The sequence below is a fragment of the Micromonospora andamanensis genome, from assembly GCF_016863495.1.
GTDB classification, from domain to species: Bacteria; Actinomycetota; Actinomycetes; order Mycobacteriales; family Micromonosporaceae; genus Micromonospora; species Micromonospora andamanensis.
This window is the reverse complement of record NZ_BOOZ01000016.1, coordinates 115343-169671: the sequence shown is the minus strand read 5'-3', so window position 1 is coordinate 169671 and position 54329 is coordinate 115343. Positions and strand designations below refer to the sequence as shown.

The following is a 54329-nucleotide window of genomic DNA, read 5'->3' as shown; positions in this document are numbered from 1 at the left end:
GGACAGGGCGGCAACAACTTCATGATCAACGAGGGTGTGCCGTCCGGAGGGGCGGCCCGAAGGGGGTGGGTCAGCCCATGTTGGCCAGGAAGTCGCTGTAGAAGAGGCCGAGGGCGATGGCCACGCCGATGCCGGCGATGATCCAGAAGCGGACCACGATGTTGACCTCGCTCCAGCCGGCGAGCTCGAAGTGGTGCTGGAGGGGGGACATCCGGAAGACCCGCTTGCCTGTGGTCTTGAAGGAGATGATCTGGATCACCACCGACATCGTGATGATCACGAACAGACCGCCGATGATCAGCAGAAGCAGGATGGTACGGGTCGACATGGCCATTCCGGCGATCAGGCCACCGAGACCGAGCGCTCCGGTGTCGCCCATGAAGATCCGGGCCGGCGAGGTGTTCCACCACAGGAAGCCGACGCAGGCCCCGGCCGCCGCCCCGGCGATCAGCGCGATCTCCAGCGGGTCGCGGACGGTGTAGCAGTAGTTGTCCGGATTCGCGGTGTACGCCGGGTCGGCGCACCAGTGGCGGTACTGCCAGAACGCGATGACCGCGTACGCGCCGAGCACCATCACCGAGGCGCCGGTGGCCAGCCCGTCGAGACCGTCGGTGAGGTTGACGCCGTTCGTCGCTGCCATCACCACGAAGATGAAGATGACCACCGCACCGATCTTGGTGACGTCCAGCGCCGGGATGTCCCGGATGAAGCTGAGCGTGGTGCTGCCGACCGTCTCGGTGTTCGTCACCGCGCCCGACGCGTCGGTCATGGTGGACGGGAACCAGAGCGCGACCACCCCGAACACCGCACCGACCAGGATCTGCCCGAGCAGCTTCCCGCGCGCGCTCAGGCCGCCACTGTGCCGCTTGCGCACCTTCAGGAAGTCGTCGATGAAGCCGACCGCCCCGCAGAAGACCATCAGCCCCAGCAGCACCAGCGCCGTGATTGTCGGCTCGACCTGGGCGATCTGGGCGTCCGGCAGCGTGGTCAGGGCGAGGTGACCGGCCACGTACGCGATGACTGTGGCCAGGATGAACACCACGCCGCCCATCGTCGGCGTGCCCTTCTTGCCCTGGTGCATCTGCGGACCATCGGTCCGGATCGGCTGACCCGCCTTGAGCCGGGTGAAGACCCGGATCGCGATAGGCGTGCAGAACAGCGAGACGAGGAAGGCCACGCCGATGGCCACGATTACCGCTCTCACGCGGTGCCACCTCCGGCCGACGCCGACGTACCCGTGCCGTCCCCGGCGGCCTCGACGCGCAGCGCGTCGGCCACCTCCCAGGTCCGGTACCGGGAGCCCTTCACCAGGACGACGTCGCCCGGCCGTAGCTCGCTACGCAGCACCTCGACGGCCGCCGCCTGATCGGTGAGCAGCACCGACTCTCCTCCCCAGTCACCTACCGATGTCGCCCCGTGGTGGATCGACGCCGCCGCCTCGCCGACCACGAGCAACCGGTCCACGCCCAGCTCGGCCGCGAGCCGGCCCACGTCGGCGTGTCCCTGCGCCTCGAACTCGCCCAGCTCGGCCATGTAGCCGAGCACCGCGACGGTACGCCGTCCCGCGCCGATGCCGCCCAGCGCCCGCAGCGCCACCGCCATCGACGCCGGATTGGCGTTGTACGAGTCGTCGATCACGGTCACCCCGTCGGTGCGCTCGAAGACGTCCATCCGACGGGTGGAAACCAGCCCGAGCGCGCCAAGCGCGGTGGCCAGTTCGGCCAGCGGCATCCCCAGCTCCCGGGCCACCGCGGCGGCGGCCAGGCTGTTCCAGACCTGGTGCCGGCCGGTGAGCCCGAGGCGCACCGGCGCACTGCCCTCCGGCGTCACGAGGGTGTACGCGGGCCGCCCCCGCTCGTCAAGCGTCACGTCCACGGCCCGCACGTCGGCGTGCGCCGACTCGCCGTAGCGGATCACCCGGGCCACCGTCCGGGAGGCCATCGCGTCGACGAGCGGGTCGTCGGCGTTGAGCACCGCCAGACCGTCGGCCGGCAGCGCCTCGACCAGCTCGCCCTTGGCGACGGCGATGTTCTCCTGGGAGCCGAACTCGCCGATGTGCGACACCCCGACGTTGAGCACCACGGAGATCCGCGGCGGCGCGACCTCGCAGAGGTACCGCACGTGCCCGATGCCCCGGGCGCCCTTCTCCATCACCAGGTAGCGGGTGGTCGGACCGGCCTGCAACGCCGTGTACGGGTGGCCCAGCTCGTTGTTGAACGACCCGGGCGGAGCCACCGTCTCCCCTAGCCGGGCGGTCAACTGGGCGATCAGGTCCTTGGTGGTGGTCTTGCCGGAGGAGCCGGTCAACCCGATCACGGTGAGCCCGGGCAGCCGGTCCACCACCGCACGGGCCAGCCGGCCCATCGCGGCCAACGGGTCGGCGACGACGATCATCGGCACCCCGGGCACCTCGCGGGTGCCCATGACCGCCACCGCGCCGGACGCCACCGCCGCGGCGGCGAAGTCGTGGCCGTCCACCTGCTCCCCGTCGAAGGCGACGAAGAGCCCGCCGGGAGTGACCTTGCGCGAGTCGAACTCCACGCTACCGGTGACAGGCGCGGCGGGATCGGCGGCGACCAGCCGTCCGTCGACCGCCGAGGCAACCTCGGCGAGGCTGAGCGTGATCACTGGCCCTCCAGGTCCCCGAAGCGGCCCCGCAGCGCGTCGGCGAGTTCGGTCCGGTCGTCGAACGGGTACACCTCGCCGGCGATCTCCTGGCCCCGTTCGTGCCCCTTCCCGAGCAGGGCCACCACGTCGCCCGGCGCCGCCAGCCGCACCGCCTCGTCGATCGCCGCGCGGCGGCCACCCACCTCGATGACCTGGGCCGCCGCGCCGGCCTGCTGGGCACCCGCGAGCACCTCGGCACGGATCGCCGCCGGATCCTCGGTACGGGGGTTGTCGTCGGTCACCACCACCACGTCGGCACCGGCCGCGGCGGCGGCACCCATCGCCGGTCGCTTCCCCCGGTCCCGGTCGCCACCGGCACCTATGACACAGATCAGCCGACCGGTGCTGAGTTCCCGCAGCGCGGCCAGTGCGGCCACCACCGCGTCGGTCTTGTGCGCGTAGTCGACCACTCCGCGCACCCCACCGGCCACGCCCACCGACTCCAGCCGGCCCGGTACGCCCCCACAGGCGGCCACTCCCTCGGCGGCGGTCACCGGGTCGACACCGACGGCCACCAGGCTGGCGATGGCCAGCAGGGCGTTTGACACGTTGTGCCGGCCGGGCAGCGCCACCCGGGCGGGCAGGGTCAGCCCGTCCGGACCGTGCGCGGTGAACCGCTGCGCGTACCCCTCGCCGGTCAGCTCGTCGGCCCACCAGGTGGCGGCCGGGTCCCCGGCCGCGGAGAAGCTGACAGTGCCCGGCTTGAACAACGCCTTCAGCGCGGGGTCGTCGTGGTTGAGCACCTCGACGGCACAGCGGCCGTCGAACAGACGCGCCTTGGCCGCGAAGTAGTCCTCGGCGTCGGCGTGGAAGTCCAGGTGGTCGGAACCGAAGTTGGTCCAGCCGCCGACGGCGAACCGCACCCCACCGACCCGGCCCATCGCCAGGGCGTGGCTGGACACCTCCATCACCACAGCGGTCACCCCGCGCTCCCGGGCCGCGGCCAGCATGGCGTGCAGGTCGGTCGCCTCGGGCGTGGTCCGCACGCTGTCGACCACCAGATCACCCAGCCGGGTCTCCACGGTGCCGATCAGGCCTGTGGTGTGCCCGGCGGCGCGCAGCCCCGACTCGACCAGGTACGCGGTGGAGGTCTTGCCGGCGGTGCCGGTCACCCCGATCACTGTCAGCCCGGCCGTCGGATCGCCGTAGACGGTCGAGGCGAGCGTGCCGAGCACCGCCCGCGGGTCGGCCACCACAAGCGTCGGCAACCCGCTCCCGGCGGCCCACTCGGCACCGGCCGGATCGGTAATCATCGCGACCGCACCGGCGCTCGCCGCGTCGGCCGCGAACTCCGCGCCGTGTCGTCGGGCGCCGGGCAGGGCCGCGTACAGATCACCGGGGTGGACCTCGCCGCTGGCATGGGTCACCCCGGTCACCACCGGATCGACACTTGTCGGGGACGCCACGGCGAGCCGGGCGGCCAGGTCACCGAGCCGGACCCCGGTCACGGAACGGGGACGAGGATTGCCGCGCACGGCGTCAGACCCTACCCGGTCGCTCGGTCCACGCCGCACGGCGCGCCTGAATCTCCGTCTCATGGAGTCGAACCGCAGGTAGCGGCTACGGGAAAACGGTGAACGTCGGTGCCGCCTCGGTCGACGGCGGTACCCGGAAGTGACGCAGGGTGAAGGTCATCATGTCCCGGAAGGCCGGCGCCGAGATCTGCCCCCCGCCGCCGCTCGGGCTGTGCACGAAGACCGCGATGACGTACCGGGGATTCTCCGCCGGCGCCATCCCGATGAACGAGGCGACCTCGCCGGGCTGCTTCTTGCCGTCGACGAGCCGCCAGCCGGTGCCGGTCTTGCCGGCGACCCGGTAGCCCGGGACCGCGGCGGCCAGACCCGTGGCGTCCGGCACCGTGGTGACCGCTTCCATGATCGTACGCAGCGCGGCGGCGTTGTCCGGGCTGAGCACCTGCCGGGTCTCCGGCTCCGGCGCCGGGGTCCGTTTCCCGTCCGGGGCGATCGTCTCCTTCAACAGGTGCGGTTGGACGTACACGCCGTCGTTGGCGATGGCTGCGTAGGCGGCGGCCATCTGCAACGGGGTGGCGTCCACGCTGTGCCCGATCGGCACCGACCCGTGCGACGACTCGCTCCACTCCTGCACCGGCAGCAGTCGCCCGCTCGCCTCACCGGGCATGCCGACCTCGGTCGGCTTACCCAGGCCGAACCGCCGCTGGTAGTCGAGCAGGCGTTCCGCGCCGAGCTTGTCGGCGATCTGGATGGTGCCGACGTTCGAGGAGTACGCCATCATGCCGGCGACGCTCATCCGCCGCCCGTCCGCCTGGTGGGTGTCGCGGAACCAGGTGTCGCCCTTGCGGATCGCGTTGGCGACCGGGAACGTCGTGTCGGCGGTGATCACCCCCTCCTGCAGGGCGGCGCCGAACGTGATCGGCTTGTGCACCGAGCCCGGGTCGACGATGAAGCTGGTGGCCGCGTCCTCCCGGTCGGTCGGCTCGCTGGGGAAGGGCTTCGCCGCATTGTAGGTGGGGTGGCTGGCCTGGGCCAGCACCTCACCGGTACGCGCGTCGAGCACCACTGCCGCTCCGGTGCTGCCCTGCACCTGCTGCATCCGCTCGCTGAGGATGCGCTGCACCATGTACTGCAGGTCGCGGTCGACGGTGAGCACCACCGAGCTGCCCGGCTTCGCCTTCGTGGTGCGGCTGTAGCCGCCGGGGATGGGGGCGGCCAGGTCACCGAGGCCGACCTCGAAGACCCGTTGGCCGTCCTCGCCGTGCAGCACGTCGTCGAAGCGCGCCTCCAGGCCCTCCAACCCGACCATGTCCGGGCTGGTGAAGCCGATCAGGTTGGCGGCCAGGTCGCCACCGGGCACCTCGCGTCGCTCGTCGCGGTGGGCGGCGATGCCGGGCAGCTTCAGCGCCATGATCTCCTTGGCGCGACCGATGTCCACTCCCCGGGCCAGGTACTCGAACTGCGAGTCGACGCCGTTGATCCGCTTACGGGGCTTCATCTTCTCGGCCAGTTCCGAGGCCGGGATGCCGAGCAGCGGGGAGAGCGTCCGCGCGGTCGCCGCGATGTCTTTCACCCGGGTCGGGTCGGCGTAGACGTACCGGGCCTCGACGCTGTGCGCCAGGGCGGCCTCACCGGAGCGGTCGAAGATGGCACCACGCGGCGCGGGCAACTGCACGGTTATGGTGCGGTCGGCGAGCCCGCCGTCGGCGTACGCCGGGGTGTCGACCGCCTGGAGCACGACGAGACGCACGCCGACGGCGGCGAAGAGGGCCAGGGTCAACGCGGTGCCCAGCCGCAGTCGGCGGCCGGGATCGGCCAGCCGGGGCGGGCGGGGCGGCTTGCGCGACGGCCGGCGTGGTGGTGGCCGGTCACCCCGACGCGGCTCCCGACCGGCGACCCGCCGTCGGGGCGCGGTGACCGGAGGCTCGTCGCGCGGGGTGCGATCGGTGACGGTACGGGTCACCGTGGCGCGTCCCGCGCCACCGTCCCGCCGAGCCGGACCACCGGGCCGGCCGGCGGCGCGGCCGGCGGTGCCCCGGCCACCGTCGAGGACCTGTAGCGCCGGCCGGAACGGATCCTGCGACCTGTTGCTGCGCGGGGTACGTCGCTGCTCCGCCCGCCCGGGGGTGGGCGCGCCACCCTCCCGGATGGAACGGCCTCGCGGGGTGTAGGCGCGGGCGTCGGAGATGCCGCCGATGCCCCGCTCCACGTCCCGCTCCCCCGCCGGGCGGGGCGGCACCCCCCGCTGTCCGCCGCCACGCGACGAACCGCGCCGGGAGCCTTCGGCGTCCCGGCGCGGTTCCTCCGACCTCGGTGGCACGGCCTACCCCTCCGCGCCCTGCTGGCTGGCGATGGAGAGCTGCCCGCCGGCCGGCTGCGGCACGCCTATCACCTTGCCGTCCGGCAGCCGGATGTACGCCGGCTCACCCGACTCGACGAGCCCCAGCTTGCGGGCCTGGGCGGCCAGGTTGCCCGGCGACTCGGACTCGGCGATCTGCTTCTTCAGCTGCTGCTGCTCCACGTCGAGCTTGGCCTGCTGCTGCTGCAACTCGTCGAGCCGGAAGGCGTTCTCGTTGATCTTCGTGTTGACCGCCAGGATGCCCAGCACGCCGCCGACGACAAGCACCACCACAAGCGCGGCGAACGGCGCCCGCGGCACCCGCACCGGCGGCGGCGGGGCGACCCGCAGCCGCGGCGACTCCGACCGCTCGGCGGCGACAGCGGTGCGCTCCACCGGACGCAGTGCCGCGCTGCCCTGGGTCGGAAACTCGCGCGCCCCCCGGGCGCGAGTCTCCGCCGACCGGTTCACCCGGTCCGTCCGCCGGGCACCGTCGCCCGCTCCTCGGGTCCGCTCCGCCGCGATCCGGCCCCCCGACCGCGGTGCGCGCTGCCCGGCGTCGGCGATGTCCCGACGCTTGTCTACGTTCATGTCCCCTCCCCCTCTTCGTCCGTGGTGTCCCCCGGCGCCCGCCGCGGATCCGGACCGGATTCCGTGGCCGACCCCGTCCCCGGTTGGTGCATCCCCTTGACCCGGCGGCGGTACCGTTCGCGGTCGGTACGCCCCCGTTGCCGTGCCTGCGGGTCGATCCGCTCCGCGGCCCGCAGGCGCACCGAAGCGGCCCGCGGGTTCGCGGTGACCTCCGCCTCCCCAGGCAGTTCCGCGCCCCGGCTGAGCAGCCGGAACGTCGGCTCTGACCCGGGCAGTTCGACCGGGAGGTCGATCGGGCCCGTGCTGCGGACCCGATCGGCGAGCGCCTGCTTGGTGAGCCTGTCCTCCAGCGAGTGGTAGGACAGGACCACCAGGCGACCGCCGACGGCAAGCTTGTCCAGAGCGGCCGGCAGCGCTGTCTCCAGCGCTGCCAGTTCTCTGTTTACCTCGATCCGTAAAGCCTGAAACGTTCTCTTTGCCGGGTGTCCCCCGGTTCTCCGGGCTGGTGCCGGAATCGACTCCCGGACCAGTTCGGCCAGCCGCGCCGACGAGGTGATCCGGCCGCGTTCCCGCTCCCGGATGATCGCCGAGGCGATCCGCCCGGCGAACTTCTCCTCGCCGTACACCCGCAGCACCCGGGCCAGATCCGGGTGCGGGTAGGTGTTGACCACCTCCTCGGCGGTCACCCCGCGGGTCTGGTCCATCCGCATGTCCAGCGGCGCGTCCTGCGCGTACGCGAACCCGCGGTCGGGCGCGTCGAGCTGCAACGAGCTGACGCCGAGGTCGAACAGGACGCCGTCCACGGACGGGTAGCCCAGCCGGTCGAGCACCTCGGGCAGTTCGTCGTAGACGGCGTGCTCCAGGTGGACGCGGTCGGCGAACCGGGCCAACCGGACCCTGGCGTGGGCCAGCGCCTCGGTGTCCCGGTCCAGGCCCACAAGCACCGTCTCCGGGTGAGCCTGGAGCACCGCCTCGGCGTGACCGGCGAGACCCAGCGTCGCGTCGACGTGCACGGTTCGTCCACCCCGGCCCAGCGCGGGGGCCAGCAGCTCGAGACACCGCTCGAGCAGCACCGGCACATGCGTGCCGCGTAGCTCCCCCATGTCGACCCCCTGGTTGAACCGGTTGTGTATCCGCGTCCTGTTCGTCGGACGACGCCGTGCCGTCGTACCGCCAGATCCCCATCCGCTCTCCGCCCGCCCGTCGGGCCGTGGCCCGGTGGGTCGGATCGTGCGCCTGGCACCGGGGAAGGGATGCCAGGAACTCGAAAGCGGCTGGAGATCTCGCAGTACGTCGGGCGTCGCCACGCCCTACAGACCGCCGGGCAGCACCCCTTCCTCGATGTCGGCGAAGTCGTCTTCGCTCTCGGCGAGGTAGGTCTCCCAGGCGACCTTGTCCCAGATCTCCACCCGGGTGCTCGCGCCGATGACCACCAGGTCCCGGTCGAGCCCCGCGTAGGTGCGCAGGTGTGCCGGGATGGTCACCCGACCCTGCTTGTCCGGCACCTCGTCGTGCGCGCTGGCGAAGAACACCCGGCTGTAGGCCCGGGCCGCCTTGTGCGTCATCGGCTGCGCGCGCAACTGCTCCGCGATCCGCTGGAACTCAGGCGTCGGGAAGACGTAGAGGCAGCGCTCCTGCCCTTTGGTGATCACGACACCCCCCGCCAGCTCATCCCGGAACTTCGCCGGAAGGATCAACCGGCCTTTGTCGTCCAGGCGCGGAGTGTGGGTGCCGAGAAACATCGGCCCAACCCCCTCGCCCTTTAGCGGCGTTCGCGCGCCGCTGACCCCCCGGGCCGGTGGGCCCCTCCCGGCCCCACCAATGCGCCCCACTCTACTCCACTTCCCTCCACTCGCAACCAGATTCGACCGCGTGGCGCGCCGCGTCTCACGACAAAACAGCACGTCAGCCGGGGTGGAGCGGAGTGGAGGGCCGCGCGGCGCACCGGGGCGGGTCCGCTTTCCGACATAGATCGACTCCGTCCGGCCGAGGGTCATCCGACCGGGCGCCGCCCGCGTCGAGCCGAACGGATCGCCGTCGGTGCCGATCTCGCGGGTCCGCTGGTCCGGTAACCTCGCTCGCGTGACGGACGCGAAGATGCCCCTGCGGGCGAAGGTGGCCAGCTCCGTGTCACGGACCGCCGCGGCGTTGTCCCGGGCGGCGGGCCGGGGCGACGGGTCGGTGATCGGTGGTTGGATCGGCCTGAAGATCGACCCGGAACTGCTCGCCCACCTCTCCGCCGGACGGGCCATCGCGCTGATCTCCGGCACCAACGGCAAGACCACCACCACCCGGCTCGCGGCCGCTGCCGTCGGGGTGCTCGGCCGGGTCGCCACCAACTCGTTCGGCGCCAACATGCCCACCGGGCACACCTCCGCGCTGGCCAAGGCCGGCAGCACGCCGTACGCGGTGCTGGAGGTCGACGAGCACTACCTCGCGCAGGTGATCGAGGCGACCGACCCGCACGTGGTGGCGCTGCTCAACCTCTCCCGTGACCAGCTCGACCGGGCCAAGGAGGTCGCCATGATGGCGCAGCTCTGGCGCGCCGCGCTGGCCCGTCACCCGGACATCCGCGTGGTCGCCAACGCCGACGACCCGATGGTGGTCTGGGCCGCGACTCCGCCGGCCACGCACGATCAGCGGATCACCCCGCCGCACGTCACCTGGTTCTCCGCCGGGCAACGCTGGCATGACGACTCCTGGGTCTGCCCCGAGTGCGGTTCCACCATCCAGCGCTCCGGCGAGCAGTGGTGGTGCACCGGCTGCCCGCTGCGCCGGCCGGAACCGCAGTGGACCGTGGACGACGAGGGCGTGCTGGACCCGACGGGCGCCTGGTACAAGGTCAAGCTCCAGCTCCCCGGCAAGGTCAACGTCGGCAACGCGGCCACCGCGCTCGCGGTCGCCGCCGAGTTCGGCGTCCGCCCCTTCGACGCGGTCCCCCGCCTCGGTGACGTGACCTCGGTGGCCGGGCGCTACGCCCAGGTCGTCCGGGAAGGTCGCACCGTACGGCTGCTGCTGGCCAAGAACCCGGCCAGTTGGCTTGAGGCGTTCGACATGGCGGACGAGGCGCCGACACTGCTGTCCATAAACGCCCGCGACCCCGACGGGCTGGACACCTCCTGGCTCTTCGACGTCGACTTCGCCCCGCTACGCGGACGCCTGGTGCTCATCACCGGCGACCGGGCGTACGACCTGGCTGTGCGGCTGGAGGTCAACGACGTGCCCTTCCAGTACGTACGCACCTTCGACGAGGCGGTCCGGGCGGTGCCGCCGGGCCGGCTGGAGGTCATCGCGAACTACACCGCGTTCCAGGACATCCGAGCGGAGTTGGACCGTGTCAACTGAGACCCTGCGCATCGTCTGGATCTACCCGGACCTGCTGTCGACCTACGGCGACCGGGGCAACGCCCTGATCCTGGCCCGTCGGGCCAAGCAGCGCGGATTCCCGGTCGAGGTGCTTGAGGTCCGCTCCGACCAGCGGCTGCCCACCACCGCCGACATCTACCTCATCGGCGGCGGCGAGGACGGCCCGCAGGCGCTCGGCGCGCAGCGCCTGCTCGCCGACGGCGGCCTGCACCGGGCGGTCGCCCAGGGTTCGGTGGTGTTCGGCGTCTGCGCCGGCTACCAGTTGCTGGGCACCTCGTTCTTCGCCAAGGGCACCCAGTACCAGGGCCTGGAACTGCTCGACCTCTCCTCGGACCGGGGCCCCAGCCGGGCCGTCGGCGAGTTGGCCGGTGACATCGACGCCCGCCTCGGCCTGCCGCCGCTCACCGGGTTCGAGAACCACGGCGGCCGTACCCACCTCGGCCCCGGGGTCTCCCCGTTGGCCCGGGTCACCGCCGGCGTCGGCAACGACGGTGCCACCGAGGGGGCCTGGCGGGGCAAGCTGCTCGGCACGTACTCGCACGGCCCGGCGCTGGCCCGCAATCCGGCCCTGGCCGACCTGCTGCTGCGCTGGGCGACAGGCGCGCAGCACCTTCCGCCGCTCGACGACACCTGGGCCGACCGGCTGCGGGCCGAACGCCGGACCGCGGTGGCCACCGCCCGGGCATGATCCGGGAGCTGCGGAGACGACTCCTGCGGGCGAGCCGGTCGGGCGAGCCCGCAGCCGACGTCCCGGAGCCCGACCTCACGTCGGCAAACCCCGCCCAACCCGGTGCCGAAACCGCCCGGCCCGCCGACCCGGGCGACGGCACACGGTACGGCGACCCAGCGGTCACTGCCCCAACCACAGCGCGGCGGCTCCTGCTGCTCGCCACGACACCGTCGGTGACCCGGTTCTCGCTGCTGCTGCTCCTGCTCGCCGGGTTCGCGGTGACGCTGCTGCTGGTGCCGCAGCCCGACCCGACCACACTTCCCGACCTGGCCGACCGGATGGGTCGGCTCGCTCCGGTGGCCGGTGTGCTCGGCGGAGCGCTCCTGCTTGTGGCACTGGTCCCCCGCACGTTCATCACGCTCGCCGCGGGGGCGATATTCGGGGCCCTGGAAGGTGCCGCGTACGCCCTCGGCGCCGCGCTGCTGGCGGCGCTCATCGGTTTCACAGTGGGCCGGGTGCTCGGCCGGGAGTTCGTCGCCGAACGTGTCCGAGGCCGGTTGGCCCGCCTCGACCGCTGGTTCACCCGGCAGAGCGTCCTCGGCGTGGTCACCGTACGGCTGCTGCCGATCTCCGGTTTCGGTCTGGTCAGCTACGGCTACGGCACCACCGGCGCGCGGGTGCTGCCGTTCCTCGTCGGCAGCGTGATCGCCTCCGCGCCGACCGCGTTCGGCTACGCGGCGGTCGGCGCGGCCGTGACCAGCCCCAGCGGGGTCAACTGGTTCGCCGCCGCCCCGGCCTCGCTGGGCTTCATCGCCAGTGCGGTGCTGCTCGTCCGCTGGTGGCGCACCGAACGCCGGCTCCGCCGCCCCCTCCCCTGAGCACCCCCAGCACCACCCACGCCGCCCGCACACCCCACGCCGGCCGCGCACCCCACGCCGGCCGCGCTACTTCGGGGAAAGTGCTGGGTCCGAGGCGGTCGAGGCAGCACTTTCCCCGAAGTTGCGGACGCCCGTAAGCCGGGGTGGGGTGGGGTGGCGCGGGTCAGCGGGGTGGGGTGACCAGGCCGGCCTCGTACGCGGCGATGACCAGGTGCACCCGGTCCCGGGCGCCGAGCTTGCTGAACAGCCGGGCCACGTGCGCCTTGGCGGTGGCCACGCTGATCACCAGTTCGGCGGCGATCTCGGCGTTCGACAGGCCCCGCCCCACCAGGGTGAGCACCTCGCGCTCCCGATCGGTCACCCCCGACAGCGGCCGGGGCGACGGGACCGCCGGCCGGCGGGTGAACTCGGCGATCAGTCGCCGGGTGACGCCCGGTGCGATCAACGCGTCCCCGGCCGCCACCACCCTGATCGCGCCGAGGATGTCCTCCAGCGCCATGTCCTTGACCAGAAAGCCACTCGCACCGGCCCGCAGCGCGGCGTGCACGTGCTCGTCGTCGTCGAACGTGGTGAGCACCAGCACCCGCACGGGACCGCCGGAGTCGGTGATCGTCCGGGTCGCCTGGATGCCGTCGGTTCCCGGCATCCGGAGATCCATCAGCACCACGTCGGGCACGATCTCACGCGCCAGGCGCACCGCCTCGGCACCGGTGCCCGCCTCGCCGACCACCGCCATGTCCGGCACGTCGGCGATCAGCACGCGCAATCCGGCCCGCACCAGTGGTTGATCGTCGACGAGCAGCACCCGGATAGTCACGGCTCCACCGCCTCGTCGGGACGACCACCGGCCCCGTCACCACCATCCGAACGACGACCGACGGACCCAGCACCGCCCGGAGGGCCACTCGCCCGGACGGCGCCGACCGGGACGGCGTACTCCGGCGACACCGGCAGCCAGGCTGTCACCCGGAAGCCTCCCCCGGAGCGTGGCCCGGCCCGGAACCGGCCACCGACGGCGATGACCCGCTCGCGCATGCCGATCAGGCCATGCCCCTCGACGCCGATTGGGCCGCCCCGGCCGTCGTCGACGACCTCCACCGTGACCGCGTCGTCGCCGCGCTCGACGATGACCTGGCACGCGTCGACCCCGGCGTGGCGGACCACGTTCGTGAGTGCCTCCTGGACGATGCGGAACGCGGCGAGGTCGACCTCGGCCGGGACGGGCGCGTCGCCTGCCGTACGCAGCTCGACCCGGACACCGGCGTCGCCGGTGGCGGCGACCAGCCGGTCCAGCTCCGCCAACCCGGGGGCGGGCTCCAGCGACGCCGGGTCCCCGTCACCGCGACGCAACGCGCCGAGGGTACGGCGCAGCCCGGCCAGGGTGTCCCGACTGGCCGCCTCGATGGTGGCCAGTGCGGCGCGGGCCTGCGCCGGCTGGGTGTCGATCACCCGCGCGCCCACTCCGGCCTGGATGGCGATGACACCGATGCTGTGCGCGACCATGTCGTGCAGTTCCCGGGCGATGCGCAGCCGTTCGGCGGTGACCGCCTCGGTGGCGGCGTGGATGCGCAGCGCGTAGGCGTAGTTTCGCCGGGCCCGCACCGAGTTGCCGGCGATCCAGGCAGCCGTGACCGCCAGCACGGTGAGCGCGGCCTGGTTCACCGGTTCGACGCCGAGGTTCACGAAGGCCGCGAGCAGCTGCGTCACCAGCACCACCCCGGCGGCGGGCACCGACACCCGACGGGAACGGTTCGCGGCGACCACGGCGAGCGCCGCATCGACGGCGAGGAACTGGAGGTTGAACAGGTCCGCGAGATATCCCGGGTGCCGGCCGTGCACCGTCGCGCTGCTCAGCGTCGCGCCGGCGAGCATCAGCCCGAGCCCGGTCAGCGGGTGGCGGGGCAGCAGCGCCGCCGGCAGCGCCACGATCAGCACCGGTACCAGGTAGCGCGTCGGCAGCCACCAGCCGACGACGCCGATACCGTCGCCGCTGTTCGCCACGGCCGGCGCCATCACCCAGAGCACGGGCAGGACGGCCACTCCCGCCCAAACCAGCACCGCCCGCGCCGTCGGCAGCGCGGCACGCGTCCGCAGCAGGGCGATGACGTCCACCGGCACACGGTATCCAGCTCCGCGCCACCTCAGCATCGGCCCGGGGGCGTACGCCCACAGGCCACCACCCCGGCGCCAGGTACGGCCGGCGGGGTGACGCGGCCGGGCCCGGCGACCGGCAGCGTGAGCGGCATGATCGAACTTGATGGCCTGACCCGGCGGTACGGCCGCACCACAGCCGTCGACGACCTGACCCTGACCGTCCGGCCCGGTCGGGTGACCGGCTTCCTCGGCCCCAACGGCGCCGGTAAGTCCACCACCCTGCGCATGGTCCTCGGGCTGACCACTCCGACCGGCGGCACCGCCACCGTCGGCGGCGTCCGCTTCCGGGATCGTGCCCGGGGGCTTCGGCACGCCGGCGCGCTGCTCGACGCCGGGGACGTGCACGGCGGGCGCAGCGCGCGGGCGCACCTGGCGGCCCTGGCCCGCAGCAACGGCATCGGGGGCGTACGGGTCGACGAGGTGCTGGGGCAGGTCGGCCTCGACGACGCCGCGGACCGACGCGTCGGCGGATTCTCGCTGGGCATGCGGCAACGCCTCGGTATCGCCGCGGCGCTGCTGGGCGACCCGCCCGTGCTGATGTTCGACGAGCCGTTCAACGGCCTGGACCCGGAGGGGGTGCGCTGGGTACGGGGGTTGTTCCGGCGGCTGGCCACCGAGGGCCGCACGGTCTTCGTCTCCAGTCACCTGATGGGCGAGGTCGAGCACTGCGCCGATCACCTCGTGGTGATCGGCCGAGGTCGGCTGATCGCCGACGAGACCCTTGACGCGTTCGCGGCCCGCGTCGGTCGCGCGGAGGTCGTCGTGCGTACCCCCGAGCCGGCCATGCTGACCACGGCGCTGGCGGACGCCGGCGCGAGCGTGCGACCGGATCCCGATGGTGCGCTCACCGTGGCGGGGGTGGGCGCGGAGCGGATCGCTGAGCTGGCCCTGGGCCTGCGGATCCCGTTGCACCAGCTGACCCCCCGCACCGCCTCGCTGGAGGAGGCCTTCATGGCGCTCACCGCCGCCGATGTCGAGTACACCGCCCGGGAGGGCCGATGAACGCCGTGATCCGACCCGCCACCCGAACCGTCCCCACCGATCAGGCGCGCTTTCGTGACCTGCTCGCCGCCGAATGGATCAAGCTCTGGTCGCTGCGCTCCACCTGGGCCGCCTTCGCCCTGATCCTGCTCGCCATGGTCGGCCTCGCCGTCCACGCCGCGCTGGCCACCCACGCGGGCTGGCCGGACTGGTCGGCCGAGCGGCGGGCGGCACGCTCCCCGCTCTGGGACGCCTTCCCCACCGAGGCACAGATGTTCGTCGTCCTGGCGGCAAGTGGTGTCGGCGCGGTCGCGATCGGCGGTGAGTACGCCTCCGGGCTGCTACGTACCACGTTCGCGGCCGTCCCCCGCCGCCATGCCGTGGCCGCCGCGAAGCTGACCGTGCTGACCGGCGTACTGACCCTGCTGGGAGCACTGGGTGCGGCGGCGGCGTTCGCGGTGTCGCAGGCGATCCTCGCCGACGTCGGCGCGAACATGTCCGTGGGCGACCCCGGCGCCCTGCGCGGCATCGCCGCCTCCGCGCTGCTGGTACCGGTCTGTGCGCTCGTCGGCATGGCGCTGGCCGGGCTGATCCGGCACACCGCGCCGGCGATCGTCACCGCCGCGACGGTGCTGCTCCTGCTGCCCACAGCCGTCAACGAGGACGAACGCTGGAGCGCGCTGCTCCGGCACGCCATGCTGGTGCCCGCGTGGCAGCGGCTGAGAGACCCGAACGGTCCCCCACCGTGGCTGACCGACATCCACGCCGCCACCGTCTCCGGCGCCTGGACCACCTACGCCGCCTGGGCCGTGCTGGCCGCCCTGCTCACCGCCCTAGCCCTCCACCACCGCACCCCCTGACCCCCACCCACCCACCCCCCAACCCCCCGACCCAGGGTTGATCATGAGGTTGACGGCAGTAGTCGATCTCCAGACTGCCGCCAACCTCATGATCAACGCGGAGGATCCGAGGGCTAGAGGACGATGGAGACCATGCGGGCGGGGATGACGATGACCTTGCGGGGGTCCTTGCCGGCCAGGGTGGTGGCGACCGCGGCCAGGGCCGCTGCGCGTACGTCGTCCTCGCCTGCGTCGGCGGGGACCTCGATGCGGGCCCGGACCTTGCCGTTCACCTGCACCGGGTAGGTGACCGTCTCGGCCACCAGCAGGGCCGGGTCGGCGGTCGGGAAATCGGCGTAGGTCAGTGAGGTGTCGTGGCCCAGCCGCTGCCACAGTTCCTCGGCGACATGCGGGGCGAACGGCGCGACCATCAGCACCAGCGGCTCGGCCACCTCGCGCGGGGTACCCGCCAGCCGGGTCACCCCGTTGGTCAGCTCGATCAGCTTGGCGATCGCGGTGTTGAACCGGATCTGCTCCATGTCGCCCCGGACACCGTCGATGACCTTGTGCAGCAGCCGCCGGGTCTGCTCGTCGGCGGGGGCGTCCACCACCCGCGACTGCCCGGTCCGCTCGTCGACGACGGCCCGCCAGACCCGTTGCAGGAACCGGTACGAGCCGACCACCGCCCGGGTCTCCCAGGGGCGGGACACCTCCAGCGGGCCCATCGACATCTCGTAGACCCGGAACGTGTCGGCGCCGTAGGCGGCACACATCTCGTCCGGGGTGACCACGTTCTTCAGGGACTTGCCCATCTTGCCGTACTCGCGGTTGACCTGGACGTCACCCAGGAAGAAGCCGCCGTCGCGCTCGGCGACCTCCTCCGCCGGCACGTAGGCGCCCCGGGCGTCGGTGTACGCGTACGCCTGGATGTAGCCCTGGTTGAACAGCTTGCGGAACGGCTCGAACGAGGACACGTGGCCCAGGTCGTACAGCACCTTGTGCCAGAACCGGGCGTACAGCAGGTGCAGCACGGCGTGCTCGGCCCCGCCGACGTACAGGTCGACACCGCCGCAGTCGCCCTCACCGCGCGGGCCCATCCAGTACCGCTCGTTGTCCGCGTCGACGAACCGGCCGTCGTTCGTCGGGTCCAGGTAGCGCAGCTCGTACCAGCAGGAGCCGGCCCACTGCGGCATCACGTTCGTCTCCCGGGTGTACCGCTTCGGGCCGTCACCCAGGTCCAGCTCGACCTCGACCCAGTCCCGGCGGCGCGACAGCGGCGTCTCCGGGTCACTGTTCGCGTCCTGCGGGTCGAAGGTACGCGGGGAGAAGTCGTCCACCTCGGGCAGCTCGACCGGCAGCATCTCCTCCGGCAGCGCGATGGCCGTACCGTCGGCGTCGTACACGATCGGGAACGGCTCACCCCAGTAGCGCTGCCGGCTGAACAGCCAGTCCCGCAGCCGGTAGGTCACCGCGCCCTGGCCGCTGCCGGTCTCCTCCAGCCAGGCGATGATCCGGGCCTTGGCGTCGGCCACCCCCAGGCCGTCCAAGTCCAGGCCGCGCTCGGGTGCGGCGCTGTTGATCGCCGGGCCGTCCCCGGTGTACGCCTTGCCGTCGAAGCCCTCCGGCGGCTGCACGGTACGCACGATGGGCAGTTCGAAAACCTCGGCGAACTCCCAGTCCCGCTCGTCCTGGGCGGGCACCGCCATGATCGCGCCGGTGCCGTAGCCGGCCAGCACGTAGTCGGCGATGAAGATCGGGATCTGCCCCTCGGTGACCGGGTTGGTGGCGTACGCGCCGGTGAAGACGCCTGTCTTCTCCTTCGTCTCGGCCTGCCGTTCCATGTCGGTCTTTGCCGCCGCCGCCTTGCGGTACGCCTCGACGGCCTCCCTCGGGCTGGCGTGCCCGCCGGTCCACGCGTCCCGGGTGCCCGCCGGCCAGGCCGTCGGCACCAGCGTGTCGACAAGCTCGTGTTCCGGGGCCAGCACCATGTAGGTGGCCCCGAAGACGGTGTCCGGGCGGGTTGTGAACACCCGGATCGGCGCGACGGTGGTCGGGAAGTCGATGTGCGCGCCCTGGGACCGGCCGATCCAGTTGCGCTGCATCAGCTTGATCGGCTCGGGCCAGTCCAGCTTGTCCAGGTCGTCCAGCAGCCGGTCGCCGTACGCGGTGATCCGCATCATCCACTGCTTCAGGTTGCGCTTGAAGACCGGGAAGTTGCCCCGCTCGGAGCGGCCGTCGGCGGTGACCTCCTCGTTGGCCAGCACCGTGCCCAGCCCGGGGCACCAGTTGACAGGCGCCTGCGACACGTACGCCAGCCGGTGGTCGTCGACGATGGCGCGTCGTTCGGCGGACGACAGCTCGGCCCACGGCCGGCCGTCCGGGGTCCGCCGCACCCCGCCGGCGAACTCGGCGATCAGCTCACTGATCGGTCGGGCCCGGCCGGCCTCCCGGTCGTACCAGGAGTTGAAGATCTGCAGGAAGATCCACTGGGTCCAGCGGTAGAAGTCGGTGTCGATGGTGGCCACCGAGCGCCGCTGGTCGTGGGCCAGCCCCAGCCGGCGCAGTTGCGCCCGGTACCGCTCGATGTTGGCCTCGGTGGTGGTCCGGGGGTGGGTGCCGGTCTGCACGGCGTACTGCTCGGCGGGCAGGCCGAACGCGTCGAAGCCCATCGCGTGCAGCACGTTGCGGCCGGCCATCCGCTGGTAGCGGGCGAAGCAGTCGGTGCCGATGTAGCCCAGCGGGTGCCCGACGTGCAGCCCCGCACCGGACGGGTAGGGGAACATGTCCAGCACGTACAGCTTCTCCGCACCCGATCGAGGGTGGGCCGGATCGGCCAGCGGTCCGGACGGGTTCGGCGCGTGGAAGCTTCCCTCCCGTTCCCAACGGTCCTGCCAGCGGCGTTCGATCTCGTCGGCCAGCGCCGCGGTGTACCGGAACGGTGGGACCTCTGCCTCGGTCATGGCCTTCTCCTCGCGTCGCTCGGCGGAGTCTGTCGGAGTGCTGGCTGGTCTCGGGTCTGCCTCGACGGCCCGTCGCGGGCCGGCGGCGGGCACGAAAAAGCCCCTCACGCAGGAGGGGCCGCCGTGCTGTCGCGCGCTCAGCGCATCAGCACGGCCCGGTAAGAAGCAGGAAGACTCCGGCCATGCCCGGCAGTGTACCGCGCGTGATGCGACGCCGCTTCCCACTACCCCTCAGGCGGAGTCCCGGGCCGGCTCGTCGCCGCCCTCGCCGGCCCGGCCGCCGAGTTCGTCGTAGCGGGTGATCGACGCCAGCGGGGCCCCCGCCCGGTAGGCGGCCCGGGCCAGGGCGTAGCCGCCGACCGGTGCCGTGAACAGTTGCAGCCCGACGGCGGCCAGCACCACCACCGCGGTACGCCAGCCGGGAATCAGCAGCAGCACACCGAGCAGGACACAACTCAGCCCCAGGCTGGCCGCCTTGGCCACGGAGTTCATCCGGTGGTAGACGTCCGGCAGGCGGATCAGACCGATCGCGCTTATCGCGATAAGCGCGATGCCGAGCAGCAGCAACGTCGAGGCCAGCACGGTCCGGATCACCGCTGCCTCCGGTGCACCAGCCGGGCCATCGCCACAGTGGCCAGGAAACTCACAAGCGTCCCGCTGAGCACGAGGTCCAGCAGGTCCGGGGCGCGCAGGCGGGCGGCGAGCACCGCCAGGGCCGCCAGGAAGACGAAGAAGCCCAGGTCCAGCGCGGCCGCCCGGTCGGCGTCGGTCGGGCCGATCACCAGCCGGACGATCACCACAGCCATCGAGCAGGCGAGGACCACGAGCACCGCGTCGAGCAGGAACATCGTCACCTCCGAAGCACCTCCGACCGGCCCGCGTCGGGGCCGCCGTCCGGGTGGGTGGCCGGGCGCAGGGCGGCCAGCAGCCGCCACTCCAGTTCGGCCACCTCCCGGCGGAACGCCACCGGGTCGGCGGCGTACATGCCGTGCACCGACAGCGCGGCCGTGGGCTCCCGGTGCACGCCGAGGGTCAGCGTGCCCGGGGTCAGGCTCACCGCCAGCGCCACGGCCGCCACCTCGGTGTCGGTGGCCGCCCGCAACGGCACCCGCACCACCGCCGGAGCCAGTGCGGAACCGGGCGTCAGGATCTCCCAGGCCACCGCGAGGTTCGCCTGCACCAGCCGGACCGCGAAGTAGCCGGCGAACCGCAGCACGCGGCGAGTCCGCACCGTCGTGCGGCGGACGACGGTCATCACCGTGCCGCTCATCGGCCGCTCACCGCCCGTACGTAGCCGGCCGGGTCACGCAGCCCGGCCGCCGCCGTGTCGGCGACCACCAGCAACGGTTGAGCTGCCAGCCCGGCGGCCAGGGAGAGTCCGGCCAGGGCCAGCGGCGGTCCGACAAGCGTCGGACCGATCCGCTTCGCCACAGACGACGAAGCCGGCGGCGCACCTGTGAACAGCGCGCTCCAGATCTTCAGCATGGACAGCAGGGTGACCAGGCTGACCAGCACCGCGACCGCCATCGCCAGCCAGGCACCGGTCTCCGCGGTGGCCCGCAGCAGCAGGAACTTCGCCACGAAACCGGAGAACGGCGGCAGGCCGGCCAGCGACAGCGCCGCCCCCGCGAAGGCGAGGGCGAGCGCGGGACGTTGCCCGGCCAGCCCGCCGGAACCCTCCAGCCGGTCGGTGCCCCGGCCGGCGCGGACCGCCGCCGCGCAGAGGAACAGCGCCGCCTTCACCAGGATGTACTGGGCCAGGTAGTAGACCGCCGCGGCCAGGCCGGCAGCGGTGAACAGGGCCAGACCGAGCAGCACGTAGCCGATCTGGCTGACCATGTGGAAGGTCAGGATCCGCCGCATCGAGTCCGCACCGACGGCGCCGAGCACGCCCACCACCATCGACAGCAGCGCCACCGCGCCGAGCAGCCAGCGGTACCCGGGATCCCCGCCGTACACCACCGCGTAGATCCGGATCACCGCATAGAGACCCACCTTGGTCAGCAGCCCGGAGAAGAGCGCCACCACCACCGGCGAGACCACCGGATAGGTGCGGGGCAGCCAGTCGTGCAGCGGCACCAGCGCACTCTTGACGCCGAGGGCGAGCAGCACCACACCGCAGGCGACAGCGACAGTGGGTTCGTCGCGGGCCGCGCCGGCCAGTTCGCCAAGCCCGACCGCCCCGGTGGTGCCGTAGACGAACGCCACCCCGGCCAGCAGCAGAGTGGAGCCGAGCAGGTTGGTGGCCACGTACACCCGTCCCGCACCGCCGCGCCCGGCCCCGCCGGCCAGGCTCAGCAGCACGTACGAGGGCACCAGCATCACCTCGATCAGCACGAAGAGGTTGAACAGGTCGGTGGTGAGGAACGCGCCGCTGCCCCCGGCGGTGAGCACCAGCACCAGCGGCAGGAAGTACGGGCGGCTGTCGTCCCCCGAGCCGACGGCGGAGACGAGGCAGCAGAGCACCACGACCGCCGTCACGGTGACCAGCAGGGCACTGAGCGCGTCCGCCGCCAGGCTGATCGCGATCGGGCCGGGCCAGCCACCGACCCGCAGGACGGGCACCGCGCCGTCGCTGGTCCGGACCAGCAGGACCAGCCCGGCCACCAGCACCACGGCCATGGTGGCGAACGCGCCGACCCGGTGCAGCCGGATCCGGCCCGGTAGGACGAGCAGCACCCCGGCGACCAGCAGCGGCCCGACCACCGGGATCAGCAGAAGACCGCTCACCCCGGCCACCCCGCTGCGCCGTGCCCGCCTGTCCCGCCGATGTCGTCGCCTCCGACCGTGCCGGCACCGTCGGTATCAGCCTCGCCAGCGGAATCAGCACCGCTCGTGGGTCCGCCGGCATCGCGCCGCAGCAGGCCGAGCAGGTGGACGGTGATGCCGAAGGTGATCACGATTGCGGTCAGCACGAACGCCTGCGGCAGCGGATCGGCGGTGTCCGGGCCCACCTCCTCCAGCGCCGCGGTCCGCCGGCCGAGCCCACCAGCGGCCAACAGCACCACGTTGACGGCGTGCCCGAGCAGCACGAAGCCCAGCACCACCCGCAGCAGGCCCGGCCGCAGCAGCAGGAACACCCCCGCGGCGACCAGGACACCGACCACGAACGCGGCACTCATCGGGCGCCTCCGGCAGCCGACCGGGTTGCCGGTCGGGCCGGCGGTACGCCGAGACGTCGTACCGCGGCCACCACAAGCGCCAGAACCATCAGGTAGATCCCCAGGTCGAACAGCAGCGACGTGGACAACGACGGCACCGGCCCGGGCGTGTCCAGGGTGAGTGGAGTGAGCAGCGGCCGGCCGGCGACGAGCGGCGCCAGGCCGGCGACCGTCGCGCCCAGCAACCCGACCGCCGCCAGCGGCACCGACCTGAGCCGGCCCAGCAGCGGCGCCCCGCCAGGGTGCGCCAACTGGCCGAGCCCGACGGCGGTACCCGCCAGCAGCGCCCCGATGAAGCCGCCACCGGTCTCCTCGTGCCCGCGCAGGAACAGCACCGCCGAGGCGAGCAGCATCACCGGTGCGACCACCCGGTAGGCGAGGCGGAGCACCAGGTCCTCGTCGGCGGGATCGGCGTCGGCCGGCTCGGCCGGGCCGCCGGCGGTGAGCCGGACCAGCCCGAGTGCCACCACCGCGAGCACCACCGCCTCACCGAGGGTGTCCAGGGCCCGGAAGTCCACCAGGATGGTGTTGACGACGTTGGCGCCGCCGGTCAGTTCCTCCGCCCGGTCGAGGTACCACCGGCCGGGGTCGGACAGCCGGTCGCGCCCGGTCAGCACGGCGGTACCCGCCGCCGCCGCGATGCCGGCGGCGACCGCCAGCAGGGCCGCGCCGGTGACCGGCCAGTGCCGTCCGACGGGGGCGAGCCGACGCGGCTGCTGCCGCAGCGCCAACATGACGACCACCGCGGTCAGCACCTCCACGAGCATCAGGGTCAGTGCCACGTCAGGTGCTCCGACGGTCAGGAACCACGCCGACAGCAGCAGCCCCACCACTCCGGTGAGCCCGATCGCGGCAAGCGCGGACCGCACCACCAGCAGCCCGGCGAGGGCCGTCACGAGCAGTACCAGCAGCAGCCAGTCACCGGGCCGACCCGGCGCGCCGCCGAGGCCGTCCGGCAGCGCCACCGCCGCCACCGCGGCCAGGACCACCGCGGCCAGCAACGGTCGGACCAGGTAGGGCGTCGGACCCGGCGCGTGCGCGGTCCGACCGACAGCCGAACCGGCGTGCAGCAGCGCCTGCCGGGCGCGCTCCAGCAACTCGGCGAACGGTGGGGTGGTCGGTACGGCCCGCAGCCACCTGTCGACCCGTACGCGGCCGAGGAACATCAGTGTCCCCAGCAGCACGGTGAGCAGGCTCAGCCCCAGCGCGGGGGTGAAGCCGTGCCAGAACGCCAGGTAGGGCGGCGTACCCTCCGGGCGGGCGTCGTTCGCCGCCCGTTCCACCAGTGGGCTCAGTACGGCCACCGTGGGGCCGAGCGTGGTCGCCACCACCGCGGCCACCGCGGCCGGCGCGAGGAACGCCCAGGACGGTTCGCGTAGTTGGCGTTGCCGGGTCGGTCCCTCCACCATGCCGTGTACGAGACGGGCCGCGTAGGCGAAGGTCAGCACCGAGGCGAGCACCCCGAGGCCGGCGGCGGACCACCCCAGCACCGGCCCACCGGGCGCCTCGGGGAGAGACTCGAAGATCGCCTCCTTGCCGACGAAGCCGATGGTGGGCGGCAGTCCGGCCATCGACATCGCCGCCAACGCGGTGAGCCAGACCGTCGCCGGCATCACCCGGTGCAGTCCGGCCAGCTCCCGGATGTCCCGGCTGCCCGCCTGGTGGTCGATGATGCCGACGAGCATGAACAGGGTCGCTTTGAACAGCGCGTGGGCGACCGTGTAGAGGATCGCCGCGGCGTCGGCGGCCGGGGTGCCGACGCCGATCACGCCGACCAGCAGGCCGAGTTGGCTGACCGTGGAGTAGGCCAGCAGCGCCTTGAGGTCGTACTGGCGCAGCGCCAGCAGCGCGCCGAGGATCGCCGTGAGCAGCCCGACAGCGATAAGCGTGCTGTCCCACGCCCAGGAGCCGGCGAACACCGCCGAGAAGCGCATCAGCAGGTAGATGCCGGCCTTGACCATCGTCGCCGCGTGCAGGTACGCGCTCACCGGCGTGATCGCCACCATCGCGCCGGGCAGCCAGAAGTGGAACGGCAACTGCGCGGACTTGGTGAACGCCGCGACGATGATCAGCGTTCCCACCACCCAGGCCGGTCCGCCGCTCAACCGCTCCGGCTCGGCGACGATGGTGTTCAGGCTGGTGGTGCCGAGATGCATCGCCAGCAGCACGATCGCGGTCAGCAGCGCGAGGCCGCCGGAGACCGTGACCAGCAGCGCCTGCACGGCGGGGCCGGTGGCCGCGGGCCGACCGCCCTGCCCGATCAGCACGAACGACAGGATCGAGGTGAGTTCCCAGAAGACGAAGAGCACAAGCAGGTCGTCGGCGAGGACCAAGCCCAGCATCGCGGCGGCGAAGAGGGTCATCGTGACGTACACCCGCTGCTGCTCGTCCTCGCTCCCGTCGAGGTAACGAGGACAGTAGGCCATGATGAGCGCGCCCACGCCGAGCGCCAGCAACGCGAAGACCAGCCCCAGCGCGTCCATCCGCAGCGCGGCGTGCGCCTCCAGGCTGGGCAGCCACCGCCACGTCACGGCGACCTCGCGGTCGTCGAGGATCACCGGCAGCCGCACGAGCAGCAGCCCGGCCGCGACGAGGTAGCCGGCGGCCAGCGGATAGCCGGCGTCGCGACCGAAGCGCCGCACCAGCAGCGGCACGCAGGCCGCCAGGCCGACCTGCCAGGCGAGCGCGGCGGCGAGGATCACCTCGTCATGTCCTTCCCGTCCCGGCAGGCGGATTCGGGCCCGCTTACCCGGCAGAACCGATGACATGCGCTGCGTGAATGACAAATCGCTGCGTAAGCGCTCAAACACCTGCGGCGGTCGGCGTTGACGACAAACATGGTTAGCCTGAGAGGCCAGTGAGATTGCCGCGGCACATGAGGCTCACACGTCGCGAACGAAACGGCGGGGCCAGGTGCTCTTGTAGAGAGCTGCCGTGACGGCGACGAGGAGGAGGCCCGTGACACAACAGACCTGGGACGAAGTTGGCGGTCTGCTGCCGTACGACGAGTTCCGCGCCGCCAGTGACGCGATCGTGACCAACATCGAACAGGTCATCGAGGGCAAGACCGCGACCGTGCGGCTGGCGCTGGCCGTCCTGCTCGCCGAGGGGCACCTGCTCATCGAGGACGTGCCCGGCGTCGGCAAGACCAAGCTGGCCAAGGCCCTCGCGCGGTCCATCGACTGTTCGGTACGCCGGATCCAGTTCACGCCCGACCTGCTGCCCAGCGACGTCACCGGCGTCAGCGTCTACAACCAGGAGACCCACGACTTCGAGTTCCGTCCGGGTGCCGTCTTCGCCAACCTGGTCGTCGGCGACGAGATCAACCGGGCCTCGCCGAAGACCCAGTCCGCGCTGCTGGAGTGCATGGAGGAACGGCAGGTCACCGTCGACGGGGTGACCTACCAGTTGCAGACGCCGTTCATGGTGATCGCCACCCAGAACCCGATCGAGATGGAGGGCACCTACCCGCTGCCGGAGGCGCAGCGCGACCGGTTCACCGCCCGCATCGCCATGGGATACCCGGACCCGACCGCCGAGCTGGCCATGCTCGACGGGCACGGTGCTGTCGATCCGCTGTCCGGGCTGCGGCCGGTCTCCGACGCCGACACCGTACGCCGGCTGATCGGTCACGTACGGCAGGTGCATGTCGCCGACGCGGTCAAGCAGTACGCGGTGGACCTGGTCACCGCCACCCGCGAGTCGCCCGACCTGCGCCTGGGCGCCTCACCCCGGTGCACGCTGCAGATGCTGCGCACCGCCCGCGCGGTGGCCGCCCTCGACGGGCGGGACTACGTCCTGCCCGACGACCTTCAGGTCCTCGCCGTTCCGGTGCTGGCGCACCGGATCATCCCCACGGCCGACGCCCAGCTCGCCCGGCGTACCACCGACGCGATCGTCGCCGACCTGGTGCATCGGCTCCCGCTGCCGCACGACCGTAAGCGCTCGCCGTACGACACCCGGCCCCCTGCTGGCGGTAACGGCCGGGCCCCCTTCGAGCCGCGGAGGCCGTGACGTGCGTGACGGCCTGCGCGGGCTGACCACCCGCGGCCGCTCCTTCCTGGCCGCGGCGGTGGCGGCGGCCATCTCCGCCGGCATCCTCGGCGAGAAGGACCTGCTGCGGGTGGCCGTGCTGCTGGCCGTCCTGCCGCTGCTCGCCGCGCTGTACGTCGGCCGCAGCCGGTACAAGCTCGCCTGCCACCGCTCGCTGGAACCGCACCGGGTGCCGGTCGGCGCGACCGCCCGGGTGGTGCTGCGCCTGCAGAACATGTCCCGGCTGCCCACCGGCACCCTGCTGCTGGAGGACCGGCTGCCGTACGCCCTCGGCAGCCGGCCCCGGGTGGTGCTGGAGCGGCTCGGCGCGCACCAGGCCAGTTCGGTGGCCTACACGGTGCGCGCCGACGTGCGTGGCCGGTACGAGGTGGGCCCGCTGGTGGTCCGGATGACCGACCCCTTCGGCCTCTGCGAACTCAGCCGCGCCTTCCCCGGCACCGACCGCCTGACGGTCGTTCCGCAGGTGGTCGGGCTGCCGTCGGTACGGCTGCCCGGCGAGTACACCGGCAGCGGTGAGAGCCGGGCCCGCTCGGTGGCGGTGCACGGCGAGGACGACGCGGCCACCCGGGAGTACCGGCGCGGCGACGACCTGCGCCGGGTGCACTGGAAGTCGACGGCGCGCACCGGTGAGCTGATGGTGCGCCGGGAGGAACAGCCCTGGGAGAGCCGGGCGACGGTCCTGCTGGACACCCGCGCGTACGGCCACCAGGGCGACGGCCCGACGGCCAGCTTCGAGTGGGCGGTCTCGGCCGCCGCAAGCATCGCCGTGCACCTGCGGCAGGCCGGCTACAAGCTGCGCCTGGTGACCGGCTCGGGCGCGGACGTCGACGCCGCCGAGGGTGCCGGCGACGGTCTGCTGCTCGACCAGCTCGCGGAGGTCCGGCTGGACCAGCGGGAGGAGCTCACCACCCTGGTGCAGCACGTCCGGCAGCGCTCCGACGGTGGGCTGATCATCGGCCTGTTCGGGTCGCTGAGCACCGCCGAGGCGGAACTGTTGGCCGGGCTGCGGGCCAACGGTGCCACCTGTATCTGTTTCCTGCTGGACAGCTCCGCCTGGCTGAACCTGCCGACGCCCGCGCGGGCCGAGGCCGACCAGGCGCACGACACCGCGGCGTTGGCGCTGCTGCACGCGGGGTGGCGGGTGATCGGCGTCGACCATGGCGGCCGGCTGCCGGCCCTCTGGCCGCAGGCCGGGCGGGGCTCGCAGGGGTTCGCGCTCCGGGCGGCGATGGCCGAGACCGTGGCCGGTGGCGTGCGATGAACGGAAGGTCCCCCTCATGATCGCCCATCGGAACCTGGGCCTGGTGGCCGCCGGCGCGACGCTGCTCGCGGCAGCGCCCCTGTCGGCCATCTTCGAACGCTGGACGTGGCTGGTCCAGGCAGTCATCGTGGTGGCCGCGGTGGCGGCCGCGGCGGCGCTGGCCCGGCTCGGCCGAACCCCGCTGTGGGTGCAGATCCTGGCCATGGTCGGCGGCCTCACGCTCGCCCTGACCTGGCTGTTCCCCAGCGGCAGTGAACTGCTGGCGGTGCTGCCCACCCCGGCCACCTTCGGGCACTTCGCGGAACTGCTCGGCAACTCGGTCGAGGACATGCGCTCCCACGGCGTGAAGGTCCCGGACACCGACCCGCTGCTGTTCGTCACGGTGCTCGGCATCGGCGGGGTGGCGGTGCTCGTGGACGTGCTCTGCGTCGGGCTGCGTCGCCCCGCGCTGGCCGGTCTCCCCATGCTCGCCATCTACTCGGTGCCGGTCGCGGTCTACGTGGACAGCGTCCCACCGGTGCCGTTCGCGATAGGCGCCGCCGGGTTCCTGTGGCTGCTGGTCACCGACAACGTGGACCGGGTCCGCCGGTTCGGCCGGCGGTTCACCGGCGACGGCCGCGACGTCGACGTCTGGGAGTCCTCGCCACTTGCCGCCGCCGGCCGCCGACTGGCGGTGGTGGGTCTCGCGTTGGCGGTGCTGGTGCCGCTGGCCGTGCCGGGAATGACGGCCGGGTTGATGACCACGCTCAACTCCGGTGCCGGCTCCGGCATCGGTCCCGGGTTCGGGGGCTCCCCCGGCCGGGTCGACCTCTTCGCCGCGCTCAGTGGGCAGCTCAACCAGTCCCAGGTGACCGACCTGGTTACGGTCACCACCACCGAAGAGGAACCGTTCTACCTGCGCTTCGGGGTCGCCGACGACCTGCGTACCGACGGTTTCCGGGTGCGTGGCCCCAACGGTAGGCGGGTCACCGGCGAGCTGCCCGACCCGTCGGGCCGGTCCCTGCCGGGCGTCGAACGGACCAGGCAACGGGCCACCGTGCAGGTCAGCCGGGAGCTGAACATGCCGCTGCTGCCGGTCTACGCCGAACCTGTCGGCTTCGGCGAGCTGGGCAACAACTGGTTCTACGACCCGAACCTGCAGGTCGTCTTCTCCAACCGGGAGAACTCCCGGGGCAAGGAGTACTCCTTCGACTACGTGCGCTCGTCGTTCAGTCCGCAGGCGCTGCGGCGGGCCCAGCCACTGCCGGCCGACCTGCCCCTGCGCCGGCAGCAGACAGTGACGCCGGACGTGCCGGAGGTCCGGGCCCTGGTGGAGGATCTGACCCGGGGGGCGCGCACCGAGTACGACAAGGTGCGGGCCATCTACGACTACTTCTCCGAGGACAACGGCTTCAGCTACCGGCTCAGCACCGAGCAGGGCACCAGCGGCCAGGCCATTCTCGACTTCCTGGAGAACAAGGTCGGCTACTGCCAGCAGTACGCCGCGGCGCTTGCCTGGATGGTCCGCGACGCCGGGATCCCGGCCCGGGTCGCCTTCGGGTTCACCAACGGCAGCCGGCGCAGCGACGACACCCTCACCCTGACCAACCGCAACCTGCACGCCTGGACGGAGGTCTACTTCGACCAGATCGGCTGGGTGCCCTTCGACGCCACTCCGGCCTACGGCGTACCCGGCTCGACCCGCTCGGCGTGGGCACCGGACGTGGACGCCCCGGAGGAGAGCACGCCGCAGGGCGGCACCTCGGACACGCCCGACGAGACGGATCCGTCGACCGAGGCGGAGCAGGGACCGAACCAGTTCGAGGAGGGCGAGGACCCGGGCGCGGCGCTCGGCTCCGACGGTCCTGCGGAGCAGCGGCCCATCTGGCCGCTGCTGGTCGCCGCCAGCGTCCTGGCACTGCTGGTCCTGCTCGCCGTGCCAGCGCTGCGCCGGCTCGCCCTGCGCCGGCGTCGAGGCCGGCCGGCACCGGCGGTGCGGACTGTCGACACGTCGGACACCGCACCGTCCGCGACCGGGCAACCGGCGATGGTGGTCGCCACCGATCCGGACCGGGCCCGCGCCGACGCGCACGCCGCCTGGGACGAGCTGATCGACACGCTTGTCGACTACCGGGTCGGAGTGGACCGGACGGAGACCCCACGGGCCACCGCGGAGCGGCTGGCCCGGGAGCGGCTGGCCGCGCGGACCGATGCCGGTTCGGCGGTACGCCTGCTCGGGCGGGCCGAGGAGCGGGCCCGCTACGCCCGGGACCCGTTGACCGGCGAACCGCTGCCGGCGGCCCTGCGGACGGTGCGTGGCGCTCTCGCCGAGCAGGCGGACCGACGGACCCGGCTGGTGGCGACGGTACTGCCACCGTCGGTGTTGTCCCGGTGGCGCACCGCCATCGCGGACAACTCGTCACGGCTCGTCAACTCCGGCGGCCAGGTGCGTCGGAGGCTGCTGCGGTTCAGTCCGCGCCGGCTGATCGCCAGCCGCGCGGGTCGCTGAACGTCGGTGCCGGCGACCCGAACTGTGGTCGCCGGCATTCGACCCGCCGCGTCCGGCAGGTCATGTCACGGTGAGGCCTCGCTCGACGCGGGCGTCGCCTGTCGGCGACCCGACAGGCCACGGCAATGCGGGGAAAAAACAACCGGCAACAGAGCGCAGCGGCAGCAGGCGGCCCGGAGCCTCGAACGGCACCCTGGCGGGTCGCGCACCGGCTCACCCCGGGCGGTCGGCCCGGGGTGACGTGCTTCCTCGCGTCAGCGGCGGAACGGGGTCAGCGGTGCCCCTCCGGGCGCTGCCGCCACCGGTCCTCCATCCGGTCGAGGAAACCCGACCTCCGGCCGGCACGGCCGCGGGACCGGCGACGACTCGCCGTGCCCCCGACGACGTGCAGGTCAGGTGACTGCGCCCGACGGTGCGACTGCACCGCGAACGCCGCCGAGGCCAGCATGACAACGAATCCCGCCACTGCCAGCGGCGGAGTTTTGATCACCGCGCCATAGACCAGCAACGCCAGGCCAGCGATGATCACGCCGGCAGCGACGAGCAGGCGACGCCGCGCATGGAAGCGCGGATCGCTGGCGCGCACGGCCGAGGCGAACTTGGGGTCCTCGGCAAGCGACCGCTCGATCTGCTCGAACAGCCGCTGCTCGTGCTCCGAGAGCGGCACGGCACTCCTCCCCGGTCACGTTGGTCGGTCCGGTCGGACCGACAGACCGTGGCAGCCAACCGGCTGCTTACCCGCAAGTCTACGAGGGCCCTCGCGCGTCGGAAAGCGGGACGACCTACGGCCGGGTCGGATTTTCATTTCGTCGGGGATCGCGCCCACCGAGAAGACTGGCCGGTCCTATGACGGACCGCCCGAAACGGGCAGCCGCCGCGTCGGCCGCGACCTCGGCTTCCCGCCAGCCCCGCTCCGGCTGCCCCAGGGCGAGCTGCCGCGGCGTCTCGGCCGCCGCCGTCAGTCCCTCCGCCCGGACACCGAGCAGGCGAATCCGCTCACCCGGGTTCAACGCGGTGTAGAGCGCCCAGGACGTGTCGAACATCTCCCGGGCCACGTCGGTGGGCACGTCCAGGGTGCGGGCCCGGCTCACGGTGCGGAAGTCGGCGGTGCGCACCTTGAGCGAGACCGTCCGTCCCACCTGCCCGCCGGCCCGCAGCCGGGCACCGACCTTCTCGGCCAGGGCCAGCAGCGTGCGGCGGATCTGCACCGGATCGTCGACGTCCGTGTCGAAGGTGACCTCCGCGCCTATCGACTTCTCCGCGTGCTCCGGGCTGACCCGCCGTGGGTCGCGCCCCCAGGACAGCTCGTGCAGGTGGGCGGCGGCCGCCTCGCCGAGCGCGGTCCGCAGCATGCCCAGCGGAGCCTGCGCGAGGTCACCGACGGTACGCAGACCGAGCCGCAGCAGCGCCTGCTCGGAGCGCTCCCCCACCCCCCACAACGCGCCGACCGGCAGCGGATGGAGGAACTCGAGCACCCGGTCGGCGGGCACCACGAGCAGACCGTCGGGTTTGGCGCGGGTCGAGCCGAGCTTGGCCACGAACTTGCTCGGCGCGACCCCCACCGAGCAGGTCAACCCCTGCTCCTCGGCGACCCGTTGCCGAATGCCGGCGGCGATCGCCGCCGGCCGGCCGAACAGTCGCCGGGCACCGGCGACGTCGAGGAACGCCTCGTCCAGGGAGAGCGGCTCCACCAGCGGCGTGACGTCCCGGAAGATCTGCATGACCGCCCGGGAGGCCGCCGAGTAGCTGGCGAAGTCGGGGGCGAGGAAGACCGCGTGCGGGCAGAGCGCCCGGGCGCGCATCGTGGGCATGGCACTGCGTACGCCGAACCGCCGGGCCTCGTAGCTGGCCGAACTGACCACACCGCGCGGACCGACCCCGCCGACCACGACGGCCCGGCCGCGTAGCTCGGGTCGGTGACGGACCTCCACCGAGGCGAAGAAGGCGTCCATGTCGACGTGCAGGATCGGGCACCCGGCGTCGTCGGCGCCGGGCCCGAACCGGGGATCGCCGCCCCGGGGTAGCGACTGGCTGCGGCCCACCCGCGCAGGTTAGCCCGCCGCTGTGACATTCCGGCCGGTCAGCCCCGCACCACGAGCAGCGGAATCGTCATCTCGGTCGCCGTGTCCGCCCCGTGGAAGGCCACCAGCCGGGACACCATCGGCGGTTCCGAACGACTGGCCAGCACCGCGTACGTGTCGTTGCAGACCACCACGACGTCGCCGATGCGGTCCAGGTGATCGGAGGGCACCGGCCCGAACCGGCCGCTGGCCACGGCCTCCTCCCGGGTCAGCACCCGGGCGGCGGTACCGAGCACGGCCGACCAGGCGGCCACCACGTCGGCGGTGGCCCCCGGCGCGACATGCAGGTAGCGCACCCGGGGCTCACCCGCGACCACCCGCACCCCGTCGGTCAGCCGCGGGTCGGTGTCCAGGTCGAACCGGTCTCCGTCCGGGATGTCGAGCTGCCCGTGGTCGGCGGTGACCAGCAGCGCGGCGTCGGGCGGCAGTCCGTCCACCAGCCGGGCCAGCAGCCCGTCCAACTCGGTCACCGCCACCCGCCACGGCAGCGAGTCGACGCCGCTGAGATGACCGTGCCGGTCGACGTCCGGGTGATAGGCGGAGACCAGGGTCGGACCGGCCCCGGCGGCCAGCGCGGCCAGCGTGGTGGCGGCCACCGCGTCGACCCCGGCCGCACCCCGGTAGTCACCGCCCCGGTTCGCGGCCAGGGTGAGACCGGTGCCGCCGAACTCCGGCCGGCTCACCACGGTGACCGCCACACCCGCCGCCCGGGCCCGTTCCAACTGGGTGGGCACCGGCTGCCAGCGCAGCGGATCGGGATCGCCGTCGAGCCACTCGATGTGGTTGAGCACCCGCTCGGTGCCCGGAACACGCACGGTGAAACCGAGCACCCCGTGCGCGCCCGGCGCCGTGCCGGTGCCCAGGGTGACCAGGCTGGTCGGGGTGGTGGAGGGAAACCCGGAGGTGAGTGGCCGGCCCGAGGCGGCGGTCAGCCCGGTCAGGGTCGGGGCGTACGGCGCGGCGGTCGGGATCTGGTACCAGCCGAGGCCGTCGACAAGCAGCACCGCGATCCGGCGCACCCCCGACAGTTCGGCGGCGAGACCGAGCGGGTCCGTGGCACCGGGGACACCGAGCACGGCCAGCGCGCTGGGCAGCACGTCGGCGAGGCTTCCGCCGCCGTATCCCGGCGCGACGACCTCCAGCGGCCGGGCCCGGCCGACCACGCCGGTCATGCCGGGCGGCGGGCGAACAGGTGCAGCTGGGCCGCCACGTCCCGCCAGGGTGCCCGCGCGGCAAGCGTCCGCTCCAACTCGACAAGGGCAGCGGCCTGGCCGTCCGCCACCGCCGCGGGCAGCAGGTCGGCGAGGACGCGTACGCCGTGGATCTCCTCGACGGTGAGGCCGGCGGCGGCCAGCAGCGCGGCGGCGCTCTCGACGTCGAAGCGGCGGCGCAGGGTGTCCCGGGCCCCGGCGGCGCCCGCCGGGTCGGCGGCCAGCGCGGCGGCCACGTCGAGGTGCCCGTTCATCGCCCGGCCGAGCACCGCGGCGGCCCGCCCGGCGACCAGCACGCTCGCCGCGCCACCCGGTCGCAGCACACCGGCCAGCGCGGACACCACAGGCGCCGGATCGTCGACGACCTCCAACACCGCGTGGCAGAGCACCAGGTCGACGCTGGCCGGCTCGATCAAACCGGCCAACGCGTCGCCGTCGCCCTGCACCGCGCGTACCCGCCCGGCGACCCCGGCCTCCGCGGCCCGGCGGCTGAGCGCGGCGAGCGCGTCGGGACTGGCGTCGACCACCGTCACCCGGTGCCCGGCCCGGGCCAGCGGCACCGCGAAACCACCGGTGCCACCTCCCACGTCCAGCACGGTCAGCTCGGCGGCCGGCCGGCGGTCCAACTCGGCGCGCAGCACCGACCAGACCACGGCGGTACGGGGGGTGAGCGGCGGCCCGGCCGGGCCTGGGGTCTGTTCCACCCGGTCGAGCCTAGTCAGCCGGGCACAGATCGCCAGGGGGCACCTGCCTGCCGTCGCCCCGCCGTCAGCGGAAGTCGCGGGAGGTGGGCCGGACCGGTGGTTCGATCGCGTCGAGTCGGTCGGCGACCAGGTTGACCACCCCCTCGTGCCGCTGCAACAGCCCCCGCACCACAAGCGCCGCACTGGTGCGGGCCACCCGCCGATGCCGCTGCCACAGCCCCGGCGAGCAGGTGACGTTGAGCATGCCTGTCTCGTCCTCCAGGTTGAGGAAGGTGACCCCACCGGCGGTCGCCGGGCGCTGCCGGTGGGTGACGATCCCGCCGACCCGGATCCGCCGACCCGGCTCCACCCGGCCCAGCCTGTCGATCGGCACCGCGCCCACCGCGTCCAGCTGCGGCCGGATGAACCGGGCCGGATGGCTCTCCGGCGACAACCCGGTGGCCCACACGTCGGCGACCAGCCGGTCCACCTCCTCCATGCCGGGCAGGACGGGCGCCGCCGTACCGGTCACCGTGCCGGGCAGCCGGCCGGGCCGCTCCTGGGCCGCCGCGCCGGCCGCCCAGAGCGCCTGCCGCCGGCTCAGTCCGAAACAGGCGAAGGCGTCCGCGGTGGCCAGCGCCTCCAGCTGCGCGGCGGTCAGACCCACCCGCCGGGCCAGGTCCGGCATGTCCCGGTACGGGCCGTTCGCCGCCCGTTCGGCCTCGATCCGCTCGGCCACGCCGTCGCCGAGGGTACGCACGCCGGACAGCCCGAGCCGGACCGCCGGACCGCCCAGCCCCCAGGCGTGCGGCGGTTCCCCCGCCCGGCTGCCCCAGCGGGTGTCCGGGGTGGACTCCAGCACCGGCTTCGCGTCGCTGGCGTTGACATCCGGACGGCGTACCTCCACACCGTGCCGGCGGGCGTCGTCGACAAGGGTCTGCGGCGAGTAGAAACCCATCGGCTGGGCGCTGAGCAGCGCGGCCAGGAACGGGCCCGGGTGGTAGCGCTTCAGCCAGGAACTGGCGTAGACCAGGTAGGCGAAGCTCATCGCGTGGCTCTCCGGGAAGCCGTAGCTGGCGAACGCGGTGAGCTTGCGGTAGACGTCGTCGGCCAGCTCACCGGTGATGCCACGCTCGGCCATGCCCCGGTAGAGCCGGTCGGCGATCTGCTCCATCCGCTGCACCGACCGTTTGGCGCCCATCGCCCGGCGCAACTGGTCGGCCTCGGCCGCGTCGAAGCCGGCCAGGTCGATGGCGAGCTGCATCAACTGCTCCTGGAACAGCGGCACGCCGAGGGTCTTCTCCAGCGCGTTGCGCATCAGCGGATGGGCGAAGGTCACCGGCTCCTGGCCGTTCTTGCGCCGGATGTACGGATGCACCGAGCCGCCCTGGATCGGCCCGGGCCGGATCAGCGCCACCTCGACCACCAGGTCGTAGAACGCCCGGGGCTTGAGCCGGGGCAGGGTGGCCATCTGGGCGCGGCTCTCCACCTGGAACACCCCTACCGAGTCGGCCCGGCAGAGCATGTCGTAGACCTCGGGATCGTCGAGCGCCATGTCGCCCAGATCCAGGCTCATCCCGATCATGTCGTAGCCGTAGTGCAGGGCCGACAGCATGCCGAGGCCGAGCAGGTCGAACTTGACCAGGCCGACGGCGGCGCAGTCGTCCTTGTCCCACTGGAGCACGCTGCGGCCGGGCATCCGCCCCCACTCCACCGGGCAGACCTCGATCACCGGCCGGTCGCAGATCACCATGCCGCCGGAGTGGATGCCCAGGTGCCGGGGGAACGTCTGGAGTTCGTTGGCGTACGCGACCACCTGCTCGGGGATCTCCGGCACGTCCACCGTGGCCACGTCGCCCCACCTGTCGATCTGCTTGCTCCACGCGTCCTGCTGGCCGGGTGGGAAGCCGAACGCCTTGGCCACGTCCCGCACCGCCGAACGGGGCCGGTAGGAGATCACGTTCGCGACCTGGGCGGTGTGCTCCCGGCCGTACCGGGTGTAGACGTGCTGGATGACCTCCTCCCGCCGGTCGGACTCGATGTCCACGTCGATGTCGGGCGGCCCGTCCCGCTCGGGCGCCAGGAACCGTTCGAACAGCAACCGGTGCCGGACCGCGTCCACGTTCGTGATCCGCAGCGCGTAGCAGACCGCCGAGTTCGCCGCCGAACCCCGACCCTGGCAGTAGATGTCCGCCCGCCGGCAGAAGTCGACGATGTCGTAGACCACCAGGAAGTAGCCGGGGAAGCCCAGCTCCTCGATCATGTTCAGCTCGTGGTCGAGCTGCGCGTACGCCTGCGGATGCGCCTCGCGCGGGCCGTAGCGTTCCCGCGCACCCTGCTCGGTGAGGTGGCGCAGCCAGCTCATCTCGCTGTGCCCCGGCGGCACTGGGTACGCCGGCAGCTGCGGCGCGACGAGTTGGAGGTCGAAGGCCAGTTCCGCGCCGAACTCGGCGGCCCTGGCCACCGCACCCGGGTACGCGGCGAACCGGGCCGCCATCTCGGCGCCGTCCCGCAGATGGGCGGTGCCCGCCGCGGGCAGCCAGCCGTCGATCTCGTCCAGGCTGCGCCGGGCCCGGACGGCGGCAAGTGTGGTGGCCAGCCGACGCCGCCCCGGGGTCGCGTAGTGCACGTTGTTCGTGGCCACGGTGGGCAGCCCGGCGGCGGCCGCCAACTCGGCCAGGGCGTCGTTGCGGTCACCGTCGACCGGATGCCCGTGGTCGGTCAGCTCCACCGCCACCGTCTCCGCGCCGAACAGCGCGGTGAGCCGGTCCAGCTCGCGGGCCGCCGCGTCGACCCCCTCGGTGAGCAGGGCGGCCGGCACGTGGCCCTTGCGGCAGCCGGTGAGCACCAGCACGTGGTCCCGCAGGTCGGCGGCGATCTCCTCCAGCTCGCCGTAGACCGGGCGGCCCTTCTCACCGCCCCTCAGCTGGGCCCGGGCGATCGTCGTGGCCAGCCGGGCGTACCCCTCGTGGCCGTGGGCCAGCAGCAACAGGTGGTTGCCGTGCGGGTCGGGTACGCCGTTCTGCGGGCCGGGCAGCCCGAGGGACAGCTCCGCCCCGAAGATCGTCGGCAGGCCCAGCGCACGGGCCACCTCGGCGAACCGCACCACACCGTAGAAACCGTCGTGGTCGGTGACGGCGAGCGCGGTCAGCCCCAACCGGACGGCCTCCTCGGCCAGTTCCTCGGGATGGCTGGCACCGTCGAGGAAGCTGAAATTGGTGTGCGCGTGCAGTTCGGCGTAAGGCGGCACGCCGTCGGGCCGGGCCAGCTCCGGCGGTCGGTAGTGCTCCCGCCGCCGGCTCCAGGCCGGCGAGTCGCCCCCGTCGGCGTCGACCGCGAGGGGATCCACCACGTGCAGGTGCCGACCCGCACCGCCGCCCTTCCCACCGGCACTGTCCTTCCCACCGGCTGGCCGCCCGGAGAGCACCCGCTCCAGCTCCGACCACGGCAACCGGGGATTGTGGAAACTCACCGCCGCCACCTCGCCGTCGCGCAGGACGCCGTATCTCGTGCCCTCAACCGGCCCGGATGCCCCGACATACCGCAACTGGTGAAGCCCGTACCAGGATCCACGTCAGTCATAGATCGCCTCCACCAGCCACCGGCCGGACTCGACGGCGAGCAGCAGAGCGGTGCCGTCGGCCAGGCGGACCTGGAAGCGGGCTCGGCGGCGGGCCTCGGCCGGGGCCCACCACCGCTCGTCGACCGGCCACGGACCGGCCCAACCGACGATCTCGACCCACGCGACCGTGCCACCACGGAGGGCAGCGGCCGAAGAGGGGGTGGCCGAAGGGGCGGCGACCGAAGGGGCAGCGATGGCCGAAGGGACGGAACCCGGGGCGGGAGTGGGGCCGGTGGGCTGCGGCGGCATCGTGCCGATGCTCAGCCGGGCCGGTGGGGCGCTCACCGCCAGCCGGGCGCTCACCACCACCGGCGTGCCGGTGGCGTCGAGCACGCTGGCGGCGAGCGGGGTGGGCAGCACCACGGCCGGCGAGGGCGGCGGCAGTCGCCCCGGCCAGGGCGGTGCGGCCGGCCCGGAACTCACCCGGCCGCCACCCCGACCCGGCTTCCACTCGAACCCGACCCCGGGCCGGGCAGACCCACCCCCACCCGCCCCCACGGCAGCCGATCCCCCAGCGACGCCGGGACCAGCAGCACCGGAAGCAGCAGCACCGGAAGCAGCAGCACCGGGACCAGTGGCACCGAATGCGGCGGCACCGAGGGCGGCGGCGTCAGCAGCGCCGGAAGCGGCGCCGGAGGCAGCGGCACCCGGAGCAGCGGCGCCGAACGCGGCGGTGGCGGGGCCGGCGGGGCCAGCGAAAGCGGTGCCCGGACGGGCCGGGAGCCGTTCGTCGCCCCAGGGCACCAGCCGGGTCTGGTCGGCCGGGGACCGCCCACCGCCGAGCACCGCGGTGACCACCGCCTCGGGGCCGAGCAGACCCTGCACCCGGCTCAGCGCGCGGTGCGCCCGTTCACGTTCCGCGCCGGTCTCCCCCCACAACCCGGGTTGCAGGCCGGTCTGGGCCAGCACCCCGTCCGGCAGCAGCCGGAGCCGGATGATCCCGGCCGTGGGACGGGCCGGCCGGTCGCCGCCACGACGGGCACCGGAGAGCCAGCCGTCCAGTTGCCAGCGGACCCGGTCGGCGATCGCCGCCGCGGTGAGCAGCCCGTCGTGCCGCCAGACCCGGTGCAGTTCCTGACCGTGCGCGGTGACCGCCTCGATGCCCAGGCGGGTGCAGGCCAGTCCGTACCCGGCGAGCCGTTCGTGCAGTTGCTCGGCCAGCGTCCGGGCGGCGAACGCCGCCACGTCGATCCGGTCGATCGGCTCGTCCAGGTCGGCGGTGACCGTCAGGTCGACCGGCGGACGGCGCACCGCGAGCGGCCGGTCGTCCTGGCCAGCGGCCAGCCGGTGGGCCAGGGCCCCGTCGAACCCGAACCGGGCCAGCACGTCGCCGGCGGGCAGCGCGGCGAAGTCGCCGAGCGTACGCACCCCGAGCCGGCGCAACAGGTCGGCCAGGGCGGAGCGGCCGAGCGCCTCGACGGGTTGCCCGGCCAGGAACTCCGCCGTCCCGCCGGGCGGCACGATCCGTCCCTCTCGGGCGGCCAGCCCCGCGGCGAAGACCCCGGCGGCGACACCGACCTGGCTCTCCACCGCGCAACTGAGGGCTACCTGCTCGACGATCCGTTCGGCGGCAGCCTCCTCACCACCCAGATAGCGGCTCGGCCCCCGCGCGGCCAGCGCGCAGGCCCCCGGGCGGATCACCTCCACCCCGACCGCCACCTCCTCGACAGCGGCCACCACCGGCTCGAACGCCCGCGCGTCCCGCCCCGGATCGTGGTCGACGACGGTGAGTCCGGAGCAGCGTCCCTGCGCCTCCCGCCGACGCAGCCCTCGGCGTACCCCCTCCGCGCGCGCCCGCTCCGAACAGGCGATCACCCGATTGGCGTGCAGCACCGCGACCGCCCCGGTGGCGGGCACCCCGTCGACGATCTCGGCGGCGAGCACCGGCCAGTCCGGGCACCACAGCAGCAGCGTCCGGACCGGTTCACCCACGGCCCGCCACCACCCGCAGGCGAGTGGCACCCGACCGGGCGGCCACGGCCGGACCGGGGACGACCCGGGTCAGGTCGTCACCGGGCAGCCAGACCTTGACCTCCCGGGGACGGGCGGCGGCGCCCCGCCCGCGAGCCGAGATGGTCACCTCCCGGCGGCGCAGCCGGCCCCGCCCCGCCCCGAGCCCCTGCCAGATCCCACGGACCACCTGGAGCGTCACGTCCGCGCCGTCCCACCGGCCGTACGGCACCAGCACGCTGCCACGTTGCCGGGCCCGCGCGGCCAACCGGTCGGCGACGGAGGCGGAGACGGTGGACGGAACCGCGGTGACCACCACATCGACCCCGTCGATGAGCGCGGCGACGACTGTGGGCCACTCCGGACCGGGCTGCGGCACCAGGGCGAGCCGGTCCAGGACGATGCCGGCCTCGGCCGCCGCCCCGGCCCCGAAGGTCGGCATCCCGACCACCGCGCACCAGGACCCGGCGCGGGACGCCTCGGCGAGCAGCGCGAGCAACAACGAGGTGGTGCCACTGGGGCGATGCTGTCCGCCACCGACCGCGATGGTGCTGCCACGCCGCAGGCCCCGGTTGGGCAGCAACCCGGTCAACTCGGGCCGTACGGGCAGCACCCGGTGTCCACCCGCCGGGTCGGGTGCGCTGGCCGGGCGGACCAGCCCGGCCAGCGCGGCGGAACCGACCACCATGCGGCCCGCCATCGGACCTCCCCCGTCGTCGCCACGGACATCCGGCCCGTGGATGGTGCTGTCGTGGATCACAGGAACGTGCGCGTGGCGGGGCGGCGTCCGGCCACCCTGGGGTCCCGCCGGTGGTGGCCGGACGCCGCGGCTCAGGCGACGAGACCCTCGATCGCCGGTTGGTGCGCCAGGCCGAGCGCCGCCTCCACCACCGTCACGAACTCCTCGGCGGCGCGGAGCAGGTCGTCGGCCTCGCGGGCGGTGACCACCCGGGGTATGCCGGCCTCGGCGGCGGCCCGTTTGCCGGCACCGAGGGCGAAGTAGCTGGCCCACTCGTCGAGCTCGGGGGCGACGCTGGCGAGCAGCACCCAGACGCTTGTGATCCGGTGGCGGCGAACGGGGGCGGGACGGGCGCGGGCGGCGAGCACCGCTGCGGCGGCGCGCAGGGCAGCGAGATGGGCGGCGGCGTACCGGAGGCCGTCGGGGCCGGTCCGGGCGGCCTCGGCAAGCCCCTGCCGGGCCACCGCGAGCAACTGGACGGGAGTGCGGTGCGGCAGCACATGCGCGGGCACCGTCGGCGCCTGAGCCGGACTGGTCGGCATGGTCTCTCCTCCAGATGAGCCGGGGCGGGTCGGCGCACGACGGAGTCGATCCGTCGACGCGGAACCCGCGGCGGTCGGTGCGGAGGAAGACGCACCAGGTGGGGCGGCCGGCCGGGTGCGGAGCTTCCCCACACCACACCCGGCCGGCGTACCGGCGGGTCCGTCGTCCGCCGCCCGGGGGTCGTTGGGCGGCGGACGACGGTCCTGCCTGACGGGCCCGGACTCGCGACTGCCCGGAGCCCAGGTGCGGTCCGCGGCACCGCACCTGTCGGACGCCGGTGCCGCGAAACACCGGCCCCCGAGAGGGGTTGAAACGAACGTTCGAGGCAATCGAACACTCGTTCTAACTGCTGCTGACAGTACACCCTCCCTCCGACGAAAACGCAACGCACGACGCACACCAACTGCGCCCCGTCGGCCCACACTTGCCGATCATGCAGTTGTGGCGCCGAGAAGCTCCGGGAAAGTCCCACTTGCCAGGTGCCACAACTGCATGATCGGCGTGACCGGGGGTGGCCCGGGGGGGGGCGTGGCCGGTGGCGCGGTCGGTCCTCGTACCGGGAAGAATGGGCGGCATGCAGTCACACCCGAACGTCCGGGCGGTGCAGGACGCCCTCGACGCCGCGAACGCCCGGAACGGCTCCGACGCGCCCGCCACGGTCCGCCTGCTGCCCGACGCCGTGCACACCGCCGACGGGACCCCGCTGCTGGTGCTCACCTCCGGCGCGCACCGGGTGGACACCACCGCGCTGGCCACCCGGCTCACCGTCACCCGGCTGCGCCGGGCCACCCCGCAGTTCGTCAAGGAACACACCGGGCAGGTCATCGGCGGGGTCGCCCCGGTGGGTCACCCGCAGCCGCTGCGCACGCTCGTCGACACCGCCCTGGACAAGTACGACGAGATCTGGGCCGCCGGCGGCGTACCGCAGGCGGTCTTCCCCACCACGTACGCCGAGCTGCTGCGGGTCACCGGCGGGACCCCGACCGACGTGGCGTGAACGAGCGAAGCGAGCGAACCATCAGGCACAGCACAGTGGTGCCTCGCGCCGGCGGCCAGCGCAGCGAGGTGGCGGCGTGAGTCACCCGGAGAGTGTCCCCGAACTGGTCACCCTGCACGTGTGGCGGATCGCACCGGCCGCCGTGGGCCGGGCGTTGACCCGGATGGCTGTCGACCCGCGCCGGCTGCGTGCCCTGCCCGGCGTACGGTTCGGCAAGCTGCTCGGCACCGGAACCGGCACCGGCTTCGGGCCCGGCGACGCGGACCTGACCCGCTGGGCGGCGCTGACGGTCTGGGACTCCCCCGCCGCAGCCGCCCGGTTCGCCGACTCGCCGGTGGCGCGGGCCTGGTCCGGTCTCGCCCGCGCGGACGTCCGACTCGACCTGCGGCCACTGACCAGCCGGGGTGAATGGTCCGGACGGCGGCCGTTCGGTGAGCCCGCCGGCGGCCGGGTCACCGGCCCGGTGCTGGCGCTGACCCGGGCCCGACTCCGTCCGACCCGGGCACTCACCTTCTGGCGGGCGGTCCCGCCGGTGGCCGCGGCCCTGCACGCCGCACCCGGGCTGCTGGCCCGCTTCGGTGTCGGCGAGGCACCGCTGGGCTGGCAGGGCACGGTGAGCGTGTGGCGTGATCCGGCGGATCTCGTGGCGTTCGCGTACCGTCACCCGCAGCACCGGGCCGCGATCACCCGGACCGAGACCCAGCGGTGGTACGCGGAGGAACTCTTCGCCCGGTTCGAGGTGCGGGACGTGGTCGGCGACCGGACGGTACTGGGGTGGGTCACCGACGACGGTGGCCCGGCGAAGGGTGAGCGGGCATGAGGTTGGTGCGGTGGACACCTGACGATCTCCTCCGGCGGCTGGACGACGTGGTGGCCGTCTACGGCGAGGCGATGGGTTACCGCGCCGACCTGCTGGAGGCCCGTCGCGGCTACATCGCCACCCACGTACGCCGGCCCGGCTTCCGCGCCGTGGCCAGCCTCACCAGCTCCGGTCACCTGGCCGGGTTCGGGTACGGCTACGTCGGCGCCGCCGGCCAGTGGTGGCACGACCAGGTCTGGCGGGCGCTGGACCAGGCCACCCGGCGACGCTGGCTGACCGACTGCTTCGAGGTGGTGGAGTTGCACGTGCGGCCGCCGGCGCAGGGGCACGGGCTGGGCGCCGGGCAACTGCGCGCCCTGCTCACCATGGCCGAGGGCGCCACCACCCTGCTGTCCACCCCGGAGGCCGACGAGCAGACCTCGCGCGCTTGGCGGCTGTACCGCCGGTTCGGCTTCGTCGACGTGCTGCGCGACTTCCGTTTCCCCGGCGACGAACGCCCGTTCGGGGTGCTCGGCCGGGATCTGCCGCTGCCCGTGCCGGGGGCGACACCACAGGCGTCGGTGCCGGTGCGGTCATGACCGCACGGTCACCGGCCCGCGGTTACGCCTGGACGTTGCTGGCCCTGCTGGTACTGGCGCAGATCTGCTACCCGCTGACCGGCGGGGTCACCCGGGCCCGGCTGACCGTGGCCACAGTCGTGCTCGGCTACCTGCTCTCGGTCGGTCACGCCCTGGTCAGCCGGGGGTCACGGGCGGCGGTGGCGCTTGTCGCGGTGGCCACCGGCGGCGGGTTCGCCATCGAGGCGCTCGGCGTGGCCACCGGCTTCCCGTTCGGCAGCTACGACTATTCCGGCCAGCTCGGCCCGAAACTGGCAGGCGTTCCGCTGATCATCCCGCTGGCCTGGACCTGGATGGCCTGGCCGGCCTGGTTGGCGGCCACCCGGCTCACCGGCGGGGCACCCGGTCGGTGGCGCTGGCCGGGCCGGATCGCGTTGGCCACCGTCGGCTTGGCCGCCTGGGACCTCTTCCTCGATCCGCAGATGGTGGCCGAGGGACACTGGGTGTGGCGCGATGCCACGCCGGCCCTGCCCGGCCTGCCCGGCATCCCGGTCAGCAACTACCTGGGTTGGCTGCTGTTCGCGGTGCTGATGATGACCGCGCTGCGCCCGCTCGCCGGGCCCACCGTGGCCACCACCGGCGCCGTCGACCAGCCGATGTACGCGCTCTACCTGTGGACGTACGGCTCCAGCGTGCTGGCCCACGCCGTCTTCCTCGACCTGCCCGCCTCGGCGGTGTGGGGCGCGGTCGGCATGGCGGTGGTCGCCGTACCGCTGGCCGTCACCCTGCTGCGGGCCCGGCGCACCCGCGACCGGGACACCGGTTCGCCGCACTCACCGGTCGACGTGGCGGCATGACCGGCGCGCTGGTCCTGCTGCTCGGCGTCACCCTGCTGACCACGCACACACTCGTCAACGCCGGTCGCTGGCTGCGCCGGCCGACCGACAGGCCGGCGGCGGTCACCGAGACGGTGGCGGTGCTGCTGCCGCTGCGCGACGAGGCCGACCGGGTCACCCCGTGCCTGCGCGCCCTGCTCGCCCAGCGGGGAGTCCCCGGGCTGCGGGTGGTGGTGCTCGACGACGGTTCCACCGACGGCACCGCCGAGGTGGTCCGCGCCGTCGTCGCCGACGACCCCCGGGTCACCCTGCGCACCGGGGTGAACCCGCCGCCGGGCTGGCTGGGCAAGCCGCACGCCTGCTGGCAGTTGGCCACCGGCGTCGAGGAGCCGGTCACCGCGCTGGTCTTCGTGGACGCCGACGTGGTGCTCGACCCGTACGCCGTGGCGGCGGCGGTCACCGAACTACGCGCCGCCGGGGCGACGCTGCTGTCGCCGTACCCACGGATCGTGGTGCGGACGGCGGCCGACCGGTTGGTGCAGCCGCTGTTGCAGTGGTTGTGGCTGACCTTCCTGCCGCTGCGGGCGATGGAGCGTTCGTCCCGACCATCGCTGGCCGCGGCCGGCGGGCAGTTCCTGGTCGTCGACCGGGCCGGCTACCTGCGGGCCGGCGGGCACGCGGCGGTCGCCGACCGGGTGCTTGAGGACATCGAGCTGGCCCGGGCGGTGAAGCGGGCCGGTGGCCGGATCGCCCTCGCCGACGGCTCCCGACTGGCCAGCTGCCGGATGTACGAGGACTGGCCGCAGCTGCGCGACGGCTACACCAAGTCGTTGTGGGCCTCGTTCGGGCACCCGATCAGCGCGGCAGTGGTGCTGGCCCTGCTGCTGGCGCTCTACACCGCACCACCGCTGGTGGCCGTCGTGGCGCTGGTCGCCGGTGCGCCGGTGGTGGCCGGGGTCGCCGGGGTCGCGTACCTGGTGGGGGTGGTCGGGCGGGTGGTCAGCGCCCGGGCCACCGGCGGCCGGGCCTGGCCCGACGCGCTGGGCCACCCCGTGTCGGTCGCGGTCCTCGGTTGGCTGACCCTGCGGTCGTACCATCTGCGCAAGCGGCGGCGCCTGTCCTGGCGTGGCCGCCCGGTCGGCTAGTGCGGTGTTGAGGCGTTGACGGTGTCGCGGCGGGATCCAGCCGGCGATCCGGCAAGGCACCAAGGGCTGGGGGGACGCGACATGGCGCGGATCGTGGTCGTCGGCGCCGGGGTGGGTGGGCTGGCCACCGCGGCCCGGCTGGCCGTCACCGGACACCAGGTGACAGTCCTCGAACGGGCCGACGAGGTCGGCGGCAAACTCGGCCGGCACACCCGGGACACCGCCGAGGGCTCGTTCCACTTCGACACCGGCCCCAGCCTGCTCACCCTGCCCCAGGTCTTCCACGAGCTGTTCGAGGCGACCGGGGCGAAGCTCGACGAGTACCTCGACCTGGTGCCGCTGGAGCCGATCGTGCGGCACGTCTTCCCCGGCGGCCCGGTGCTCGACTCCTGCGCCGACCCGGCCGAGTTCACCGACCGGATCGGCGTGGCCCTCGGCGACCGGGCCGCCGCCGACTGGCAGCGGCTGTGGCGGCGCGCCGGCCGGGTGTGGCGGGCTTCCGAGCGTGACATCCTGCGCCGCCGCGTCGACTCGCCCCGCGACCTGGCCCGGTTGGCCTGGCGGCTGGGCGACCTGGCCGCGATCCGGCCCGGCCAGAGCCTGCGTGGGCTGGGTCGCACCCTGATGTCCGATCCGCGACTGCGGATGCTGCTGGACCGGTACGCCACATACACCGGCGCCGACCCGCGCCGAGCACCGGCCGCGCTCGTCGCGGTCCCCTACGCCGAGCTGGCCTTCGGCGGCTGGTATCTGCGCGGCGGGCTGGGCACCCTCGCCGACGCGCTGCTCTCGCGCTGCCTGGACCTGGGGGTGGTGGTGCGGACCGGCACCACCGTCAGCCGGATCGACGCGGTGGGCGGCCGGGTGCACGGGGTACGCGTCACCGACTCGGCAACCCCGATCCCGGCCGACGTGGTGGTGGCGAACGTCGACGCGCTGAGCGTCTACCGCGACCTGCTGCCCGATCCGCGCCGGCTGGCCGGGCTCACCGACCGCAGCCTGGCCGGTTTCGTGTTGTTGCTCGGCGTACGCGGCGACTCCGGGCTGGCCCACCACAACGTCTTCTTCCCGCGCCACTACGACGCCGAGTTCGACGCGGTCTTCGGTGACCCGGGACGGGGAAGGCGGGCCCGTCCGGCCGCCGACCCGACGGTCTTCGTCACCGTGGCGGACGACCCGGCGGTCCGCCCGGCCGGGCACGAGGCGTGGTTCGTGCTTGTCAACGCCGCCCGTCAGGGCACCGCTCCGGGGGCCGTCGACTGGCGTCGGCCGGGCCTGGCGCAGGCGTACGCCGACCGGATCCTCGACGTGCTTGCCGAACGCGGCGTGGACGTACGCGACCGGCTGGTGTTCCGCGACGTCCGTACCCCGGCCGACCTGGCCACCGCCACCGGCGCACCGGGCGGCACCATCTACGGCACCGCCGGTGGCCTGCTCCGGCCGGCCAACCGGGGACCGGCCCGGGGCCTGTGGCTGGTCGGCGGCTCCAGTCATCCGGGTGGCGGCCTGCCGATGGTGACCCTGTCCGCGCAGATCGTCGCCGACGCCATCGGCCCCGCCTGGTAGGTCAGTCGGCGTCGACAAGCGCCCGACGCACGGCTCAGTCCGCGTCGATGAGGGCCCGGCGGACTGCGGAGAGCAACTGGCCCAGCCCGAAGGCGGCGAGCAGCACCCAGACCGCGCTCGCCATGGTGATGGTGCCGGCGGCCAGGTCCGCCTCGATCAACCCGCTCAGGCCGGCCAGCAGCAGCCCGGCCACGGCCACGCAGACCCGGGTGGGCCGCTCCCCCACGGTGACCGCGCCGATCTCCCGCATGCCGGCGGCGACCGCCCGGGCCCGGACGTACTCGTGCAGCCAGGAGAGCGCACCGCCTGCGGCGACAAGCGCCCCCGGCGCGCCGACCAGCCAGAACGCCACCAGCCAGGCGGCCTCGCCGAGCCGGTCGGCAACCGAGTCGTAGACGTAGCCGAGCCGGGTGGTGCGACCGGTGGCCACCGCCACCGCTCCGTCGACGCTGTCGGCGACCGAGGCGAGCAGCACGAACAACGCGCCCAGGAACGGCCCGTCGCCCGGCCGGACCGCGAGCAGCGGTACGCAGAGGCAGAGCAGCACCCCGACCACCGTCACCGCGGTCGGGCCGACCCGTAACCGGCCCAGCAGGAAGCCGAGGTGGTAGGAGAAGCGCAGCCAGCCGCGCACCACCGGAGTGGCGGCCCGGGGATCGAAGCCGCCGTGCAGCCGGGCCCACGCCGTGGCGTACTCGTTCCAGTTCAGCTGTCTGCCCACCACGGTTCAACCGTCGCGACAGCGCCGAGGTGTCGCGCGCCGGATGTCACGTCGCGGCGCCCACCCGCAGGTTCTGCCATATCTCCCGGGTCGCGGTGGACCGGTTGAAGGTGATGAAGTGGATCCCCGGGACCCCCTCGTCGAGCAGCCGCCGGCACATCTCGCTGGTCTGCTCGATGCCGAGCCGGCGGACCGCCTCCGGATCGTCGGCGACCCGCTCGAACCGTGCGGCCAGCGCCGGCGGGAAGGGTGCCCCGGACAGCTGCACGGAGCGCTCGATGGTGCCGATCCGGGTGACCGGCATCACCCCGGCCAGGATCGGCGTGTCACAGCCGGCGGCGGCCACCCGGTCGCGCAGCCGGAGGTACTCGTCGGCGTCGAAGAACATCTGGGTGATGGCGAAATCGGCACCGGCCCGGCACTTGCGGATGAAGTACTCGGTGTCGGTGTCGACGTCCGGCGAGCGCGGGTGCCGGTAGGGGAAGGCGGCGACACCGACGCTGAAGTCGCCGGAGTGACGGACCAGGCGAACGAGATCCTCGGCGTAGTGCACGCCGTCGGGGTGCGGAACCCACTCGGCGGTGGGATCGCCCGGCGGGTCACCGCGTACCACGAGCACGTTGCGCACCCCGGCGCCGGCCAGCCGACCGATCACGTGCCGCAGCTCGGCGACGGAATGGTTGACAGCCGTCAGGTGGGCCATCGGCAGCAGGGTGGTCTCGGTGGCGATCCGCTCGGTGACCGCGACGGTGGTGTCCCGGGTCGAGCCGCCGGCGCCATAGGTGATCGAGACGAACGAGGGACGCAACGGCTCCAGCTCACGGATGGCCTGCCACAACTGCCGCTCGCCCTGCTCCGTCTTCGGGGGCATGAACTCGAAGGAGAAGGTCGGCTGACAGTCGCGGACCAGCTCACCGATCGCCGGCTGCGGATTCGGGAGGACCGAGGGAAGACCGAGCGCCACGCACCGACTCTAGCGGGCCGGGCCGAACGCCCCCACCGGCTTCCCAGCGGTGGGGACGACGGCGGGCGGTGCTTGTCGCACGGGGACCGGCGACGGGTCCGCCGCAGCCGGTGGTGCGAGAAACTGTCGCACCACCGGGCTAGCCTGCTGACCTGCGCGGGTGGGGTGGAGACCCACCGGGGGCCGCGCGGGGGGTCAGCAGCAGACGGTGCGTAGCGGCACCACCCTGATCGGGTGGGGTCGGGCCGTCACCCCGCCGACCCGCCGGAGGATCGATGTCCCCACCCCCCGCACCGCACCCTCCCGCTGCTCTCGGCCCGCTGGTGGCCCGGCTACGGCTCGCCCGGGGGTGGAGCCAGACCCGGCTCGCCGCCGAACTCTGCGCCGCCGCCGGAGTGTTCACGTTGAGCCGGCACGAGATTTCCCGATGGGAGCGGGAGGTACGCGTGCCGGGACGCTTCTGGCGCGGCTGGCTGGTCCGGATCCTCGCCCTGCCGGGCAGCCCGCCGACGAACGACCCCACCGCACCGCCCACCGAGTCCACCGCCCGGCCCCACCACCCCGGCGCGAGCCCCACCGGCCCCGGCGCGAGGCTCACGGGCCCGGTCCCGGCGGGCAGGCCCGGTACCGCGCCCGGGACCGGCGGTTCGCCACGCTCGGCACGGCGTGTTACCGCGCCGACCGGCCCGACCCGGCCGCGACCAGCGAGGAACACGACGCGCCGGAGGGCGGGTGGGTCGTCGCGGCGCACCGCGACCCACTAGCGTCGGGACGTGACCCACGCTGCTCCCGTCTCGCCCGTCGACCGTGCCAGCCTGCGCCAGCGGGTCGACAAGGCACTGTCGGACTTTCTCGCCGGCCGTCGCGCCTGGATGGCCGACGTCGACGACGCCCTGGTACCGGTCGCCGAGGCGATCGAGGCGTTCGTGCTGGGTGGCGGCAAGCGGCTCCGGCCGGCCTTCGCCTACTGGGGGTACCGGGGCGCCGGCGGGGTGGACACCGACCCGGTGGTGACCGCCCTCGCCGCGCTGGAGTTCGTTCAGGCCAGCGCCCTGATCCACGACGACCTGATGGACCGCTCGGACACCCGACGGGGCGAGCCGGCGGTGCACCGGCGCTTCGCCACCCGGCACCGCTGTGCCGGCTGGGGTGGCGACCCGGACGGCTTCGGTGACGCCGCGGCGATCCTGCTCGGCGATCTGTGCCTGGTCTGGTCCGACGAGCTGCTGCACTCCGCCGGGCTCGACCCCCGGACGGTGGCTCGCGCCCGGCCGGACTTCGACGAGATGCGTACCGAGGTCACCATCGGGCAGTACCTCGACGTGCTGACCCAGGCGACCGGCGACACCTCGCTGGAACGGGCCGGGAAGGTCGCCCGGTACAAGTCGGCGAAGTACACGGTGGAACGACCACTGCTGATCGGCGCGGCGCTGGCGGACGCCCCCGCCGACGTCCGGATCGCCTACTCGGCGTACGGACTGCCGTTGGGTGAGGCTTTCCAGTTGCGCGACGACGTGCTGGGTGTCTTCGGCGACCCGGCGCAGACCGGTAAGCCGGCCGGCGACGACCTGCGCGAGGGCAAGCGGACCTACCTGGTGGCAGCGGCCCTGGAGGCGACCGACGATGCCGGTCGCGCCCGGCTGCTCGGTGGCCTCGGCGACAGCGAGCTGGACACCGCAGGCGTGGCCCGGTTGCGGGAGCTGATCGTCGACACCGGCGCGCTGGCCCGTACCGAGCAGCGCATCGTCACGCTCACCGACGCGGCGCTCGCCGCGCTCACCGCCGTCGACCTGGACACCGAGGCCCGGCAGGCGCTTGTGGACCTCGCCATCGCCGCCACCCGCCGCGCCGACTGACTCCCCCGGCGGCCCACCCTCTCCCGGCTCGTGGTCCGCTCAGAAGCCCAGGGCCTGGGCGCGGCGCTTGACCTCGCGGGCCTGGTCGCCGGCGAGGGCGACCGCGGGGCTACCGCCTGTCAACGTGTCGTCGGGCTCGTAGAGCCAGCGCAGCGCGGCCTCGTCGTCGTAACCGGCGTCGGCCAGCAGGTTGAGCACGCCCGGCAGGTGTTTGAGCACGGTGCGGTTGGCCACCAGGTCGGCCGGGATCCGGCGGACACCGTCGCGGCGCACCGCGATCAGTTCCCGGTCCCGGATCATCTGGTGGACCTTGCTGATCGGCAGGTCGAGTCGCTCGGCGACGTCCGGCAGGGTCAGCCAGCCCGCCGCGTCGGCGGGACCGGCCAGGGGCGCGGTGCCCTCGGCGGGTACGGAATCGGTCACGCGCAACACCCTGCCACGCCACCCCCATCCCCGGTCAACGACCTCCCGGCGACCACCCTGAGCAGGGTCGACAGTCACTCTGCGCGCGCGCCGGACCCGGCGGCGGACGCTGGCCGGTAGCATCCTGTTCAACCTTCGTCCTCCCGACACATAGACTGCCTGCTGATGGACACACAGGTCGCCGACACGTTGCTGGGCTCGCTGATCGACGGGCGCTACCGCATTCGCGGTCGCGTGGCCCGTGGCGGCATGGCGACCGTGTACACCGCCACTGACGAGCGACTCGAACGCACCGTCGCCGTCAAGATCATTCATTCCACCCAGGGGCCGCCCGGCCAGTCCGGCCGGCCCAGCTTCGTCGACCGGTTCACCGACGAGGCCAAGACGATCGCCCGGCTCACCCACCCCAACGTGGTGGCCGTCTACGACCAGGGCACCCACGCCGGGCGGCCGTACCTGGTCATGGAGTACGTGCGCGGCCGTACCCTGCGCGAGGTGCTCGCCGAGCGGCGTCGGCTCAACCCGGACGAGGCGCTGGCCATCACCGAGCAGATGCTCGCGGCCATCGGCGCCGCCCACCGGGCCGGTCTGGTGCACCGTGACGTGAAGCCGGAGAACGTGCTGGTAGCCGAGGCGCCCAGCGGCGGTCCGGCGAACCTCGTCGACAGCGTGGTCAAGGTGACCGACTTCGGGCTGGCCCGGGCCGTCGAGGCGAGCACCGACCACGACAGCGGCAACCAGTTGATGGCCACCGTGGCGTACGTCGCTCCGGAGCTGGTCACCGACGGCCGGGCCGACGCCCGCACCGACGTCTACTCGACGGGCATCGTGCTGTTCGAGATGCTCACCGGCCGGGTGCCGTACGACGGTGACCGCCCGATCGACATCGCCTGGCAGCACGTCGACCGGGACGTCCCCGCACCGTCGACGCTGGTGCCCGGCCTGCCGAGGGTGCTCGACGACCTGGTCGCCCGCGCCACCCGTCGTGACCCGACGGCCCGCCCCGCCGACGCCAGCACGCTGCTGGCCGAGGTGCAGGTGGCCCGGGACGGCCTGGGCAGCCCGAACAGCCACACCGCCCGGATCGCCCCGGTGACCGACGGTCCGGCGGCCATGTCCCAACCGACGATGATGGTCGCGCCGGTGCGCCCGCCCGATCGACCGACCTGGGCCCGCCTGCCGGAAGGTGCCCCAGCCACCCGCGGTCGACGCCGAGCGACGCCGAACGACGGCGACGATCTGCGTACCCGACTGGCCGGGCTGGTTGCCCGGCTGACCGGCCAGGGCGGCGGCCGTCTCGCCGTCGCGGCCGTTGTCGTGGTGCTCGGGTTGGTGGCCGCGCTGGGTGGCTGGTGGTTCGGGGTCGGTCGGTACACCACCGCGCCGCAGTTGGTGAGCATGAACAAGGCCGAGGCGGAGGCACAGGCCTCCCAGGCCGGGTTCGAGGTGGTCTACGCCGACCCGCGGTACGACGACCATATCCCCCGTGACGGTGTGCTGGGCCAGGAGCCCGCGTCGTCCGCCCGGATCCTCAAGGGCGGCACCATCACCCTCACCCTGTCGCTCGGGCCGGAGCGCTTCGAGCTGCCGGACGTGGTCGGCAAGGACTTCGCGCTGGCCGAGGCCGACCTGCTCAGCGCCCAGCTCGAGGTGGTCAAGGGCACCGCCCGGTACGACGACAGCCTGCCCGAGGGCATCGTGGTCGCCACCGACCCGAAGGCGGGCGAGGAGGTCAAGCCGGGCGACGAGATCACCGTCATCCTCAGTAAGGGCCGGGCCCCGATCACCGTGCCGAACCTGGTCGGCAAGAACCTCAACGACGCCCGTAACCAGATCGCGCAGCTCGGACTGGTGCTGGTGGAGCCAACGCGCAAGGAGTCCGACAAGCCGCGTGACGAGGTGATCGGGCAGAGCCCGGCCGCTGGCGGCGGCGTGGAAAAGGGTGCCCAGATCCGGCTGGAGGTCAGCGAGGGTCCACCGCTGGTGACCGTGCCGCGCGTCGTCGACCTGCCGTGCCAGCAGGCCAAGCAGGTGCTGGAGAGCCAGGGCTTCCCGGTGGCGGTGCAGTTCAACCCGAACGCCGTCACCCGGTTCCAGAACCCGAACGAGAACGCCCAGGTCGCCCCGGGGACACAGATCACCATCGGATGCTTCTGATGCCTGCTCCGGATCACGGCCACCGGCCGATCGGTTCACACACGCCCACCTCGGGCGGGCTGGCGAAGGCGGCGCTGCCGTACGTCGACGCGACCGGCTCGGAGGTGGCGCAGGTCTACGTCGGCAACTCCCGGGGCTGGGCGATGCCGGCCGGTGATCCGGCGCAGGACGAGCTGTTCCGAGACGGCTGCGCCGAACGCGGCGTCGCCGTCTACATCCACGCGTCGCTGCTTGTCAACCTTGGTTCCCCGACCGCTGCGACGGTCGAGCGGTCGGCCCAGGCGCTGGCTCACGCGCTGCGTCGAGGTGCGGCGATCGGCGCACGTGGGGTGGTGTTCCACGCCGGCAGCGCGGTGGACGCCGGACACGCCGACACGGCCATGCGGCAGGTGCGCGAGTCGCTGCTGCCGCTGCTCGACTCCGCCGCCGACGCGGGCGGGCCGATGCTGCTTGTCGAGCCGAGCGCCGGTGGCGGCCGTTCACTTGCCTGCCGGGTCGAACACCTCGGACCGTACCTCGACGCGGTCGACCGGCACCCGTGGCTCGGGGTCTGCTTCGACACCTGCCACGCCTGGGCCGCCGGGCACGACCTGGCCGCCGAAGGCGGCATGACCGCGACGCTGGACGCCCTGGTGACCACGGTCGGGGCGGACCGGCTACGGCTGGTGCACGCGAACGACTCGAAGGACCTGTGCGGTTCCACCCGGGACCGGCACGAGAACATTGGCAAGGGCATGATCGGCGAGCCCGCCTTCGCCGAGCTGATGCGTCACCCCGCCACCGCCGGCGTGCCGACCCTCGTCGAGACCCCCACCGAACGCCACGAGGGCCACGCCACCGACATCACCACCCTCCGCCGCCTCCTCCCCTGAACCCCCACCCCTCCCCTCCCTCGCGCCCCCGCGCCCGCCGCCCCTTCGCTCCGCGATCTTGCACTTTCTGTCGCTACATAAGCCGTGAAAAGGGGCTTAACGGCGACCGAAACTGCAAGGTCGCGAAAGCTGTGGGGGTGGGGCGTGGGGTGGGGTTAGCGGCGGAGGATGTGGGTGAGGGTGGTGGCGGCCTGGTCGACCTGGGCGTCGGTGACGTCGAGGTGGGTGACCAGGCGGGCGGTGCGGGGGCCGAGCACCGAGATCAACGCGCCCTCGGCGCGGGCGAGGGCGGCCAGCGCCGGCGCGTCCAGCGGAGCCTTCGTCAGGTCCAGCGGAACGATGTTTGTGCGTACCGTGGTCGCCAGCACCCCGAACGGGGCTATCGCCTCCGCGAGCCGGGCCGCCTTCGCGTGGTCGTCCGCCAGCCGGTCGATGTGGTGGGCCAGGGCGTACCGGCCGGCAGCAGCCAGGATGCCGGCCTGGCGCATCCCACCGCCCATCCGCTTGCGGATCACCCGGCCCCGCTCGATCCGGTCGGCGGAACCGACGACAAGTGAACCCACCGGCGCGCCGAGCCCCTTGGACAGGCAGACCGACAGGGTGTCGAACAACGCGCCGTAGGTGGCAAGTGGCACCCCGTCGGCGACGTGGGCGTTCCAGATCCGCGCACCGTCGCAGTGCACCGCCACCTGCCCGGCATCCGCGAT

Annotated in this window: 46 protein-coding genes (1 of these 46 cut by a window edge); 18 read left to right on the top strand and 28 right to left on the bottom strand. The window is 73.4% G+C overall.

Translation table 11 applies throughout. The features are described from left to right. Positions 1 to 70 precede the first annotated feature (70 nt). The 7 genes from mraY to mraZ form a co-directional block, all read right to left on the bottom strand. Positions 71 to 1204 carry a phospho-N-acetylmuramoyl-pentapeptide-transferase gene (gene mraY, locus Van01_RS16675; RefSeq protein ID WP_204007937.1) on the bottom strand — a complete coding sequence of 378 codons (1134 nt, stop codon included), beginning with the start codon at positions 1202 to 1204 and terminating at the stop codon, positions 71 to 73. Further along, entirely contained in the window at positions 1201 to 2628 is a 1428-nt protein-coding gene (locus Van01_RS16670) for a UDP-N-acetylmuramoyl-tripeptide--D-alanyl-D-alanine ligase (protein ID WP_204007935.1), read from the bottom strand. The genes mraY and Van01_RS16670 overlap by 4 nt, the downstream gene beginning before the upstream one ends. After that, a complete protein-coding gene (locus Van01_RS16665) occupies positions 2625 to 4181 on the bottom strand; it encodes a UDP-N-acetylmuramoyl-L-alanyl-D-glutamate--2,6-diaminopimelate ligase (RefSeq protein WP_204007933.1) in 1557 nt (518 codons plus the stop codon). The genes Van01_RS16670 and Van01_RS16665 overlap by 4 nt, the downstream gene beginning before the upstream one ends. A gap of 46 nt (positions 4182 to 4227) precedes the next feature. Beyond that, positions 4228 to 6459 (bottom strand): peptidoglycan D,D-transpeptidase FtsI family protein, encoded by a 2232-nt coding sequence (locus tag Van01_RS16660; RefSeq protein WP_204007931.1) that lies wholly within the window; start codon positions 6457 to 6459, stop codon positions 4228 to 4230. 3 nt (positions 6460 to 6462) lie between these two features. Then, complete coding sequence (ftsL, locus tag Van01_RS16655) at positions 6463 to 7068, bottom strand: cell division protein FtsL (RefSeq protein ID WP_204007929.1); 606 nt, start codon at positions 7066 to 7068, stop codon at positions 6463 to 6465. Then, positions 7065 to 8171 (bottom strand): 16S rRNA (cytosine(1402)-N(4))-methyltransferase RsmH, encoded by a 1107-nt coding sequence (gene rsmH / locus Van01_RS16650; protein WP_204007927.1) that lies wholly within the window; start codon positions 8169 to 8171, stop codon positions 7065 to 7067. Before rsmH ends, ftsL begins: the two co-directional genes overlap by 4 nt. Positions 8172 to 8378: 207 nt before the next feature. Beyond that, complete coding sequence (mraZ, locus tag Van01_RS16645) at positions 8379 to 8810, bottom strand: division/cell wall cluster transcriptional repressor MraZ (RefSeq protein ID WP_137781340.1); 432 nt, start codon at positions 8808 to 8810, stop codon at positions 8379 to 8381. 355 nt (positions 8811 to 9165) lie between these two features. On the opposite strand from mraZ, the gene Van01_RS16640 reads away from it, so the two are divergent. Genes Van01_RS16640 through Van01_RS16630 form a run of 3 tightly spaced genes read left to right on the top strand, consistent with a single transcriptional unit; the run spans position 9166 to position 11982 of the window. Beyond that, complete coding sequence (locus tag Van01_RS16640) at positions 9166 to 10413, top strand: MurT ligase domain-containing protein (protein ID WP_204007970.1); 1248 nt, start codon at positions 9166 to 9168, stop codon at positions 10411 to 10413. After that, positions 10403 to 11122, top strand: coding sequence for a type 1 glutamine amidotransferase (locus Van01_RS16635; protein WP_204007925.1), 720 nt, complete (start codon positions 10403 to 10405; stop codon positions 11120 to 11122). The genes Van01_RS16640 and Van01_RS16635 overlap by 11 nt, the downstream gene beginning before the upstream one ends. Then, entirely contained in the window at positions 11119 to 11982 is an 864-nt protein-coding gene (locus Van01_RS16630) for a TVP38/TMEM64 family protein (protein WP_308442402.1), read from the top strand. The genes Van01_RS16635 and Van01_RS16630 overlap by 4 nt, the downstream gene beginning before the upstream one ends. Before the next feature lie 163 nt (positions 11983 to 12145). Here the strand turns inward: Van01_RS16630 and Van01_RS16625 are convergent, their stop codons facing one another. Together Van01_RS16625 and Van01_RS16620 are read right to left on the bottom strand one after the other, a co-directional pair. Then, positions 12146 to 12799, bottom strand: a complete 654-nt coding sequence (locus Van01_RS16625; protein WP_204007923.1) for a response regulator — start codon at positions 12797 to 12799, stop codon at positions 12146 to 12148. Further along, entirely contained in the window at positions 12796 to 14094 is a 1299-nt protein-coding gene (locus Van01_RS16620) for a sensor histidine kinase (RefSeq protein WP_204007920.1), read from the bottom strand. Before Van01_RS16620 ends, Van01_RS16625 begins: the two co-directional genes overlap by 4 nt. A gap of 132 nt (positions 14095 to 14226) precedes the next feature. On the opposite strand from Van01_RS16620, the gene Van01_RS16615 reads away from it, so the two are divergent. Beyond that, positions 14227 to 15138, top strand: coding sequence for an ABC transporter ATP-binding protein (locus tag Van01_RS16615; RefSeq protein ID WP_204007918.1), 912 nt, complete (start codon positions 14227 to 14229; stop codon positions 15136 to 15138). Beyond that, positions 15135 to 15977, top strand: a complete 843-nt coding sequence (locus tag Van01_RS16610) for an ABC transporter permease (protein WP_204007916.1) — start codon at positions 15135 to 15137, stop codon at positions 15975 to 15977. Before Van01_RS16615 ends, Van01_RS16610 begins: the two co-directional genes overlap by 4 nt. 113 nt (positions 15978 to 16090) lie before the next feature. Here Van01_RS16610 and leuS read toward each other — a convergent pair whose 3' ends face one another. From leuS to mbhE, 7 genes are all read right to left on the bottom strand, one after another. Beyond that, the gene (leuS, locus tag Van01_RS16605; protein WP_204007913.1) at positions 16091 to 18916 is read right to left on the bottom strand and encodes a leucine--tRNA ligase; all 2826 of its coding nucleotides are present in this window, start codon (positions 18914 to 18916) and stop codon (positions 16091 to 16093) included. 231 nt (positions 18917 to 19147) lie between these two features. Then, positions 19148 to 19510, bottom strand: coding sequence for a monovalent cation/H(+) antiporter subunit G (gene mnhG / locus Van01_RS16600; RefSeq protein ID WP_204007911.1), 363 nt, complete (start codon positions 19508 to 19510; stop codon positions 19148 to 19150). Beyond that, positions 19507 to 19764, bottom strand: coding sequence for an MrpF/PhaF family protein (locus Van01_RS16595; protein WP_204007966.1), 258 nt, complete (start codon positions 19762 to 19764; stop codon positions 19507 to 19509). Before Van01_RS16595 ends, mnhG begins: the two co-directional genes overlap by 4 nt. Before the next feature lie 2 nt (positions 19765 to 19766). Beyond that, the gene (locus Van01_RS16590) at positions 19767 to 20186 is read right to left on the bottom strand and encodes a Na+/H+ antiporter subunit E (protein ID WP_204007909.1); all 420 of its coding nucleotides are present in this window, start codon (positions 20184 to 20186) and stop codon (positions 19767 to 19769) included. Beyond that, entirely contained in the window at positions 20183 to 21646 is a 1464-nt protein-coding gene (locus Van01_RS16585) for a proton-conducting transporter transmembrane domain-containing protein (RefSeq protein ID WP_204007907.1), read from the bottom strand. The genes Van01_RS16590 and Van01_RS16585 overlap by 4 nt, the downstream gene beginning before the upstream one ends. Beyond that, complete coding sequence (locus Van01_RS16580) at positions 21643 to 22038, bottom strand: sodium:proton antiporter (RefSeq protein WP_204007905.1); 396 nt, start codon at positions 22036 to 22038, stop codon at positions 21643 to 21645. The genes Van01_RS16585 and Van01_RS16580 overlap by 4 nt, the downstream gene beginning before the upstream one ends. After that, complete coding sequence (gene mbhE, locus Van01_RS16575; protein ID WP_204007964.1) at positions 22035 to 24779, bottom strand: hydrogen gas-evolving membrane-bound hydrogenase subunit E; 2745 nt, start codon at positions 24777 to 24779, stop codon at positions 22035 to 22037. The genes Van01_RS16580 and mbhE overlap by 4 nt, the downstream gene beginning before the upstream one ends. A gap of 256 nt (positions 24780 to 25035) precedes the next feature. Here mbhE and Van01_RS16570 point away from each other — a divergent pair, with 256 nt between their 5' ends. Genes Van01_RS16570 through Van01_RS16560 form a run of 3 tightly spaced genes read left to right on the top strand, consistent with a single transcriptional unit; the run spans position 25036 to position 29879 of the window. Next, positions 25036 to 26091, top strand: coding sequence for an AAA family ATPase (locus tag Van01_RS16570; RefSeq protein ID WP_099850998.1), 1056 nt, complete (start codon positions 25036 to 25038; stop codon positions 26089 to 26091). Between the two features lies 1 nt (position 26092). Beyond that, entirely contained in the window at positions 26093 to 27391 is a 1299-nt protein-coding gene (locus tag Van01_RS16565; RefSeq protein WP_204007902.1) for a DUF58 domain-containing protein, read from the top strand. A gap of 16 nt (positions 27392 to 27407) precedes the next feature. Beyond that, the gene (locus Van01_RS16560; protein WP_204007900.1) at positions 27408 to 29879 is read left to right on the top strand and encodes a transglutaminase TgpA family protein; all 2472 of its coding nucleotides are present in this window, start codon (positions 27408 to 27410) and stop codon (positions 29877 to 29879) included. 271 nt (positions 29880 to 30150) lie between these two features. On the opposite strand, the gene Van01_RS16555 is transcribed toward Van01_RS16560, so the two are convergent. The 8 genes from Van01_RS16555 to Van01_RS16520 form a co-directional block, all read right to left on the bottom strand. Next, on the bottom strand, positions 30151 to 30546 hold the full coding sequence (locus Van01_RS16555; RefSeq protein WP_099850992.1) for an SCO2097 family morphological protein: 396 nt from the start codon (positions 30544 to 30546) through the stop codon (positions 30151 to 30153). A gap of 115 nt (positions 30547 to 30661) precedes the next feature. Then, positions 30662 to 31921: a DNA polymerase IV gene (locus Van01_RS16550; protein ID WP_204007897.1), complete on the bottom strand. Its 1260-nt coding sequence runs from the start codon at positions 31919 to 31921 to the stop codon at positions 30662 to 30664. A gap of 38 nt (positions 31922 to 31959) precedes the next feature. Next, complete coding sequence (locus Van01_RS16545; RefSeq protein ID WP_204007895.1) at positions 31960 to 33132, bottom strand: alkaline phosphatase family protein; 1173 nt, start codon at positions 33130 to 33132, stop codon at positions 31960 to 31962. After that, complete coding sequence (locus Van01_RS16540; RefSeq protein WP_204007962.1) at positions 33129 to 33893, bottom strand: methyltransferase domain-containing protein; 765 nt, start codon at positions 33891 to 33893, stop codon at positions 33129 to 33131. The genes Van01_RS16545 and Van01_RS16540 overlap by 4 nt, the downstream gene beginning before the upstream one ends. 46 nt (positions 33894 to 33939) lie before the next feature. After that, positions 33940 to 37326, bottom strand: a complete 3387-nt coding sequence (locus Van01_RS16535) for an error-prone DNA polymerase (protein ID WP_204007893.1) — start codon at positions 37324 to 37326, stop codon at positions 33940 to 33942. A 102-nt stretch (positions 37327 to 37428) separates the two neighbouring features. Beyond that, entirely contained in the window at positions 37429 to 39408 is a 1980-nt protein-coding gene (locus tag Van01_RS16530; RefSeq protein ID WP_204007891.1) for a DNA polymerase Y family protein, read from the bottom strand. Continuing rightward, positions 39401 to 40126 (bottom strand): DnaE2-dependent mutagenesis accessory factor ImuA', encoded by a 726-nt coding sequence (gene imuA', locus Van01_RS16525; protein WP_204007889.1) that lies wholly within the window; start codon positions 40124 to 40126, stop codon positions 39401 to 39403. The genes Van01_RS16530 and imuA' overlap by 8 nt, the downstream gene beginning before the upstream one ends. A 131-nt stretch (positions 40127 to 40257) precedes the next feature. Beyond that, positions 40258 to 40707, bottom strand: coding sequence for an SAV_6107 family HEPN domain-containing protein (locus Van01_RS16520; protein ID WP_099850983.1), 450 nt, complete (start codon positions 40705 to 40707; stop codon positions 40258 to 40260). 575 nt (positions 40708 to 41282) lie between these two features. Between Van01_RS16520 and Van01_RS16515 the strand changes: the two genes are divergently transcribed. From Van01_RS16515 to Van01_RS16490, 6 genes are all read left to right on the top strand, one after another. Further along, on the top strand, positions 41283 to 41705 hold the full coding sequence (locus tag Van01_RS16515) for a YbaK/EbsC family protein (protein WP_204007886.1): 423 nt from the start codon (positions 41283 to 41285) through the stop codon (positions 41703 to 41705). Positions 41706 to 41781: 76 nt separating this feature from the next. Further along, positions 41782 to 42525, top strand: a complete 744-nt coding sequence (locus Van01_RS16510) for a monooxygenase (protein ID WP_204007884.1) — start codon at positions 41782 to 41784, stop codon at positions 42523 to 42525. Next, positions 42522 to 43103 carry a GNAT family N-acetyltransferase gene (locus tag Van01_RS16505; protein ID WP_204007882.1) on the top strand — a complete coding sequence of 194 codons (582 nt, stop codon included), beginning with the start codon at positions 42522 to 42524 and terminating at the stop codon, positions 43101 to 43103. The genes Van01_RS16510 and Van01_RS16505 overlap by 4 nt, the downstream gene beginning before the upstream one ends. Continuing rightward, a complete protein-coding gene (locus Van01_RS16500) occupies positions 43100 to 43939 on the top strand; it encodes a carotenoid biosynthesis protein (protein WP_204007880.1) in 840 nt (279 codons plus the stop codon). Before Van01_RS16505 ends, Van01_RS16500 begins: the two co-directional genes overlap by 4 nt. Next, a complete protein-coding gene (locus Van01_RS16495; protein ID WP_204007877.1) occupies positions 43936 to 45063 on the top strand; it encodes a glycosyltransferase family 2 protein in 1128 nt (375 codons plus the stop codon). The genes Van01_RS16500 and Van01_RS16495 overlap by 4 nt, the downstream gene beginning before the upstream one ends. 81 nt (positions 45064 to 45144) lie before the next feature. Beyond that, positions 45145 to 46629 (top strand): phytoene desaturase family protein, encoded by a 1485-nt coding sequence (locus Van01_RS16490; RefSeq protein ID WP_204007875.1) that lies wholly within the window; start codon positions 45145 to 45147, stop codon positions 46627 to 46629. A 34-nt stretch (positions 46630 to 46663) separates the two neighbouring features. Here Van01_RS16490 and Van01_RS16485 read toward each other — a convergent pair whose 3' ends face one another. Together Van01_RS16485 and metF are read right to left on the bottom strand one after the other, a co-directional pair. Next, positions 46664 to 47353 carry a CDP-alcohol phosphatidyltransferase family protein gene (locus tag Van01_RS16485; RefSeq protein WP_204007872.1) on the bottom strand — a complete coding sequence of 230 codons (690 nt, stop codon included), beginning with the start codon at positions 47351 to 47353 and terminating at the stop codon, positions 46664 to 46666. A 43-nt stretch (positions 47354 to 47396) separates the two neighbouring features. Next, the gene (gene metF / locus Van01_RS16480) at positions 47397 to 48314 is read right to left on the bottom strand and encodes a methylenetetrahydrofolate reductase [NAD(P)H] (RefSeq protein ID WP_204007870.1); all 918 of its coding nucleotides are present in this window, start codon (positions 48312 to 48314) and stop codon (positions 47397 to 47399) included. A gap of 275 nt (positions 48315 to 48589) precedes the next feature. Between metF and Van01_RS16475 the strand changes: the two genes are divergently transcribed. Both Van01_RS16475 and Van01_RS16470 read left to right on the top strand, forming a co-directional pair. Next, on the top strand, positions 48590 to 49078 hold the full coding sequence (locus tag Van01_RS16475) for a helix-turn-helix domain-containing protein (protein ID WP_204007868.1): 489 nt from the start codon (positions 48590 to 48592) through the stop codon (positions 49076 to 49078). 9 nt (positions 49079 to 49087) lie between these two features. After that, entirely contained in the window at positions 49088 to 50170 is a 1083-nt protein-coding gene (locus Van01_RS16470; RefSeq protein WP_204007865.1) for a polyprenyl synthetase family protein, read from the top strand. A gap of 39 nt (positions 50171 to 50209) precedes the next feature. Here the strand turns inward: Van01_RS16470 and Van01_RS16465 are convergent, their stop codons facing one another. Further along, positions 50210 to 50593, bottom strand: coding sequence for an Rv2175c family DNA-binding protein (locus Van01_RS16465; RefSeq protein ID WP_204007863.1), 384 nt, complete (start codon positions 50591 to 50593; stop codon positions 50210 to 50212). 165 nt (positions 50594 to 50758) lie between these two features. Between Van01_RS16465 and pknB the strand changes: the two genes are divergently transcribed. Further along, complete coding sequence (gene pknB, locus Van01_RS16460) at positions 50759 to 52750, top strand: Stk1 family PASTA domain-containing Ser/Thr kinase (protein WP_204007861.1); 1992 nt, start codon at positions 50759 to 50761, stop codon at positions 52748 to 52750. After that, entirely contained in the window at positions 52750 to 53622 is an 873-nt protein-coding gene (locus tag Van01_RS16455) for a deoxyribonuclease IV (protein WP_204007859.1), read from the top strand. Before pknB ends, Van01_RS16455 begins: the two co-directional genes overlap by 1 nt. 155 nt (positions 53623 to 53777) lie before the next feature. Here the strand turns inward: Van01_RS16455 and Van01_RS16450 are convergent, their stop codons facing one another. Beyond that, positions 53778 to 54329, bottom strand: partial view of a threonine aldolase family protein gene (locus Van01_RS16450; protein ID WP_204007857.1) — the 3' portion only. The gene runs 480 nt beyond the window's last position; the window shows 552 of its 1032 coding nt (coding positions 481-1032); the start codon falls outside the window, past its right edge; the stop codon is at positions 53778 to 53780.

Excerpts from the sequence above, each read along its gene's own strand:
- ftsL (WP_204007929.1), bottom strand. The coding sequence starts at position 7,068 with ATGAACGTAGACAAGCGTCGGGACATCGCCGACGCCGGGCAGCGCGCA.
- rsmH (WP_204007927.1), bottom strand. The coding sequence starts at position 8,171 with ATGGGGGAGCTACGCGGCACGCATGTGCCGGTGCTGCTCGAGCGGTGT.
- mraZ (WP_137781340.1), bottom strand. The coding sequence starts at position 8,810 with ATGTTTCTCGGCACCCACACTCCGCGCCTGGACGACAAAGGCCGGTTG.
- Van01_RS16640 (WP_204007970.1), top strand. The coding sequence starts at position 9,166 with ATGCCCCTGCGGGCGAAGGTGGCCAGCTCCGTGTCACGGACCGCCGCG.
- Van01_RS16630 (WP_308442402.1), top strand. The coding sequence starts at position 11,119 with ATGATCCGGGAGCTGCGGAGACGACTCCTGCGGGCGAGCCGGTCGGGC.
- Van01_RS16615 (WP_204007918.1), top strand. The coding sequence starts at position 14,227 with ATGATCGAACTTGATGGCCTGACCCGGCGGTACGGCCGCACCACAGCC.
- Van01_RS16610 (WP_204007916.1), top strand. The coding sequence starts at position 15,135 with ATGAACGCCGTGATCCGACCCGCCACCCGAACCGTCCCCACCGATCAG.
- leuS (WP_204007913.1), bottom strand. The coding sequence starts at position 18,916 with ATGACCGAGGCAGAGGTCCCACCGTTCCGGTACACCGCGGCGCTGGCC.
- Van01_RS16595 (WP_204007966.1), bottom strand. The coding sequence starts at position 19,764 with ATGTTCCTGCTCGACGCGGTGCTCGTGGTCCTCGCCTGCTCGATGGCT.
- Van01_RS16590 (WP_204007909.1), bottom strand. The coding sequence starts at position 20,186 with ATGAGCGGCACGGTGATGACCGTCGTCCGCCGCACGACGGTGCGGACT.
- Van01_RS16580 (WP_204007905.1), bottom strand. The coding sequence starts at position 22,038 with ATGAGTGCCGCGTTCGTGGTCGGTGTCCTGGTCGCCGCGGGGGTGTTC.
- Van01_RS16560 (WP_204007900.1), top strand. The coding sequence starts at position 27,408 with ATGATCGCCCATCGGAACCTGGGCCTGGTGGCCGCCGGCGCGACGCTG.
- Van01_RS16545 (WP_204007895.1), bottom strand. The coding sequence starts at position 33,132 with ATGACCGGCGTGGTCGGCCGGGCCCGGCCGCTGGAGGTCGTCGCGCCG.
- imuA' (WP_204007889.1), bottom strand. The coding sequence starts at position 40,126 with ATGGCGGGCCGCATGGTGGTCGGTTCCGCCGCGCTGGCCGGGCTGGTC.
- Van01_RS16520 (WP_099850983.1), bottom strand. The coding sequence starts at position 40,707 with ATGCCGACCAGTCCGGCTCAGGCGCCGACGGTGCCCGCGCATGTGCTG.
- Van01_RS16515 (WP_204007886.1), top strand. The coding sequence starts at position 41,283 with ATGCAGTCACACCCGAACGTCCGGGCGGTGCAGGACGCCCTCGACGCC.
- Van01_RS16505 (WP_204007882.1), top strand. The coding sequence starts at position 42,522 with ATGAGGTTGGTGCGGTGGACACCTGACGATCTCCTCCGGCGGCTGGAC.
- Van01_RS16500 (WP_204007880.1), top strand. The coding sequence starts at position 43,100 with ATGACCGCACGGTCACCGGCCCGCGGTTACGCCTGGACGTTGCTGGCC.
- Van01_RS16495 (WP_204007877.1), top strand. The coding sequence starts at position 43,936 with ATGACCGGCGCGCTGGTCCTGCTGCTCGGCGTCACCCTGCTGACCACG.
- Van01_RS16490 (WP_204007875.1), top strand. The coding sequence starts at position 45,145 with ATGGCGCGGATCGTGGTCGTCGGCGCCGGGGTGGGTGGGCTGGCCACC.
- Van01_RS16475 (WP_204007868.1), top strand. The coding sequence starts at position 48,590 with ATGTCCCCACCCCCCGCACCGCACCCTCCCGCTGCTCTCGGCCCGCTG.
- pknB (WP_204007861.1), top strand. The coding sequence starts at position 50,759 with ATGGACACACAGGTCGCCGACACGTTGCTGGGCTCGCTGATCGACGGG.
- Van01_RS16455 (WP_204007859.1), top strand. The coding sequence starts at position 52,750 with ATGCCTGCTCCGGATCACGGCCACCGGCCGATCGGTTCACACACGCCC.